The 55,822-nt window shown below is 59.0% G+C and carries 47 protein-coding genes; 17 read left to right on the top strand and 30 right to left on the bottom strand.

From position 1 onward, the window contains the following. Positions 1-252: 252 nt before the first annotated feature. The 4 genes from AACQ95_RS11860 to ydiJ form a co-directional block, all read right to left on the bottom strand. Positions 253-2,133: a DEAD/DEAH box helicase gene (locus AACQ95_RS11860; RefSeq protein WP_241280966.1), complete on the bottom strand. Its 1,881-nt coding sequence runs from the start codon at positions 2,131-2,133 to the stop codon at positions 253-255. Positions 2,134-2,314: 181 nt separating this feature from the next. Then, a complete protein-coding gene (locus tag AACQ95_RS11865) occupies positions 2,315-2,776 on the bottom strand; it encodes a hotdog fold thioesterase (protein WP_241280967.1) in 462 nt (153 codons plus the stop codon). Between the two features lie 122 nt (positions 2,777-2,898). Next, positions 2,899-3,387 (bottom strand): hypothetical protein, encoded by a 489-nt coding sequence (locus AACQ95_RS11870; protein ID WP_241280969.1) that lies wholly within the window; start codon positions 3,385-3,387, stop codon positions 2,899-2,901. Continuing rightward, positions 3,387-6,443: a D-2-hydroxyglutarate dehydrogenase YdiJ gene (gene ydiJ / locus AACQ95_RS11875; protein WP_241280970.1), complete on the bottom strand. Its 3,057-nt coding sequence runs from the start codon at positions 6,441-6,443 to the stop codon at positions 3,387-3,389. Before ydiJ ends, AACQ95_RS11870 begins: the two co-directional genes overlap by 1 nt. A 169-nt stretch (positions 6,444-6,612) precedes the next feature. Between ydiJ and AACQ95_RS11880 the strand changes: the two genes are divergently transcribed. From AACQ95_RS11880 to AACQ95_RS11890, 3 genes are all read left to right on the top strand, one after another. Then, positions 6,613-7,539: a cation diffusion facilitator family transporter gene (locus tag AACQ95_RS11880; protein WP_098983754.1), complete on the top strand. Its 927-nt coding sequence runs from the start codon at positions 6,613-6,615 to the stop codon at positions 7,537-7,539. 312 nt (positions 7,540-7,851) lie between these two features. Continuing rightward, positions 7,852-9,387, top strand: a complete 1,536-nt coding sequence (locus AACQ95_RS11885) for a TerC family protein (protein WP_098983753.1) — start codon at positions 7,852-7,854, stop codon at positions 9,385-9,387. Positions 9,388-9,646: 259 nt separating this feature from the next. After that, positions 9,647-10,768, top strand: a complete 1,122-nt coding sequence (locus AACQ95_RS11890) for an alkene reductase (protein ID WP_241280971.1) — start codon at positions 9,647-9,649, stop codon at positions 10,766-10,768. Positions 10,769-10,876: 108 nt separating this feature from the next. On the opposite strand, the gene AACQ95_RS11895 is transcribed toward AACQ95_RS11890, so the two are convergent. Then, the gene (locus AACQ95_RS11895) at positions 10,877-11,896 is read right to left on the bottom strand and encodes an adenosine deaminase (RefSeq protein WP_241280972.1); all 1,020 of its coding nucleotides are present in this window, start codon (positions 11,894-11,896) and stop codon (positions 10,877-10,879) included. 214 nt (positions 11,897-12,110) lie between these two features. Here AACQ95_RS11895 and AACQ95_RS11900 point away from each other — a divergent pair, with 214 nt between their 5' ends. From AACQ95_RS11900 to asnB, 4 genes are all read left to right on the top strand, one after another. Beyond that, on the top strand, positions 12,111-12,860 hold the full coding sequence (locus tag AACQ95_RS11900; RefSeq protein ID WP_043139434.1) for an HAD-IIA family hydrolase: 750 nt from the start codon (positions 12,111-12,113) through the stop codon (positions 12,858-12,860). Positions 12,861-12,951: 91 nt separating this feature from the next. After that, positions 12,952-14,526: a cation:proton antiporter family protein gene (locus AACQ95_RS11905; RefSeq protein WP_241280973.1), complete on the top strand. Its 1,575-nt coding sequence runs from the start codon at positions 12,952-12,954 to the stop codon at positions 14,524-14,526. A 114-nt stretch (positions 14,527-14,640) separates the two neighbouring features. Continuing rightward, positions 14,641-15,009: a cupin domain-containing protein gene (locus tag AACQ95_RS11910; RefSeq protein WP_241280974.1), complete on the top strand. Its 369-nt coding sequence runs from the start codon at positions 14,641-14,643 to the stop codon at positions 15,007-15,009. Between the two features lie 193 nt (positions 15,010-15,202). Then, on the top strand, positions 15,203-16,867 hold the full coding sequence (gene asnB, locus AACQ95_RS11915) for an asparagine synthase B (RefSeq protein WP_241280975.1): 1,665 nt from the start codon (positions 15,203-15,205) through the stop codon (positions 16,865-16,867). 123 nt (positions 16,868-16,990) lie between these two features. Here asnB and AACQ95_RS11920 read toward each other — a convergent pair whose 3' ends face one another. After that, positions 16,991-18,487 carry a C69 family dipeptidase gene (locus AACQ95_RS11920; RefSeq protein ID WP_241280976.1) on the bottom strand — a complete coding sequence of 499 codons (1,497 nt, stop codon included), beginning with the start codon at positions 18,485-18,487 and terminating at the stop codon, positions 16,991-16,993. Between the two features lie 834 nt (positions 18,488-19,321). On the opposite strand from AACQ95_RS11920, the gene AACQ95_RS11925 reads away from it, so the two are divergent. Both AACQ95_RS11925 and AACQ95_RS11930 read left to right on the top strand, forming a co-directional pair. Further along, positions 19,322-19,822: a thioredoxin family protein gene (locus AACQ95_RS11925; RefSeq protein WP_241280977.1), complete on the top strand. Its 501-nt coding sequence runs from the start codon at positions 19,322-19,324 to the stop codon at positions 19,820-19,822. Positions 19,823-19,883: 61 nt separating this feature from the next. After that, a complete protein-coding gene (locus tag AACQ95_RS11930) occupies positions 19,884-20,507 on the top strand; it encodes a glutathione S-transferase family protein (protein WP_241280978.1) in 624 nt (207 codons plus the stop codon). An 83-nt stretch (positions 20,508-20,590) separates the two neighbouring features. Here AACQ95_RS11930 and maiA read toward each other — a convergent pair whose 3' ends face one another. From maiA to AACQ95_RS11960, 6 genes are all read right to left on the bottom strand, one after another. Further along, entirely contained in the window at positions 20,591-21,229 is a 639-nt protein-coding gene (maiA, locus tag AACQ95_RS11935; protein ID WP_052159089.1) for a maleylacetoacetate isomerase, read from the bottom strand. A 73-nt stretch (positions 21,230-21,302) separates the two neighbouring features. Then, entirely contained in the window at positions 21,303-22,301 is a 999-nt protein-coding gene (locus AACQ95_RS11940; protein WP_241280979.1) for a fumarylacetoacetate hydrolase family protein, read from the bottom strand. 8 nt (positions 22,302-22,309) lie between these two features. Continuing rightward, on the bottom strand, positions 22,310-23,467 hold the full coding sequence (locus AACQ95_RS11945; protein WP_241280980.1) for a homogentisate 1,2-dioxygenase: 1,158 nt from the start codon (positions 23,465-23,467) through the stop codon (positions 22,310-22,312). A gap of 50 nt (positions 23,468-23,517) precedes the next feature. Then, on the bottom strand, positions 23,518-24,627 hold the full coding sequence (gene hppD, locus AACQ95_RS11950) for a 4-hydroxyphenylpyruvate dioxygenase (protein WP_043556469.1): 1,110 nt from the start codon (positions 24,625-24,627) through the stop codon (positions 23,518-23,520). Between the two features lie 260 nt (positions 24,628-24,887). Beyond that, the gene (locus tag AACQ95_RS11955; RefSeq protein ID WP_241280981.1) at positions 24,888-25,556 is read right to left on the bottom strand and encodes an HAD family hydrolase; all 669 of its coding nucleotides are present in this window, start codon (positions 25,554-25,556) and stop codon (positions 24,888-24,890) included. Beyond that, positions 25,553-26,212, bottom strand: a complete 660-nt coding sequence (locus AACQ95_RS11960) for a TIGR01621 family pseudouridine synthase (protein ID WP_241280982.1) — start codon at positions 26,210-26,212, stop codon at positions 25,553-25,555. Before AACQ95_RS11960 ends, AACQ95_RS11955 begins: the two co-directional genes overlap by 4 nt. 89 nt (positions 26,213-26,301) lie before the next feature. Between AACQ95_RS11960 and AACQ95_RS11965 the strand changes: the two genes are divergently transcribed. Continuing rightward, entirely contained in the window at positions 26,302-27,906 is a 1,605-nt protein-coding gene (locus AACQ95_RS11965; protein WP_241280983.1) for a GGDEF domain-containing protein, read from the top strand. 85 nt (positions 27,907-27,991) lie between these two features. On the opposite strand, the gene AACQ95_RS11970 is transcribed toward AACQ95_RS11965, so the two are convergent. The 5 genes from AACQ95_RS11970 to AACQ95_RS11990 form a co-directional block, all read right to left on the bottom strand. Further along, positions 27,992-29,545, bottom strand: coding sequence for a methyl-accepting chemotaxis protein (locus tag AACQ95_RS11970; protein WP_241280984.1), 1,554 nt, complete (start codon positions 29,543-29,545; stop codon positions 27,992-27,994). A 156-nt stretch (positions 29,546-29,701) separates the two neighbouring features. Beyond that, on the bottom strand, positions 29,702-30,388 hold the full coding sequence (locus AACQ95_RS11975) for a virulence factor (RefSeq protein ID WP_241280985.1): 687 nt from the start codon (positions 30,386-30,388) through the stop codon (positions 29,702-29,704). Between the two features lie 9 nt (positions 30,389-30,397). Then, the gene (gene mprF / locus AACQ95_RS11980) at positions 30,398-32,947 is read right to left on the bottom strand and encodes a bifunctional lysylphosphatidylglycerol flippase/synthetase MprF (protein WP_241280986.1); all 2,550 of its coding nucleotides are present in this window, start codon (positions 32,945-32,947) and stop codon (positions 30,398-30,400) included. Positions 32,948-33,198: 251 nt separating this feature from the next. Further along, the gene (locus AACQ95_RS11985; RefSeq protein ID WP_157774625.1) at positions 33,199-33,336 is read right to left on the bottom strand and encodes a hypothetical protein; all 138 of its coding nucleotides are present in this window, start codon (positions 33,334-33,336) and stop codon (positions 33,199-33,201) included. Between the two features lie 58 nt (positions 33,337-33,394). Then, positions 33,395-35,020: an MCR-3-related phosphoethanolamine--lipid A transferase gene (locus tag AACQ95_RS11990; protein ID WP_241280987.1), complete on the bottom strand. Its 1,626-nt coding sequence runs from the start codon at positions 35,018-35,020 to the stop codon at positions 33,395-33,397. Between the two features lie 456 nt (positions 35,021-35,476). Between AACQ95_RS11990 and AACQ95_RS11995 the strand changes: the two genes are divergently transcribed. The 3 genes from AACQ95_RS11995 to AACQ95_RS12005 all read left to right on the top strand — a co-directional run bounded on the left by AACQ95_RS11995 (position 35,477) and on the right by AACQ95_RS12005 (position 39,052). After that, complete coding sequence (locus tag AACQ95_RS11995; RefSeq protein WP_098983732.1) at positions 35,477-36,256, top strand: COG4705 family protein; 780 nt, start codon at positions 35,477-35,479, stop codon at positions 36,254-36,256. Between the two features lie 141 nt (positions 36,257-36,397). Beyond that, positions 36,398-37,603 (top strand): MFS transporter, encoded by a 1,206-nt coding sequence (locus tag AACQ95_RS12000; RefSeq protein ID WP_241280988.1) that lies wholly within the window; start codon positions 36,398-36,400, stop codon positions 37,601-37,603. A 240-nt stretch (positions 37,604-37,843) separates the two neighbouring features. Continuing rightward, entirely contained in the window at positions 37,844-39,052 is a 1,209-nt protein-coding gene (locus AACQ95_RS12005) for a tyrosine-type recombinase/integrase (RefSeq protein ID WP_241280989.1), read from the top strand. Between the two features lie 185 nt (positions 39,053-39,237). Here the strand turns inward: AACQ95_RS12005 and AACQ95_RS12010 are convergent, their stop codons facing one another. From AACQ95_RS12010 to AACQ95_RS12025, 4 genes are all read right to left on the bottom strand, one after another. After that, positions 39,238-39,882 (bottom strand): 3-keto-L-gulonate-6-phosphate decarboxylase UlaD, encoded by a 645-nt coding sequence (locus tag AACQ95_RS12010; protein WP_241280990.1) that lies wholly within the window; start codon positions 39,880-39,882, stop codon positions 39,238-39,240. Positions 39,883-40,007: 125 nt separating this feature from the next. Next, the gene (locus tag AACQ95_RS12015; RefSeq protein ID WP_241280991.1) at positions 40,008-40,700 is read right to left on the bottom strand and encodes an L-ribulose-5-phosphate 4-epimerase; all 693 of its coding nucleotides are present in this window, start codon (positions 40,698-40,700) and stop codon (positions 40,008-40,010) included. 40 nt (positions 40,701-40,740) lie between these two features. Next, the gene (locus AACQ95_RS12020) at positions 40,741-41,217 is read right to left on the bottom strand and encodes a PTS sugar transporter subunit IIA (protein ID WP_241280992.1); all 477 of its coding nucleotides are present in this window, start codon (positions 41,215-41,217) and stop codon (positions 40,741-40,743) included. Between the two features lie 46 nt (positions 41,218-41,263). Continuing rightward, positions 41,264-43,015 (bottom strand): PTS ascorbate-specific subunit IIBC, encoded by a 1,752-nt coding sequence (locus AACQ95_RS12025; protein WP_241280993.1) that lies wholly within the window; start codon positions 43,013-43,015, stop codon positions 41,264-41,266. A gap of 513 nt (positions 43,016-43,528) precedes the next feature. Here AACQ95_RS12025 and ulaG point away from each other — a divergent pair. The 4 genes from ulaG to ulaR all read left to right on the top strand — a co-directional run bounded on the left by ulaG (position 43,529) and on the right by ulaR (position 47,284). Then, positions 43,529-44,596, top strand: a complete 1,068-nt coding sequence (gene ulaG, locus AACQ95_RS12030; RefSeq protein ID WP_241280995.1) for an L-ascorbate 6-phosphate lactonase — start codon at positions 43,529-43,531, stop codon at positions 44,594-44,596. 120 nt (positions 44,597-44,716) lie between these two features. Continuing rightward, positions 44,717-45,541 (top strand): Cof-type HAD-IIB family hydrolase, encoded by an 825-nt coding sequence (locus tag AACQ95_RS12035; RefSeq protein ID WP_241280997.1) that lies wholly within the window; start codon positions 44,717-44,719, stop codon positions 45,539-45,541. Between the two features lie 14 nt (positions 45,542-45,555). After that, the gene (locus AACQ95_RS12040; protein WP_241280999.1) at positions 45,556-46,428 is read left to right on the top strand and encodes an L-ribulose-5-phosphate 3-epimerase; all 873 of its coding nucleotides are present in this window, start codon (positions 45,556-45,558) and stop codon (positions 46,426-46,428) included. Between the two features lie 97 nt (positions 46,429-46,525). Beyond that, positions 46,526-47,284: an HTH-type transcriptional regulator UlaR gene (gene ulaR, locus AACQ95_RS12045; protein ID WP_139399395.1), complete on the top strand. Its 759-nt coding sequence runs from the start codon at positions 46,526-46,528 to the stop codon at positions 47,282-47,284. Positions 47,285-47,529: 245 nt separating this feature from the next. Here ulaR and AACQ95_RS12050 read toward each other — a convergent pair whose 3' ends face one another. The 9 genes from AACQ95_RS12050 to AACQ95_RS12090 form a co-directional block, all read right to left on the bottom strand. Then, the gene (locus AACQ95_RS12050) at positions 47,530-48,897 is read right to left on the bottom strand and encodes an SEL1-like repeat protein (protein WP_241281000.1); all 1,368 of its coding nucleotides are present in this window, start codon (positions 48,895-48,897) and stop codon (positions 47,530-47,532) included. 133 nt (positions 48,898-49,030) lie between these two features. Continuing rightward, positions 49,031-49,207, bottom strand: a complete 177-nt coding sequence (locus AACQ95_RS12055; RefSeq protein ID WP_241281002.1) for a hypothetical protein — start codon at positions 49,205-49,207, stop codon at positions 49,031-49,033. Beyond that, on the bottom strand, positions 49,204-50,961 hold the full coding sequence (locus AACQ95_RS12060) for a DUF2235 domain-containing protein (RefSeq protein WP_241281004.1): 1,758 nt from the start codon (positions 50,959-50,961) through the stop codon (positions 49,204-49,206). Before AACQ95_RS12060 ends, AACQ95_RS12055 begins: the two co-directional genes overlap by 4 nt. Beyond that, a complete protein-coding gene (locus AACQ95_RS12065) occupies positions 50,961-51,458 on the bottom strand; it encodes a DUF3304 domain-containing protein (RefSeq protein ID WP_241281005.1) in 498 nt (165 codons plus the stop codon). The genes AACQ95_RS12060 and AACQ95_RS12065 overlap by 1 nt, the downstream gene beginning before the upstream one ends. Next, positions 51,459-52,205: a DUF4123 domain-containing protein gene (locus tag AACQ95_RS12070; RefSeq protein WP_241281006.1), complete on the bottom strand. Its 747-nt coding sequence runs from the start codon at positions 52,203-52,205 to the stop codon at positions 51,459-51,461. A gap of 2 nt (positions 52,206-52,207) precedes the next feature. After that, positions 52,208-54,286, bottom strand: a complete 2,079-nt coding sequence (locus tag AACQ95_RS12075; protein WP_241281007.1) for a type VI secretion system Vgr family protein — start codon at positions 54,284-54,286, stop codon at positions 52,208-52,210. Positions 54,287-54,297: 11 nt separating this feature from the next. Then, positions 54,298-54,585 (bottom strand): type VI secretion system PAAR protein, encoded by a 288-nt coding sequence (locus tag AACQ95_RS12080; RefSeq protein WP_042867113.1) that lies wholly within the window; start codon positions 54,583-54,585, stop codon positions 54,298-54,300. Between the two features lie 209 nt (positions 54,586-54,794). Continuing rightward, positions 54,795-55,313, bottom strand: coding sequence for a type VI secretion system effector Hcp1 (gene hcp1, locus AACQ95_RS12085; RefSeq protein ID WP_087755220.1), 519 nt, complete (start codon positions 55,311-55,313; stop codon positions 54,795-54,797). 228 nt (positions 55,314-55,541) lie between these two features. Then, complete coding sequence (locus tag AACQ95_RS12090) at positions 55,542-55,685, bottom strand: hypothetical protein (protein WP_339357896.1); 144 nt, start codon at positions 55,683-55,685, stop codon at positions 55,542-55,544. Positions 55,686-55,822: the final 137 nt, after the last annotated feature.

Here is a 55,822-nt window from a genome sequence, read left to right on the forward strand (position 1 = left end):
GAGGCAGAGGCAGAGGCAGAGGCAGAGGCAGAGGCAGAGGCAGAGGCAGAGGCAGAGGCAGAGGCAGAGGCAGAGGCAGAGGCAGAGGCAGAGGCAGAGGCAGAGGCAGAGGCAGAGGCAGAGGCAGTATGCTGGCGCTCCCTGGCCAACACAATCCCGGCCTCTTGAGCTGAGCCAGTCCCCAGACCAGCCAAATGACAGGCGACAAAAAGGCCGCTCGATGAGCGGCCTTTTTATCAAGACTATCAGGACTTAGCTGTCGCGGCGCTTGTTGCCACCGAACTTGCGATCCTTGCTGAAGCCACCTTCACGGCGCTCCCCGCTCTTGTTGAACGGACGGTCACCGCTGGGGCGGCGATCCTTGTTGAAAGGACGATCGCTGCGCGGCGGACGGGGAGCAGTGTTGCTGCCAGCCGGCACTTCGGTGTAGCGGGTGATCATCAGCGGACGCTGACAAACACGGGCTTTCTTGATCACTTCCAGTACATCGGCGGTCATGCCCTTGGGCAGATCGACGGTGGAGAAGTCATCGGCGATGTCGATGTTGCCGATGAAACGGCTCTCGATGTTCGCTTCGTTGGCGATGGCGCCCACGATCTGGCCCGGCTTGACGCCGTGATGGGCACCCACGTCTACGCGGTAACGCTCCATCTCTACATCAGGATTGTCTTTCAGCGGACGCGGCTCGAGGGACGGCATGCGACGGGCAGGACGATCACCACGGTCTGCGAAGTCACGACCACCGTCACGGCGTTCGAAGTCACGGCCACCACGATCGTTACTCGGGTTGAACTGCGGCTCTGGGATGGACTCATCCAGCAGCAGCGGTTGGTCACCCTGTACCAGCTTGGCCAGTGCGGCAGCCAGCTCCAGCGGATCGGCAGAATCTTCTTCGATCAGCTCGTTCACCAGGTTGTGGTAGATCTCAAGCTCTTCGCCCATCATGGTTTCCCGGATGCGCTCTTTGAACTTGGTCATGCGGTGCTGGTTGATGTCCTCGGTGCTCGGCATCTTCATCGGCTCGATGGCCTGACGAGTGGCGTGCTCGATGGCGCGCAGCATGCGGCGCTCACGGGGAGCAACAAACAGGATGGCCTCACCCTTGCGACCAGCACGGCCGGTACGGCCGATACGGTGTACGTAGGATTCGGTATCGTACGGAATGTCGTAGTTCACCACGTGAGTGATGCGCTCAACGTCCAGACCACGGGCGACAACGTCGGTGGCGATCAGGATGTCCAGCTGGCCTTGACGCAGCTTGTCGACGGTACGCTCACGCAGCTTCTGCGGGATGTCACCGTGCAGCGCTTCACAGGCGTGACCACGGGCGGCCAGTTTGCCAGCCAGCTCTTCGGCCGCGTTCTTGGTTCGCACGAAGACCAGTACGGCTTCGTACGGCTCGACTTCCAGCAGACGGGTCATGGCGTCCAGCTTGTGCAGACCGGTTACCTGCCAGTAGCGCTGGCGGATGGTCGGTGCAGTGGACGTCTTGGTGATGATCTTGATCTCTTTCGGCTGCTTCAGGTGCTTCTGGGCAACACGACGGATCTGGTCCGGCATGGTGGCAGAGAAGAGTGCGACCTGACGAGTGCTCGGGCACTGTTCCATGATCCAGTCCACGTCGTCGATGAAGCCCATACGCAGCATTTCATCGGCTTCGTCCAGAACCAGGGCTTTCAGGCCGGAGAGGTCCAGGTTCTTGCGACGGATCAGGTCCATCACACGGCCAGGGGTACCCACGACAACCTGAGCACCACGACGCAGGGCGCGGGTCTGGGTTTCGTAAGAGGAACCACCGTAGATGGGCAGAACATGGAAGTCCGGCATGTGCTTGGCGTAACGTTGGCACGCCTCGGCAACTTGCAGCGCCAGTTCACGGGTCGGTGCCAGCACCAAAACCTGGGTATTGCGGTTACCAGCTTCCAGACGAGACAACAGAGGCAAGGCAAAAGCAGCGGTCTTCCCTGTACCGGTTTGCGCCTGCCCCAGCAGATCGTGTCCCGCCATCAGGTGGGGAATTGCTGCGGCCTGGATCGGTGACGGGCGCTCATAGCCCACGTCCTGCAGCGCTTTCAATACAGGCGCGGCCAGTCCAAGCTCACTAAAAAGGGGCAGTTGTTCGGTATCAGACATAGATTCTTCCAGATTAAGGCAGGCGGCTAAGCACCGCGGAATAGCAAAAAGGCGGCGATTATAGCGCCACTTTGTTCTGCTGTCTTGAAAAATGTGATAAGCCTCTCAAGACGTTGGCAATTATAGAGGGATCTCGCGACTATGGCTTGCTTATTTTGCACTCATGGTGCGTTATTGCAGATCACTCCTCGCTGGAGTCCTTGCCCCGCTTGTGTTTGAGCACCGCCATGGTCAATCGACTGGTGCACAATAAACGCTCACGTTCGTCCCGAATTTCAATCTGCCACACCTGGGTCGTTGCCCCCAGATGCAGTGGCGAGCAACGCCCCGTCACCACCCCTTCCCGCTTGGCCCGCAGGTGGTTGGCATTCACTTCCAGTCCCACGCAGTAGCTGTCCGCGCCCACCGCCATGTTGGCGGCCAGGGAGCCCAGCGTCTCCGCCAACACAACGGACGCACCGCCGTGCAGCATGCCAAGGGGCTGATGGGTGCGGTGATCCACCGGCATGGTGGCCGCCAGCCAGTCGGGGCCAAAATCGGTGTAGACGATGTCCAAGTGGGCCATCAGGGTGTTGCGGGAACTGGCATTGAGCCCCTCCAGGCTCATGGACTTGCGCCAGATGGCGCCGTTTTCTTGACTCATGGCGAGCAGACTCCTTGTGTGATCAACGGGTTATACATGAGCAGTGTCGGCGAAAAAGGGCTGGAAAAGAAGATGCCCCTATCAGGGGGCATCTTGCCAAGCCAGCTCCTGATGCCGGGACCTCACCAGGGATAGGTCACGCCAGGCCACTCGGCCCAGGGCTGCTCCCGCCCCGGCAAGCAGGGGTCGGGCCAGTGCCACACCTTGCCCAGCCAGAGCCGCAGCTCGGCTTCCAGCTCGGCTTCGGTGAGGGGGGCCTCGGCCAGCTTCCAGAAGAAGAGCTCCACCGCCACCTCCGGCAGGAGCGAGGGGTAGAGATAGACCCCGCCCCAAAATTGCGGCTCCCGATCCGGGCTCCAGAGGCCATAGGCGAACGAGCGCTTGGCCAGAAACTCGGAGCGCTGCCACTCCAGATCCCCCTCGTGCTGGCTCAGACTGAACTGGGCAGAGGGCCAGACGTCATCCGGGCGAAACAACTGATGCAGCTGCTCCCGCTCGCGCTGCATGGCCACAAACTCCACCACAGCCTGACTCTGGGCGACAGGCAACAGCAGGAAGTGCGGGTGCCGAAAGGCTTGCGGCACCCGAAATCGCTTGGGCAGCGTCAGCATCAGAGCAGTTCCAGCAGGGCCTGCAGCGGATGCTTGAGTTTCTCCCCCTCCATCCGCTTGACCTGGCTGCGGCACGAGTAACCTGTGGCCAGACAGCGATCTTTGGGCAGGCGGGAAAGCGGCTCTGCCCAGCTAAGCCCGTAGATCCCCTTGGAATTTTCCACCTGTTTGGCGTCGTGACCATAGGTGCCGGCCATGCCGCAGCAGCCCACAGACACAGGCTGCAAGCGGGCCCCAAAACGCTGGAACAAGGTGCCCCAGTCGCCGTGGGTCGAGGGCTTGGCGGTCTTCTCGGTGCAGTGGGCAAACAGATACCAGGGCTCGGCCTGCTCACCCTCGCTCACCCTGCTCTCAGGAGCGGGTAAAGAGAGCAGCCACTCCTGGGGCAGCAGCACCTGGAAGTCGCCACGGGCCGAACCCAGGGCCTTGGCATACTCGTCCCGATAGCAGAGCACCAGTGAAGGATCGACCCCCACCATGGGAATGCCCAGCGCCGCTATCTTGTTGAGGAACTGGGCACTGTTGGCCGCGGTGCGGGCAAAGGCACGCAGGAATCCCTTCACGTGCTGGGGCTTGCCGTTGGGCTTGAATGGCAGCAGATAGGGTTGCAGCCCAAGCTTGCTGGCAAGCTTCACCAAGTCCCGCACCACGGGGGCGTCGTAATAACTGGTGAAGGGATCCTGCACTATGAGCACCACGTTGGCACGCTGCTCCGGGCTCATGGCTTCGAGGCCCGGCAGATCGAAATAGCGGGCGCGATGGTCACGCAGCTCCTCGGCCAGGGTCGGCACGCTCAAGAGCGGCACGTCCACCATGCCGATGCTCTTCTCGGTCGCCTTCTGGGCCCACTCTTTCTCGAGGAAAAAGTTGACCAGTTTCGGCGCCTTGGCCAGCAGGGGGGCGTAGCTCTCCACCGTGCCGACGAAGTAATCCTTGGGGCCGCGCAGATAACGGCTGTGATAGAGCTGCATGAAGCGGGCACGGAAGGTGGGCACATCCACCTTGATGGGGCACTGGCTGGTGCACGCCTTGCATGCGAGGCACCCTTCCATCGCCTCCATCACCTCGTGGGAGAAGTCATACTGGCCGCGGGCGCGGGCCACCGTATTGCGGAACTTGTCGACAATCTGCTTGAAGCGCAGACCGCCGCTTTGCAACGCCACCTCTTCGGCGAGAGGGTCGAAACCCTGCTCTGCCAGCTGGCGCAGCCACTCGCGCATCAGGCCGGCCCGCCCCTTGGGAGAGTGACGGCGATCGCGGCTGATCTTGACCGAGGGGCACATGGGAGAATCTGTTTCGAAGGTGAAACAGAGACCGTTGCCGTTGCAATCCATGGCGCGGGTATAGCTTTCCCGCACCGCAATCGGGATCTGGCGGTCAAACTTGCCGCGCTTGGGCCCATCCACCGACACCAGTTCGGCCCCACTGCCATAAGGCATGCAGATCTTGCCCGGGTTGATGCGGTTAGCGGGGTCGAAAGCTCCCTTCACCCGCTGCAACTCCTCCCACAGCTCGCCGAAGAAGGCGGGGCTGTATTCGGAGCGAAAGCCCTTGCCGTGCTCCCCCCACATCAGGCCACCGTATTTGGCGGTGAGCGCCACCACCTGATCCGAGATGCGCCGCAGCAACACCTCCTGCTCGGGGTCGCACAGATCGAGCGCCGGGCGCACGTGCAGCACACCGGCATCGACGTGGCCGAACATGCCGTAGTCAAGGCCGTGGCCATCGAGCAAGGCACGAAACTCCATGATGAAATCGGCCAGGGATTCCGGCGGCACGGCGGTGTCTTCGGTGAAGGCCACCGGCTTCTTGCGCCCCTCGGCGTTGCCGAGCAGCCCCACCGACTTCTTGCGCATGCCGTAGATGGTCTCGATGCTCGGCAGATGGTCGCACACCTGATAGCCGATGACCCCGGCCTCACCACGCGCCAGCAGGCCGTCGATACGCCGGCACAGCTCGGCTACCTTGGCCTTGTGCGCATCCTCGTCGGTGTCGGCAAACTCGACGATGTTGAGCCCCTGCAGATCCTTGCCGGGCACGTCCTCAATGAAGGCCTTGACCGAATGCCAGATGATGTCGGCGCGAGCCAGTCCCAGCACCCGTGAGTCCACCGTTTCCACCGACAGGGCCTGCGCCTCCACCATAAAGGGGGCATTCCTGAGGGCTGACGGGAAGCTGTCGTACTTGACGTTGACCAAGGTGCGGTAGCGCGGGATGGGGGTGATGTTGAGCCTGGCTTCTGTGATGAAGCCAAGAGATCCTTCCGAGCCACACAGCACCCGGCTGACATCCAGTGTGTCGGTATCGGGGATATAAAGATGCTTGAGATCGTAACCGGTCAGAAAGCGGTTGAGCTTGGGGAAGGTGGCTTCGATGTCGGCACGGCGCTCGCGGCCTATGCGGTAGAGGGTGCGATAGATCTCCCCCTCCCGGCTCTCAAGCGCCAGCTTGTCGGCGAGACGCGCGCCATTGACCGGCTCGGTCGCCATGAGATCGCCGTTTTCCAGCACTGCTTTCAGGCCAAGCACATGATCCGAGGTCTTGCCGTAGACCAGCGACCCCTGCCCAGAGGCATCTGTGTTGACCATGCCCCCCAGGGTGGCGCGGTTGGAGGTGGAGAGATCCGGCGAGAAGAAGTAACCGTGGGGTTTGAGATAGGCGTTGAGCTGGTCTTTCACCACCCCGGCCTGGGCCCGCACCCAGCCCTCTTCCAGATTAATTTCCATGATCTGGTTCATATGGCGCGAGAGATCGACGATAATGCCGCCGCCCAAGGATTGACCATTGGTGCCGGTACCGCCGCCGCGAGGGAAGAAACTCAAGGTTGCGTACTCGGGCCCCTGGGCCAGCTTGAGCATCACCGCAATATCGTCCGCACTGCGCGGATAGAGAACCGCCTGAGGTACAACCTGATAGACGCTGTTATCCGTCGCCATCGCCAACCGGCTTGCATAAGACTTTTCGATATCACCACGAAATGCGCTGCGCTCTAGCAACTCAAGAAACTGCAGGGTTGCGGGTGACAAACTGTCCTGGTAATCGAGTCTCGGGATCATGAATCCTTGTTCCCATCCTTTGCTTGATGCCGGTACTCCGGCGACAACGACCGTTCGGGCCAGCCTCTTCGCGGGCCCCCGAACCAGTCCGCTCACATGTGAGCGGGCAGTATATCAGCTAGAAAACCGCTTGCGCGCGCAATCTTCACCATTTGAAAGGAGGACTTTTATGGCTCATTACAGCCATGTTATCAGTACGCTGATCCGCACCGAAAAACAGGCGCTGACCCTGTCGCTGTTCGGTTGCATCACCTTTGCCATCTTCGGCATCGGCTATGGCCTGTTCGTCGGCTCCAACGCCATCATGCTCGATGGCATCTTCACCCTGTTCAGCATGGGCATGACGGGGCTCGGGCTCATCACAGCCTATCTCGTTACCCGCCCCTCCGATGATCGCTTCCAGTACGGCTACGCCCACTTCGAGCCCATCACCAACGTCATCAACGGCGCCATCATTCTGCTGCTCTGCCTCGGCGCCTTCTACAGCGGCATCACCTCCCTGCTGGCGGGAGGCCGGGAGATCGATCTCGGCCACGCCCTCATCTACGCCGCCGTCTGCACCTTCTTCTGCGCCATCATCTATCGCATCGAAGCCCGGGTCGCCGAGCAGATTGACTCCGAGCTGGTGCGGGTCGACTCCAAGGAGTGGCTGGTGGATACCCTGCTCAGCGCCACCCTGCTGATCGGTTTCGTGGTGGCCATCGGGCTCGACGCCCTCGGCTACGGCCACTACAACCGCTACATAGATCCCGTGCTGGTCACCCTGCTGGCGCTGTGCGCCACCCTGATCCCCATCAAGGTACTGGGTCGCAACCTGCGGGAGGTGTTGAAGATAGCCCCCAAGGGCGATGTGCCCCGGCAAGTTGAGCAGGAGATCGAGGCCCTGCGCCTGCGCCATGGCATCGAGTGCTACAGCCATCTGGCAAAGAGCGGCCGCCGCTTCGATCTGGAATTGAACATTCTGGTGGCGCCGGGGCAGGAGTGGCCCATCGAGCGCCAGGATGCCCTGCGCCAGGAGCTCTGGTCCCGCCTCGGCGATACCCTGGGGGATGCCTGGCTCTCGGTCTGCTTCACCCGCGAGAAGCGCTGGTTGTAAAGACCGGTCGGGGGAGTGCGACCCGGTCGCCTCCCCCTGCGTCCTCACATCTTGATCGCTCTGTGCTTGTCAAATTAATCGCCCTGCGCTTGCCAACGCGCCGATTCCCGCTATCATCAGGGCTCATTTTTAACCCGAGGTTTTATTGCCCATCATGGACAATCCCCGAAGTTGCCCTTCGTTTCTCCCTGTCAAAATGTATCTGTTATTGCTCCACCAGCGCCTCTGAAAACACCCAAGTTTCGTGCTCCCACGGCCATTGTTCGCCGTCACTGACACCCGCTCTGTCTGTTTTTTTATTGAGGTCATTACATGGAATTGCTGCTGGATCCCCACATCTGGGTGGGTCTGTTTACCCTGATCATTCTGGAAATCGTGCTGGGGATCGACAACCTGGTCTTCATCGCCATCCTGGTGAAAAAACTGCCCCCCGCCCAGCGGGACAAGGCCCGCATCATAGGCCTGTCGCTGGCCCTGCTGATGCGTCTGGGCCTGCTGGCCGTGATGTCGTGGCTGGTGACCCTGACCGCCCCCATTCTTCAGCTCGGCGAGCTCGTCTTCTCCGGTCGGGATCTCATCCTGATGGGCGGCGGCTTGTTCCTGCTGTTCAAGGCCACCACAGAGCTGCACGAGCGGCTTGAGGCCAACCCCGAGTCCGGCGGCCACAGCGGCGTCTACGCCAGTTTCGGTGTTGTGGTGGCGCAGATCCTGGTGCTGGATGCCGTCTTCTCGCTGGATTCCATCATCACTGCGGTGGGCATGGTGGAACACCTGGGCGTCATGATGGCGGCCGTGACCATCGCCATGCTGGTGATGGTGCTCGCCTCCAAGCCCCTGACCCAGTTCGTCAACGCCCACCCGACCGTGGTGGTGCTCTGCCTGAGCTTCCTGTTGATGATCGGCTTCAGCCTGGTGGCGGAAGGGTTTGGCTTCCATATTCCCAAGGGCTACCTCTACGCGGCCATCGGCTTCTCGGTGCTGATCGAGTTCTTCAACCAGCTCTCCCAGCGCAGCGCCGAGCGCCACGAGGCCAAGCAGCCCCTGCGCGAGCGCACCACGGCCGCCATCTTCAAGCTGATGGGCAGCAAGGCATATCAGGACAGACCGGACGATGATCTGGATGCGCCGGCACCTGCACCGCTGAGCTTTGGCGAGGAGGAGCGTTACATGGTGACCGGGGTCTTGTCGCTGGCCGAGCGCTCCATCCGCACCATAATGACGCCGCGCTCCGACATGGCCTGGATCGACGTCAACGACTCGCCCGAGGAGATCCGCGCCCTGCTGCAACAAGAGCCTCACAGCCTGTTCCCGGTCTGTGACGGCGATCTGGACGAGATCATAGGCGTGGTCAAGGCGCGGGATCTGCTGTTTGCCCTCAACGAGGGGCAACCGTTGAGCGAGCTGGCCAAGCAGAACGACCCCATCATAGTGCCGCAGACCATCAACGTGATCCGGCTGCTGGCGGAGCTGCGCCAGGCCAAGGGCAGCCTGATCCTGGTCTCCGACGAGTTTGGCGTCATCCAGGGGCTGGTCACCACCCACGATCTGCTGGAGGCCATCGTCGGCGAACTGCCGGACGAGGACGAAACCCCGGACATGGTGCGCGACGGGGAAGGCTGGCTCATCAACGGCAGCACCAACATCCACCATGTGGAACAGGTGCTGGAACACGAGGGGCTGGTGAGCGAGAGCGACGAATACGTGACCCTGGCGGGCATGCTGCTCTCCCACTTCGGCTCCTTGCCCACCCCGGGCCAGCAGTTGCAACTGCAGCAGCTCTGCTTCGAGGTGGTCGAGGTGAGCGAGCGCCGTATCGAACGGGTACGGGTCATGCCGCTGGGGACCTGAGCCCCGGTCACATGAACAAGGAGGGCCGAGCAGGCCCTCTTTTTATGGCGCTGTTTGTTGCACTTTTTATTGCACGACACCGCAGCCAGATCTTCCCCTCCCAGTCCCTCAGCTGCCCGCTGGCGAGCCAGCGAACGCCATCCAGACCCTGTGCCGATGGATTGATGCCATTACTGCAATTCTTTTCTGCAATTACCCCCCTTTTTCACAGCAAGCCGCAGGGCTAGAGTGGCCTCACTCCCACCATGAGGAACTCAAGATGAGCCACGATCACCTGTTCTGCCCGCTGCGTCTGGGCCAGTTGCACCTTAACAACCGTATCGTCATGCCCCCCATGACCCGCTCCCGCGCCAGCCAACCCGGTGATGTGGCCAATGCCATGATGGCCACCTATTACGCCCAGCGCGCCGAGGCGGGCCTCATCATCAGCGAAGGCACCCAGGTAGACCCCATGGGCAAAGGCTATGCCTGGACGCCGGGGATCCACAGCGCCGAGCAAGTGGCCGGCTGGAAGGGGGTGACAGACGCGGTACACGCCAAGGGCGGCACCATCTTCGCCCAGCTCTGGCACGTGGGCCGGGTCACCCATACCGACAACCTGGGCGGCGCCCAGCCCATCTCGTCGTCGGCCATCAAGGCCGTGGGCGTCAGGGTGTTCGTCGATAACGGCAGCGATGCACCCGGCTTCGTGGAAACGGTCACCCCGCGCGCCATGACCCAGCAAGACATAGATGCAGTGGTGGGCCAGTTCCGCCAGGCAGCCCGCAACGCCATGCTGGCCGGCTTCGACGGCATAGAGCTGCACGCCGCCAACGGCTACCTCATCAACCAGTTCCTGGACTCCGAGTCCAACACCCGCACCGACAACTACGGCGGCTCGCTGGAAAATCGCCTGCGCTTCCTGAAAGAGGTGACAGAGGCGGTCAGTGCCGAAATCGGAGCAGACCGCGTCGGGGTGCGCCTCGCGCCGCTCACCACCCTCAACGGCACAGTGGATGCCAACCCGCAGCAGACCTATCTGGCCGCCGCCCGCTTGCTGGGGGAGCTTGATGTCGTCTACCTGCACATCGCCGAGGCGGACTGGGACGATGCCCCCCTGATGCCGGAAAACTTCAAGCAGGGGCTGCGGGACGCCTTCCCCAACACCCTCATCTATGCGGGCAAATACGATGGCGAGCGAGCACGGGCCGCCCTCCAGGCCGGTTGGGCCGACATGATTGGCTTTGGTCGCCCCTTCGTGGCCAACCCGGATCTGCCGAACCGGCTGCGCCACGGCTACCCGTTCGCCCCCCACGATCCAGCCACCCTGTTTGGTGGTGGCGAACAGGGGCTGACCGACTACCCGACCTATCAAGAGGCCACCGAGTCGCAATCGGCCTGATACCGGCCAGCGGCCCCTGTCGGCACGCCAGCCCGTCGAAACCAAGCAGGCCCGCCATCACTGGCGGGCCTGCTGTTTTGTGTCGCCGACGCAACCGGCCGCACGAGACTAGTAGAGGGCGACCCCGTAACAGGCGGCATAGCTCCTGATCTCCCGGGTGAGCCGTGCCTTGTCCGCCAGGCTCAGCCAGCTCGCCTCGACGGCATTGAGCGACAAGCGGCAGAGCTGATTCATGCTGGCGCCAAGGTCATGGGCCAGGGCGTGGAAATTGGCCGCCATGTAACCGCCGAAGTAGGCGGGATCGTCGGAGTTGATGGTGACGCAGAGCCCCTGCTCCAGCAGGGTGAGCACATTGTGATGGGCCATGCGGTCAAACACCTTGAGCCGGGTATTGGAGAGGGGGCAGACGGTGAGCGGCAGCCGGGTATCGGCCAGATAGCGCAGCAGTTCGGGATCCTCTGCCGAGCGCACCCCGTGATCGATGCGGCGCACCTGCAACTCATTGATGGCCTGCCAGATGTACTCGGCAGGCCCCTCTTCACCAGCGTGAGCCACCACCGGCAGCCCCAGCTCGCGGCAGCGGGCAAACACCCGGGCAAACTTGCTGGGCGGATTGCCCTTCTCCCCCGAGTCGAGGCCGATACCGTGAATGCGGGCGAGGAACGGCATCGCCTCAGCCAGGGTGGCGAAGGCGGCCTCTTCGCTCAGGTGGCGCAGAAAGCTCATGATAAGGCGCCAGCTGATGCCCAACTCCCGCTCCCCCGCCTGCAGCGCGCGTTCGATCCCGCCAAGCACGATGGCAAAGGGTACGCCGCGGGCGGTATGCGTCTGGGGGTCGAAGAAGATCTCCACGTGCACCACCTTGTCGGCGGCGCAGCGTTCCAGATAGGCCCAGGTGAGGTCGAAGAAATCCTGCTCGGTAACGAGCACGCTGGCGCCCAGGTAGTAGAGATCGAGGAAGGTTTGCAGGCAGTCAAAATCATAGGCGGCGCGCACGCTCTCCACGTCGGGCCAGGGCAGGGCCACCCCGTTGCGTTTGGCCAAGGCAAACATCAGCTCAGGCTCGAGCGTTCCTTCGATATGCAGGTGCAACTCCAGCTTGGGCAAACCGGCAATAAAGTTATCCATGATGACGGCTCCATCAACACACAGACCGCGGGATCTGCCACTCGCAGAGCGGATCCCTCCCCTCTTCTGCTCATTGTGCACCTATCTCTGATTGTGGGGGAGACTTGTCATCAAACAGACTTATAATGGCGTCACAAAAACAACATAACTGATTGAAGATATTAAGAGTTGGCGCAACTTTCCGCCGCCTCTTGCGCCTACACAAGGAGTCCCCATGAAGAAAAGTGTCATCTGTGACATCGACGGCGTCATACTGCACAACAACGATCTGGTGCCCGGCGCCGACCGCTTCGTCCATCGCCTGCTGGAGCAGGGCAGCAAGCTGTTGTTCCTCACCAACTACCCGGCCCAGACCCAGAAAGATCTGCAAAACCGCTTCCGCTCCGCCGGGATCGAGGTGCCGGAAGAGTGCTTCTACACCTCCGCCATGGGCACCGCCGATTTTCTCAAACGCCAGGATGGCAAGAAAGCCTATGTGATTGGCGAGGGGGCCCTGACCCACGAGCTCTACAAGGCCGGCTTCACCATCACCGACATAGACCCCGACTTCGTGGTGGTGGGCGAGACCCGCAACTACAACTGGACCATGATGCAGCTGGGGGCCAAGTTCGTGGATCAGGGGGCCCGCTTCATCGCCACCAACCCGGATACCCACGGCCCCATGATGCACCCGGCCTGCGGCGCCCTCTGCGCTCCCATAGAGCGGATGACCGGCAAGAAGCCCTTCTATGTGGGCAAGCCGAGCGCCTGGATCATACGGGCGGCGCTCAACCGGATGGAAGCCCACTCCGATGACACCGTCATCATAGGCGACAACCTGCGCACCGATATTCTGGCAGGCTTCCAGGCCGGTCTCGAAACCGTGCTGGTGCTCTCCGGGGTGAGCAAGGTGGCGGATATCGATCGCATGCCGTTTCGCCCGAACCACATCTTCGACTCAGTCGTGGACATAGACATCGTCTGATCGCCGGCCCGGGCATGGCGCCGCCATGCCCGTCATCAGGCCGTCACCAGCATCTAGCCGGGGCTGACCCGCAGCCCCCGAAGGACGCGAAATGGAACCAATGATGATCGCCGTGGCCTTCGGGTGCGGCATGCTGGTCAACCTCATAGGGTTGCCACCCCTGCTGGGCTTTCTGGCCGCCGGATTCCTCCTCAACGGCATGGGCTATCACAATACCCTGGCACTGAACGAGGTCGCCGATCTCGGGGTCACCCTGCTGCTGTTCACCATAGGTCTCAAGCTCAACGTCAAGACCCTGATGCGGCGCGATGTGTGGGGCACCACCAGCGTCCATCTGCTCTGCTCCACCCTGCTGTTTACCCTGGTTCTGCTGGTGTGCAAGGGGCTGGGGCTCGCGCTGGCCCTGTCGCTGGACTGGAAGCTGGCGCTGCTGCTCGGCTTTGCCCTCTCCTTCTCCAGCACCGTCTTTGCGGTCAAGGTGCTGGAGGATCGCAGCGACATGAATGCCCTCTACGCCCGGCTCGCCATCGGGGTGCTGGTCATGCAGGATGTGTTCGCGGTGGCCTTTCTGGCGTTTTCCAGCGGCCAGTGGCCCAGCATCTGGGCACTCTGGGTGCTCGGCTTGCCGCTGCTGCGCCCCTTGCTGTTCAAACTCCTGGAGCGGGCCGGCCACGGCGAGCTGCAGGTGCTGTTCGGGATCTTCCTGGCGCTGGTGGTGGGCGCCGCCGGTTTTGAGGTGGTGGGGCTCAAGCCCGATCTGGGGGCGCTCATCATCGGCATGATGCTGGCCTCGCACCCGGCCGCCGCCGGGCTGGCCAAGGCGCTGTTCAACCTCAAAGATCTTTTCCTCGTCTGCTTCTTCCTGACCATAGGTCTCAACGGCCTGCCGACCCACGATACCATGCTGCTGGCGCTGGCACTGGTGCTGGCGCTGCCGCTCAAGAGCGCGCTCTACTACCTGGTCTACAGCGGTGCCCACCTGCGGGTGCGTACCGCCCTGCTCTCCACCCTGGCGCTCACCAACTTCTCGGAGTTTGGCCTGATCGTGGCCGCCATCGCCGCCAAGGCGGGGTGGATCTCCCACGAGTGGCTGGTCGCCCTTTCACTGGCGCTGGCGGCAAGCTTCATGATCTCGGCACCGCTCAACAGCCAGAGCGAGCGGATCTACCACAGGCTCGGCAGCTGGCTGCGCGGGATCCAGGCCAACACCCTGCACCCGGAGGACAGGCCCATCGAGCTCGGCGATGCCGAGGTGATCATCCTCGGCATGGGTCGCATCGGCCAGGGCGCCTACTTCGAGCTGGAGAACAAGTACGGCACAGTGATCCTCGGGGTGGAGAACGACAGCGAGAAGCTGCCCACCCTGCGCGCCCAGGGGATGAACGTCATCGAGGGAGACGCCACAGATACCGACTTCTGGGACAAGGTGCTGCTCTCCAACCAGGTCAACCTGGTGCTGCTGGCCATGCCCCACCACTCGGGCAATCTCTACGCCATCGAGAAACTGCGCAGCCACGGCTTTGCCGGCAAGATAGCGGCCATAGTCCGCTTCGAGGATGACATCGCCTCCCTGCGCGAACAGGGGGTGGATGCTGTGTTCAATGTCTACGACGAGGCGGGCAGCGGCTTCGCCCGCCATGTCATCAAGCGGTTGCAGCCACGCTGACGACGCTTGGCAAGGTGAGACGTATCGTTTACGTTATGCACAACCGTGTTTAATAAAACGAACAAATGCGGGGCCAGTATGGTCCCGCTTTTATATCCTTGCCAAGGAGGCACCATGAAGACCCTCAACGACTGGATCCTGCTAAACAGCCACCAGGCCGCCCCTACTCCGCTGATGCCCGCTCCCGAGCGCATTAACGCGGGCAACCCGGCGCAAACTGTCTGGAACCACTACTCGGATCCGAGCCAGCAGTTTCACGTGGGCTTCTGGGCCTGCGAGCCCGGCCGCTGGGCCATCCACTACACGGAGCACGAGTATTGCCAGCTGCTGGAAGGGGATGTGGTGATCCACGACAGTCAGGGCGGCCAGCTTGCCCTCAAACCGGGGGATCAGTTCATTATTCCGGCAGGCTTTGTCGGGCAGTGGGAGACGCTCACCCCCTGTCGCAAGCTCTATGTGATCTTCGAGCCCGCCACCGCTTGACGTGCGCGTCAAGTCGCCCCTAGGTACCCGCCGCTTGATGCCCCCGTCGGCTTGACGTTTGCGGCATGATTTTGTGCGGTTTTCCCGCTTGCAAAAGGTTTTTGCGCTAGGCATTGTGATTGGCGAGGAATGTAAATGGAATTTCGAGCCCGTTCGTGGGGGGCTCCTATAAAAATCAAGAGGATTACCGCCAATGTGTTCTATTTTCGGCATTCTGGACATCAAATCCGATGCAGCAGCCTTGCGCAAATCGGCCCTGGAGATGTCCAAGCGATTGCGTCACCGCGGTCCTGACTGGTCCGGCGTCTACAGCACAGACAAAGCTATACTGGTGCACGAGCGCCTGGCCATCGTCGATCCGGGCAATGGCGCCCAGCCGCTCTACAACCCGGAGCGCACTCACGTATTGGCCGTCAACGGCGAGATCTACAACCACAAGGAACTCGAGAAGAACCTCAAGGTCGACTTCCAGTTCCAGACCCACTCCGATTGCGAGGTGCTGCTGGCCCTCTACAAGGAGAAGGGCCCCGCCTTTTTGGACGATCTCAACGGCATCTTCGCCTTTATCCTCTATGACGCCGAACAGGATGCCTACCTGATTGGTCGTGACCACATGGGGATCATCCCCCTCTATACCGGTCGCGACGAGCACGGCAACTTCTATGTCGCCTCCGAGATGAAGGCCCTGGTGCCCGTGTGCAAGAGCGTCGAAACCTTCCCGCCGGGACATTACCTGTGGAGCAAGGATGGCGAGCTAAAACAGTGGTACAAGCGTGACTGGATGGAGTACGCAGCGGTCGAGCACAAGGTCAGCGACCGGGCTGAACTGAAAGCCGCGCTGGAAGCGGCGGTCAAGCGCCAGCTGATGTGCGACGTGCCCTATGGCGTGCTGCTCTCCGGCGGCCTGGATTCCTCCGTCATCTCCGCCATCACCAAGATCTATGCCGCCCGCCGGGTGGAAGATGATGGCAAGAGCGAGGCCTGGTGGCCCCAGCTGCACTCCTTCGCAGTCGGCCTGGAAGGCTCGCCGGATCTCGCCGCCGCCCGCAAGGTGGCCGATCACCTCGGCACCATCCACCATCAGATCCACTTCACAGTGCAAGAGGGGCTGGATGCCCTGCGGGACGTCATCTACCACCTCGAGACCTATGACGTCACCACCATCCGCGCCTCCACCCCCATGTACCTGATGGCCCGTTACATCAAGGCGATGGGGATCAAGATGGTGCTCTCGGGCGAGGGCTCGGACGAGCTGTTCGGCGGTTACCTCTACTTCCACAAGGCGCCGAACGCCAAAGAGTTCCACGAAGAGAACGTGCGCAAGCTCGCCTCCCTGCATCTGTATGATTGCCTGCGGGCCAACAAGTCCATGGCCGCCTGGGGCGTGGAGGGTCGCGTGCCCTTCCTCGACAAGGAGTTCATGGACGTGGCGATGCGCCTCAACCCTGCCGACAAGATGTGCGGCAACGGCAAGATCGAGAAACACATACTGCGCGAAGCCTTCGAGGAGCTGTTGCCCCACGAAGTGGCCTGGCGCCAGAAGGAGCAGTTCTCCGACGGCGTGGGCTACTCCTGGATTGACAGCCTCAAGGCCATGGTCGAGACCGAAGTGACGGATCAGATGTTTGAGGCGGCGGCGTTCCGCTTCCCCGTCAACACCCCACTCACCAAGGAGGCCTACTACTACCGCGCCATCTTCGACGAGCACTTCCCGCTGGAGTCCGCCGCCCGCACAGTGCCTTACGGCAAGTCGGTCGCCTGCTCCACCCCGACCGCCTTGGAGTGGGATGCCAAGTTCAAGGAAATGGCAGACCCATCCGGTCGCGCCGTGATGGACGTCCACCAGCAGAGTTACTGATCCGCTGACGGATATCCTGGCCAACCAGCCAACAACAAAGCCCCTCGCGAGGGGCTTTTATTTTTTGGTCATGGCGATGGCGCTCGTCAGCTCAGCTGGCCGATGTTGCCGCGTTGAGCGACATCAATCCTTTTTCGCCTTGTTGGCAAAGAAGATATCGGCCTGAATATCCTGAGTGCGGACGGTGAAGACCTGGTTGGTCAGATCGTCGGTCAGTGCTTCCGCATCCTTCATCACCCGCAGATTGAAGTCGTTGAGCATACGGTTGGCGGCGGCCTTGTCTGTTTTGACCGTTTTCAGATACTTGGCTTCCATCTCTTTCTGCTCGTTGGCGATCTTCGCCTCCCAGCTCTGGTAAGCCTGCTTCACCATGGGTGCCAACTTGGGGTAATCCGTCATCACCAGGGTCTGCAGTTTGCGATATTTCCAGTAGATGGAGTCGCTGTCCGCCTTGTCGCTGCCCAGGGCATAGTGGGCCGGATAGGCCTCCAGACCGCTGTAGTAGGGAACGAAGGCGGTCAAGTCCGCCATGCCGAGTCCCACATAGGTCACCTCCCCCACCTCGCGCGGCATCCAGGGGCGCACTTGCATCACATGGGCCTCGTAGGTGCGAAACACGCTGATGGGGCGCCACGGCTCCTGGCCGTTCAACCCTTTGCCGTAGGGATCGTGCTCGGTGCCATCATAGTGATTGCGCAGCACCGCCTTGACCTCATCCAGGGTCATCTTCTTCTCGGGGGTCAGGGTGACCGGGAATTGGCGACCAGCATCCACCGCCTGCTTGAGCGAGGGGTTGAACATCTGCTGTATGGTCCAGACCCGGGGATCGTTATAGGTACGATCCCGCTCATCGTCACGGGTATAGGCTTTCGAGAAACTGAACTTCCCATCCTTTTGTGGCTGGTAGAGCCCCTTCTCGGTGGCAAACTCGACCAGATTTTTCGAGCCCATCATGTCGGCACTGGCAGGATCGTAGTGCTGCAGGCGCCCCTGATTGCCAGAAGCAAAATACTGGTCCTTGGGCAGACGCTGCGCCATCCAGTGGTGACCGGTGGCTGTCTCCAGATACCAGAGCTCGTTGTCATCCACCACGGCGACGCCAAACCCCTCCCCCGCGCCTATGGTCTCTATGATGTTGCCCAGCAGGGCGCCCGCCTCGCGGGCCGAGGTGGCGCGCGAAAGCAGCACATCGGGAATATCGTCCTCCGTGATGCCCTTGTCCTCGACATAGGGGTCGAAGGCAAGCGCCTCGGGCGACGCGAAAATGGACTCGGTGCCGCTCACCCCGACGCCTTTCTCGTTGAAACCTGTTGCGCCGTGCAGCTGGGTCTTCCAGTTCGGTACCGTGGTGTAACGCAGGGAGTTTTTGGGCAAGGGGTAGCTGAAATCATTGGCGCCGTTGTGGGCTTTGGAACTGTGCACGCCGCTCTGCCCCTGTTTCGCCGGATGGATCACGAAATGCTGGGCTTTCAGGGCATCGCTGTCGGCGCTGCGGGCCACCATCATGGAGCCATCGGCGCTGGCCTCGCTGCCAACCAGCAAGGTGGTACAGGCGAACGCCGACGAGAAGAGAGCAAGGTTGATGGAGAGTGCGACGACGCACTTCTTGAAGGAATGCATGATATCTCCTTGTTGCAAAATTAACGTGAAATGCCCCTTCCCATCTAGTGATGGATATAGCTGACAGGGTGACACGCTTGATAAACCTGAATGCCATGAGCCATGTCGACGGGTTATCAATACCACTAACTGTTATGCCCATGACAATTTTCAAAGGAAGGTTAATTCTCGATACGCAACCGGTTCGCATTTATTATGGGTGCGACGATGTTAGGTTTTATCGACTGTCACAAACGTGATAACAGGCTCAAAACACCAAAAATATATTAAATATCAATTTAAAGTATCGATATGTACAACCAACACAGCGCAAGCATAACGCTTCCCGGCGCACACCAAGGAGTGAGCTGAATTACCGCTGTATCACCAACACAGATGGAACCTCAGCAAAACAATATTTTATATATGGGTTCGGTCAAATATACAGAGATATGAAATCCACCTTTATCGCCAGCGTGACGGGTATTATTTCCCATGGCGCTGAATACCAGCGTGCACACGACGGCCGCTTATTATTCGCCATTTTCCCGCATCAATATCCCAAGGGACAGGCTCTGTATTCCACTCTCCTCATTTCATTCCCAGAAGCAGCCAGCGGCTCACTCGCCGCCGGCCGACGGGATACAGATCTGCGGCAGACCCAAGTTAAGGTCCTTGGCTGTCTCGCCAATCCATCCGGGCGGCCAACACGGCCGCACCGACAAAGGCACCTTTCTGACCCATCATTCCCATTTTTCGCATATGCCCTGCCACTCTTGCCGCTTGGCGAAGGGGTTCGCTCGTGTCACATTGTTGCGGCTTGGAAGCAACGAACAACAACACAAGGAGAAAAGGATGAAGCGACTGCTATTGCCGCTGCTGCTGGGCACGGCCCTGTTCCATGGCGAGGCGTACAGCGCCGGCCATCTCTGGGCCAGCACACTGCCCGATTACAGCCAGGGGTATGACGAGCGGCGGGATCCGGCGCAGGATCTGGCCGCCGCAACCACCAAAGCCAGTGCCGAGGGCAAGAAGGTCCTGCTGCTGGTGGGCGGTGAGTGGTGCAGCTGGTGCCAGGAGATGAACCACTTCCTGGACCGGGAGCCAGCCCTTGCCAGCCAGTTCAACCAGACCTTCGTGGTGGTCAAGGTGAACGTCAGCAAGGCGAACAAGAACGAGCCCTTCCTAAAACGCTACCCCGAGTATCTTGGGGTGCCCCACTTCTACGTGCTGGATGCCAAAGGCAAGTTGCTGGAGTCTTTCAACACAGGGCTGCTGGAGAAGGGAAAGAGCTACGACGAGGCGAAATTCGGCAAGTTTATCGCCTTCTTCCAGCCCAAGACGGCCCGCAGCTGACCCGCCAATCGATGCAACCCTGTCATGGATAAGCCCCGACTCACCACACAAGGACGAAGAGATGATACGGATACTGGGCAAGGCCTCGTCAATCAATGTGCGCAAGGTGCTGTGGACCTGCGCCGAGACGGGTCTCCCTTTCGAGCTGGAGGAGTGGGGAACAGGCTTCAAGCCGACGGATACCCCCGAATTCCTGACGATGAACCCGAACGCCATGGTGCCTGTCATTCAGGATGGCGACTTCACATTGTGGGAATCAAATACCATCATCCGCTATCTGGCGGCGCGCTATGGTGAAGCCGCTCTCTATCCAGTCGAGGCACGCGCGAGGGCCATGGTCGATCAATGGATCGATTGGCAAGCATCGGATTTGAACGCCGCCTGGCGCTACGCATTCCTGTCGCTGGTCAGGCATTCGCCCTTGCATCAGGACAGCCGGGCACTCAGCGCGGGATGTGCGGATTGGTCCAGATACATGCAGATCCTGGATCGGCATCTCCAGGCAAGCGGTGCTTATGTGGCTGGGAGCCGCTTCTCGCTCGCGGATATTCCCATCGGCCTGTCGGTCAACCGCTGGCTGGAAACGCCGTTTGAACGTCCATCACTGCCGGCCGTGAGTGACTACTACCAGCGATTGAGTGAGCGGCCCGGCTTTTGCCTGTATGGATGCAACGGGACGCCATGAGGTGAATCGAGCGGGAGGGGGACAACAGCGTTGAGCAGTGCGGGTTGGGCCGGTGTCATGCAGCCCAACCCGCATGCACAATGTCAGACCTGCGCATCCGGCTGCTGCTCCGGGGCGGCCTTGATAAAGGCCTGCAGCTGCTCGCAGTTGGCGACGATGCGGGCAATGGTAGGGTACTCATCCAGGGTCATGTCGTAGCGGCGGGCGTTGTAGACCTGGGGCACCAGCATGCAGTCGGCCAGGGTCACCTCGTTGCCGACGCAATAGACACCTGCCGTGGTCATCAACAAGGGTTCGAGTACCCTGAAGGTCTCGTCAATCCAGTGGCGATACCAGGCATCACGCTGTGCCTTGCCCAGCCCCAGCTCCTGCTCCAGATAGTTGAGCACCCGCAGGTTGTCGAGCGGGTGCGTGTCGCAGGCGATCATGTTGACTATCTGGCGCACCCTGGCTCGCGCCTGGGCGGCCGAGGGCATCAGCGGATAGGCGGGATAGGTCTCGTCGAGGTACTCCATGATGGCAACCGACTGACCGAACTGCACATCCCCGTCGATGAGGAAGGGCACCAGCCCCTGGGGATTGATGCGATGATAGGCCTTCTCGCGCTGCTCGCCCTGCCGCAGGTTGACTGGGTGATGCTCGTAATCGAGCCCCTTGAGCTGCATCACGATCCGCACCCGATAGCTTGCCGATGAACGCCAATATCCAAACAACTGCAACATAATCTGTCCCTGTGTTGGCAGGTGCAAGGGCACCTGCCGTTCACCAGTCGGCCCTGTGCCCGCACTGGCTCCTTCACGTCATCTGGCTGACATCCTGTTGCGTGACTTTTTGCAAAATGGTGCCAAACAGACTCATCCCGTTGCGATCCTGCATCGCGATGGACACTGTATCACCAAAGCGCAGAAAGGGTGTAGTGGCTTGACCTGACTCGATAATTTCCAACATGCGCAGCTCGGCGAGGCAGGAGGATCCGGCACTGCGGTCATAGTTGGAGACTGTCCCAGAGCCTATGATGCAGCCCGCCCCGAGCGGTCGGGTTTTGGCGGCGTGGGCGATCAGCTCGTGGAAGTTGAAGGTCATGTCCACCCCGGCATTGGGGGCACCGAACAGGGCGCCGTTGAGATAAGTTTCCAGCGGCAGATGCACCTTGCCCTCCTGCCAGTCGCTCCCCAGCTCGTCCGGGGTGATGGCCACCGGCGAGAAGGCGCTCGACGGTTTGGACTGGAAGAAGCCAAAGCCCTTGGCAAGCTCGCCCGGGATCAGGTTGCGCAGGCTCACGTCGTTCACCAGCATCAGCAGCTTGACGTGGGCGGCCGCCGCCTGCGGGCTCGTCCCCATGGGTACGTCGTCGGTGATGATGGCCACCTCCGACTCGAAATCGATACCCCACTCCTCGGAACCCATCACTATGGGGCCGCGGGGCGCCAGGAAGCAATCCGAGCCGCCCTGGTAGATCAGGGGATCATGCCAGAAGCTTTCCGGCATCTCGGCGCCACGGGCCTTGCGCACCAGCTCCACATGGTTGACGTAGGCGCTGCCGTCGGCCCACTGGTAGGCACGGGGCAAGGGCGAGAGACATTCACTCTCATCAAACGGGAAGGCATCGGCACAGGTGCCATCGTTGAGGGTCTGATAGGCGGCGGCCAGCTTGGGCTCGGTCTCGGCCCACTCATCGAGGGCCGCCTGCAGGGTGGGGGCGATGGACGCCACCCGCACCGCACGGCTCAAATCCCGACTGACCACTACCAGGGCGCCATCGCGCTTGCCGTTGTTCAAGGTTGCAAGTTTCATAAAAATCCTTATTTGCCGGTGGCAGTCATGAGGTCCGGGCGCTGCCAGCTGCTGACGTAGCGCGGGTTCTCCACCCCTTCGCACAGGCCGCCAATGTTCAGCGCATCGCGGGTATCCAGCATCACGGCCACCTCGTCGGTGAATTTCTTGGCATAGGCCTGCCCCGCCGCAAACGCCTTGGGATGGGGGCCATGGGTGAAACCTGCGGGGTGGAAGGTGACCATGCCCCGCTCGATATTGTCCCGGCTGAAGAAGTCCCCGGCGTGGTAGAAGAGCACCTCGTCGTAGTCGTCATTGCTGTGATAGAAGGGCACCTTGAGGGCGCCGGGATCGCTCTCTATGGGGCGCGGCACGAAGGTGCAGACGACGAACCGGCTCGCCACGAAGGTGGAGTGAGCCGAGGGCGGCAAGTGGTAGCGGTGGCTCATCAGCGGGCGAATGTCACGCCAGTTGAGGCGCACCACGCACAAGTCCCCGTGCCAGCCCAGCGCATCCAGCGGGTTGAAGGGCCAGGTGATGACGGAGACCTGGTTGTGGCGCTTGACCTGCAGCGACCAGGGATTTTCATCCTGCTGGGCCAAAAAGGCCGGGTCTATGGCGGGTACATCCAGCGCCGCCGGATCGAAGATGGCGTGATTGCCCACCAGCCCCTTGTCCGGCAGCTGATAGCTGTCGTTGGTCGCCTCTATCATCAGGATGAACAGGGGCGCAGTGGGTTCGATACGCCACATGGTGCCACGGGGGATCACCACATAGTCGCCGTCCCGCAAGGTCAGGTGGCCGTAGTCGCAGTAGAACTCTCCGCTCCCCTCGTGGATGAACAGCAGCTCGTCGCCGTCGGCGTTGCGCACCAGAAACGGCATCGCCTCCTGCAGGCGCCACATCCGGTAGCGGCAGTGGACATTGTGCAGAATATCCGGCATCACCCAGGGGGAGAGGGAGCTCACCTCCTCCTGCAAACCGTTCAAGTCAAACGCCCTCGGCCGCAGCGGCCCCTCCCAGTTGGTCCAGTCGGTGGGAGCGTGCTTGTGGTGCATGTGGGTGGCGGGGCCGAAGAAACCGGCCCGCCCCAATTCACGCTCGTAGATGGCCTGCTCCGGCAGATCGGCATGAGCCTGGCGGGAGTGGGTCCCCTCCCGATGGGGAAAACTTATCCAGTTACGCATCGCCAAATACCTCGCATGAGTGGAGCACGGTTCGATGAAGTCGGATCCCGTTACGCATCGCTGGGCTCTCCGCTCAAGACGCCACGGCGGATCTGATCCAGTTCAATGGATTCGAACAGTGCCTGGAAGTTGCCCTCGCCGAACCCCTCGTTGCCCTTGCGCTGGATGATCTCGAAGAACACCGGGCCTATGACGGTGTCGGTGAAGATCTGCAACAGGATGCCATCTTTCGTCGGCGAGCCGTCGATCAGGATCCGCAGCGCTTTGAGCGCCTCCAGATCCTCCTGATGGCCCTCGACCCGGCTGTTGACCTTCTCGTAATAGGTGTCCGGCGTCGGCATAAAGCCGGTACCGCGGCCACGCAGGGTACGTATGGTCTGGTAGATGTCGCTGGAGGCCAGGGCTATGTGCTGGATCCCCTCTCCCTTGTACTGGCGCAGGTACTCCTCGATCTGGGACTTGTCGTCGGAGGATTCGTTGATGGGGATCCGAATTTTGCCACAGGGGGCCGTCATGGCACGGGAATGCAGACCGGTCAGCTTGCCTTCGATGTCGAAGTAGCGAATTTCGCGGAAGTTGCCGATCCGCTCATAGAAGTTCGACCAGACATCCATATTGCCGCGCTGGACGTTGTGGGTCAGGTGATCTATCTCGTAAAGCCCGGCATCCACCTCGGCCATGCGCGCCTGCCAGTCCGGGTAGAAGACGAAATCCACGTCATAGATGGAGCCCTTGTCGCCGTAACGGTCGACAAACGACAGCGTGCTCTCGCCTATGCCGTAGATGGCGGGGATGTTGAGCTCCATGGGCCCTATCTTGCCGACGAAGGGCTTGGCGCCCTTGGTGATGGCAAACTGCTGGGCCTTGCCCGCATCGCTCACCCGAAACGCCATGCCGCAGACGCTAGGCCCGTGCAGGCTGGCGAACTGCTCCGCCTGGGAGTGGGGCTCGGCGTTGACCACGAAGTTGATGTCGCCCTGACGGTAGAGCCAGCACTGCTTGTGCTTGTGTTGTGCCACCTCGGCAAAGCCCAGCGAGACAAACAGCGCCTTGAGGGCGGCTATGCCTTTGGCATCCGGCGCCGTGTACTCGACGAATTCGAAACCATCGGTGCCGAGGGGATTGATGGTATGGGAACGGGAAGAGGAAGTGGTCGTCATGATGCGCTCCTTGCAATGTGCTGATGACTGAAAGTGGTTAAAGCGGGTTGACACAGCGGCGCACTGTCAAGCTGGCCACTGCGTCAATCGGTCCATTGTTAACAACTTGTTTCATTAGAAGCAGGTGCGCGACAGAAGAGAAGAGGCGGGTTTCAGATAGTTTCCCCGTCCCCTCGCAAAAAGATGTAAATAGATTGTGACATTGAGGCTGCAGCCTTGCGGATCGCCCCACGGCGACCCGGCAGGCTGTCAGCTTTCCCTTACAGCCGCCACTGTTTGGGCACTATGCAGGGCAAGCGCGCCTGCGCTTTTTGCAGGCGACTCGGGGTGGGATTGATGAGCCAGGCCTGTGCCCCCAGCGCCAGCAGCGGCAGATCGTGCAGGCTGTCGCTCAAGCTGAGTACCGCGGCGATGGCGCGGATCTCGGGCAGGATCTTGTGGCGGCCGTGGCAGTAAAAACGCGGCATCAGACCGCCGCAGCGGTAGTGCATCCGCGAGCCCAGAGTGCGATGGGGCAGCGTGCCGGGCAGTTGTTGATAGAGCTGGGCGCGTACCAGGGCGCGGGGGCTGGCGGAGATCACCCAGCAGCGCTCGTGCACGTCCGCCAGCAAGGCGTGCGCCTCGCGAAACAGGCCGGGTCGGGTGCGGCAGTAAGCCCGCACCAGCTTGCGCCAGCCCAGGGGCGAGAGCCCCAGAGTGATGGCCCACCAGATCAGCGAAATCCCCCGCCTGCGCTGGCTGGGCACAAGGTACACCAGGCCACCCAGCGCGATCACCGGCAGCAATAACAGCGGCCAGAGGCGGCGATGCAATATGTAACGCAGCAGGCCGGCGTGGCTGTCGCCCGGGGCCAGGGTGTCGTCAAAATCCGCCAGGATCCAGCCGCTGGCGGGCACCGGGTTCTCAGGCAGCGCCTGAGCGCCGCTCATTCGCTCAATCCCGCGATGGCGGCATCGAGCTCGGGGGCGAGAAACATCTCACCCTCATCGGGGGGGCAGATAAAATCGAATGCTTCGTCTGCCAGGGGGAAACTCAGGCGCCAGGCGTGCAGGTAGCCGCGATCGGCCGCCGTGCCGCCGTAGCGCTCATCCCCCAGAATGGGCGCCCCTATGCTTTTGAGGGCGACCCGGATCTGGTGGGTCTTGCCGGTCTGGGGCTTGATGCGGTAGAGCCGCAAGCCCTCGCGCACCGGCACAGAGTCGAACCAGCTGATGGCGGGGTTGTCCAGGCTGCGCGCCAGCATCCAGCTGCCGCCACGCCCTTTTTGCATGTCCCCCTTGACCCAGCCCTGCTTCTTCTTGGGCTTGCGATCGGAGAGGGCCAGATACTGCTTGCTCACCTGCCGGTCCGCAAACGCCATGCTGAGCGCCCGGTTCGCCGTCGTGGTACGCGCCAGCAACACCAGCCCGGAGGTCATCTTGTCGAGCCGATGGACGGGATAGAGAACGAGCCCTGTGTCGGCCTTGACCCGACTGACCAGGCCCGGATTGACGAGACCGGACTCGTCGGTCTCGTCGTGCATGCCAAGGCCGGGCCCCTTGTTGATCACCATGAAATCTTTGTGCTGCGCTAGTATCCGGTACATCAATAACCCTTTAGAATCTGTTTCATTACAAGAATATGACCCTCTCAAGGGGTCGCCCCCCATGAACACTCAGAACAAGACTCGCACGGATGAAGAGATGCTTGCTTTGGTTGCTGCTGATTGGCGCCAGTCACGCCATGCCCCTACGGGCCAGCGAATCCCCGCTTGAAGCGCCGGAACATGTGGTGCTCCAGCTGCGCTGGCTGCACCAGCCCCAGTTCGTTGGCTATCACATGGCCAAGGCCAAGGGCTTCTATGCCATGGCCGGACTGGACGTGGAGATAAGGCCGGGTGGCAAGGGCATAAGCCCGGTGGAGGAGGTGCAAAGCGGTCGCGCCGACTTTGGCGTGGGCAACACAGAGGTGCTGACCGCCTATGCCAAGGGCACGCCCTTGCTGGCGCTCGCCTGCGTCTTTCAGCACTCCCCGTCCATCTTCCTGGCCCGCCGTGACAGCGGCATTCTCACCGTTGATGGCATGCGTGGCAAACGGATCATGATGTTTTCCGCCCATCAGGACGCCGAGTTGCTCGCCACCCTTTACTATCAGGGCCTCAATGAACACCAGCTCACCCCGATCCAGACCTCGGTCAATATCGAGGATCTCATCGAGGGCCGGGTCGATATCTTCAACGCCTACCTCAGCAACGAGCCCTTCTATCTGGAAGAGCGCGGCATCCCCGTCTCCGTCATCAACCCGCGCAATTACGGCATCGACTTCTACAGCGACATACTGTTTACCACCCAGGCGCAGGAGCAAGCCCACCCGGACCGGGTGGCGCGTTTTCGCGCCGCCAGTCTCGAGGGGTGGCGCTATGCCCTCGCCCACCCCCAGGAGGCCATAACCCTGCTGCGCAAGGCGTACGGCGTCAACCGCAGTCAGGCCCACATGGAGTACGAGCTGCAGGTGAGCAAGGAGATGATCCAGCCGCTCTATGTGGAGATCGGGTATATGAACCCGGATCGCGTCACCCACATCATGCAGCAGCTGGCCGAGATCGGCCTCATTCCGAAGCCGGTGCCGCTGACCGGCTTTCTCTATCAGGCCCCCTCCGAGCAATGGGTCTTCTGGCGCCCCTGGTTTTTGCTGAGTCTGACGGCTTGCGCGCTGATCCTGCTGCTGGCTGTCTACCTGCTGGTGTGCAACAAGCGCCTCAATCGCGAGATCGCCCTGCGCCAGCAGCGGGAAGAGGAGATATTGCAGCTGGCACGGCGAGATCCCCTCACCGGCCTGCCCAACCGCCTGAGCCTGATGGAGCGGCTGGAGGCGCAGATCATGAGCCCCAGCCCAGGTTGTCTGCTGTTTTGCGATCTCAACAACTTCAAGCAGGTCAACGACGGCTTTGGCCACAGCCACGGGGATGCCATCCTCTGCCAGCTGGCGGAGCGGATCACCCGCAGCCTCAACCACCAGCGCTTCTTCGCCAGGCTGGCCGGTGACGAGTTCGTGCTCTTGCTGCCCGATCAGGATCTGGGCGAAGCCGAGACCATAGCCGAGGTGATCCGGATGGCCATGGCCCAGCCTTTTCAGGTCAACGAGCATCTGCTGGCGGTCGGCATCAGCGTCGGCATCAGCCAATACCAGCCGGGGTGGCGCGCCGAGCAGTGGCTGATCCACGCCGATCGCGCCATGTACAACGACAAGGGGATCGAGCTGGCCCCCGCCAATGCCGGCCAAGGGTCAAGCTCTGCCTGACTGACGGCGTCAGACCCGCTCCAACGCCACAAGGCCACCCCGCGGGGTGGCCTTGTGGTTATCAACATCAAGGACGCAGGCAGGCTTAGCCGAAGGTCTGCCCCAGGGATTTGAGCTGTCTGGCCTTGGTCAGCAGGATCTCGCTCGACTCGTCCACATCCTGCATCTTGTTGCTGTTGGCGTGGGAGTGCTGGGAGATGAGGTTGACGTTCTGGCTGATGTCCTCGACCACCGCCTGTTGCTGCTCCGCCGCCGCCGAGATCTGGGCCGAGAAGTCCATCACCAGCTCGATTTCGGCCAGCACCTGATGCAGGCTGCCGGAGCCCTGCCGGGTCATCTCCACGCAGGCCTGGGTCTGTTGCAGGTTGTTCTGCATCATGCCCTTCCAGCCATTCAGGGTGCGCTGGATCTGGCTGATGCTGCTCTGGATCTGCTCGGTCGCCTTGTGGGTACGGGTCGACAGGGTGCGCACCTCGTCCGCCACCACAGCAAAGCCACGCCCCTGCTCACCCGCCCTGGCCGCTTCGATGGCGGCGTTGAGCGCCAGCAAGTTGGTCTGATCGGCTATGCCCTGGATCTCCCCCATCAAGACCCCGATGCGATCCGATTCGCTGGCCAGCGCCACCGCCGAGGCAAAGGCGTGCTCCGCCTCCGTCGCCAACTCGGTGATCTTGCGTTCCGTGTCGATGAGTTGGCGATCTGTGTGCTGGCAATGGGTCTTGGCCTGGGCTATCTGGCTGTTGGTGTCCTGGATGTTGCGGGCTATCTCCTGCGCCGTGCTCGCCATCTGAGTGATGGCGGCCGCCATCTGCTGGGTCTGGGCATCCTGCTCGGCAATGTCCGAGCTGGCCTCGCTGGAGGCACTCTTCAGGTGCACCGCCAGATCCTGCAGGGCGTGGGTGGCATCATCCACCCGCCCCAGCACGGTCCGGATGCGGGCCTGCAGCAGCTTGATGTGAAAATCGGCGATGGCACTCGGCTCCTGCCCCGAATAGATGAGCCGGGTCAGGCTGTCATACTCCTCAGCCAGTTGCTGCAGGTAACGGGGGGTGGTGATGAGCTCGTGGCGATAGATCAGGCCCAGCAGCACCAGCGGCAGCGCCATATAGAGCGGCGCCCAGGAGCCAAGCTGCACGGCCCCCAGCCAGGCCAGCGCCAGCAGCCCAGCCCCGGCGACCCCGTGGCGCAGCCGTGACAGGGAGAGACGGGGCTGGCGACCCCCTTGTTCGGCGGCGCGCAAGCGGGCATAGGTGCGGGCGGCAATGGCCTTCATCTGCGGATCCGCGCGGCAGCGCACCGACTGGTAACCGTTGACCTTGCCCTGCTCGAAGATAGGGGTGACATAGGCATCCACCCAATAGTAGCGGCCATCCTGGCAGCGGTTCTTCACCATGCCGCGCCACGGCTGGCCCTGCTTGAGCTTGCCCCACAGATCGGCAAACGCCGCCTTGGGCATGTCGGGGTGGCGCACCATGTTGTGGTGCTGGCCGACCAGTTCGGCGCGGCTGTAACCGGCCACCCGGCAGAAATGATCGTTGGCGTAGGTGATCACGCCCTGCAGATCCGTGGTGGAGACCAACTGTTCATCGGCAGGGAAATCCACTTCCTGATCAACAAGATGGGTCTTTTGTTCACGCATGTCGCACTCCCTTCTGAGCCATTGCTCAACAAAGTGTTGGGAAGTGGTCAGACCCTGTAAAGGGCGGCATGAGCAGAGTGTGACAAGGGATACCTAAACAACATTTAGCAGGAAGAGTGGCCGAACATGAGCTAGCGCCCCCGTCAGGTCAGACCATTACTGCCAGGAGAGGTGACTGGTGATGGCCTTGAACAGCACCGGATAATCGTCCTCGAAATGGTGTGAACCGGGCAGGGTCACAGTGGTCACGTTGGGCTGCTGCAACCGGGGGCAGAGCCGCACGGAGGAGTCGTCATCCGCCCCCTGCATGCAGAGCATGGGCAGAGAGTGGATGGCATTGACCTCGGGCTGGGTGGGGTAACTGCCAGCCTTGTCGTGGGTCACCATGTCGCTGACATGGATCTCGAAATCGGAGGCAGTCGAGGGGGAGAGCATCACGGCCCCCACCAGGCTCTCGCGATAGGGCTCGGGCAGCCGGTTGATGACGAAGGGCACTATCTCGGCCCCGAAGGAGAAGCCCACCAGCAGCCAGCGCTGGCGCCCCCAGCGGGACTGGTAATCCGCCAGCACGCGCACCAGATCGGCGGTAATCTGCTGCGGATCCTTCTTCTTCCAGTAGTAGGTGAGCGAGCTCCAGCCCACCACCGGCATGCCGTGCTGCTGAAACTGGGCACTCAGCCCCTTGTCGAGCGCCGCCCAGCCACCATCCCCGCTGAGAAACACCACCATGGGTGCCGCCGAGGCTTGCGCCACCGGCAGCTCCACCAGACCCAGATCCTCTTTCACCGATGCGGCAAAGAGCGGAAATGCACAGCACACCAACAGCAATAACAGGGCTCTCATGGCCGACTCCTATTTCTTTATCAGCCCGAACGGGCCTCGGCTTATCAGGGAAATCAAGTTGGTCAGGGTTCTGGGCAGCACCAGCTTGCCGGTGCAGAGCAGATAACGGGGCTCCCAGCGCGGAGAGAACTTCTCCTTGTAGCGTCTGAGCCCCTGGAAATTGTAGAAACGGCTGCCACGGGTAAAGATGGTGTTGCCAAGCCGGGTCCAGTAACCGCTCAAGGGATGGTCGTTGAAGCCGGACATGGGCGCCATGCCGAGGTTGAAGCTGGCATAGCCCTCGGCCTTGCCCCACAGCAGCAGCTCGACGAACAGAAAGTCCATGATGGGCGCCGTACCCGTGTCCAGGCTGTAGCGCATCAGATCGATGGAGAGGCTCTCCTTGTTGTCGCTGACCCAGAGGTTGGCAAAACCGACTATCTGCCCGCTGTGCCGCACCAGCGCTGCCGGGCTCAGGCTGAGGTAGTCGGGTTCGAAACTGCCGACCGAGAAGCCCTTCTCCTTGCCCTGCTTGCTCTGCAGCCAGGTATCGGAGACCTCCTTCAACCTGGGCAGCAGCGCCGGCAGCTGATCTGCCGCCACCACCTCGAACGACAGCCCCTCCCGCTTGCCCTTGGCATGGCTCTGGCGCAGGTTGCGCAGCCGGCTGCCAGCCAGATCGAAGCCCGGCAGATCGACGATGGCCTCCTCCCCCAGCTTGAACGGGATCAACCCCAGTTCGAGATAGAACGGCAGGTAGCGGGCCGACACCTGATAGAACACCGGGCTGGCATCGTGCTGATCGCACAGCTCGCGAAACTGCCACAGCAGCTCCTCGATAAGCTCGGGCTGGCCGATGGGATCCCCCATCACGATCCAGCCATTCCCCTCAACGCCATACATGAGAAACGCCTCGCCGCCGGGGTGAAACAGCAGCGACTTGTCGCCAAGCTGAGCCAGGTAGCCATGACAGCCCCCCTCGCGCACCACCAGCGCCTGGGCCCGGGCCAGCTCCTCCGGCTCCGGCTTGCGACCCGAGACCCGCAGCGGCGCCAGCAGTTGCGCCACCCCGACCACGGCCAGCACGGCCACCACGCTGCCCATGGCCCGCAGGCCACGGGAGGCGGCGCCATGGGGCGAGAAGTGGAACCAGAGGGCGTGGTCATACTCCACCTGCCGGTAGGAGAAGAGCAGCAGCCAGAGCGCCCCCAGCAGCACGGCGCCCACAGAGATGAGCCAGCCCGGGGTGAACTGGGCGTGGAGCAGGGAGCCCTTGCGATAGAACAGGGCGCGACAGGGGGTGATGATGAGCAAAAACAGCCCGAGCAGCAGGGTAGATTCCCAGTCAAACCCCTTGAGCAGGGAGAAGATCATCCCCAGCGCCAGCAGCAGCTGGGTGATGCGAAACGCGGCATCGTGGCGCCGGTAGAGGCTGCGCGCCAGCAGGATCAACAGCGCGCCGCTGACGCTGCCGAGCACATGGGAGAGCTCCAGCAGGTGCAGCGGCAATACCTGCAAGAGGATCTCGATGCGCCCGCGCATGGTGGGGATCATGCCCGAACAGAGCAGCAGGCTGCCCGCCGCAAAGGCGCCCAGGCTGATCAGCGCCGGCAGGAACTCGCGCACCGCCGCCATTATGCCCTGCAGGCGGCTCCAGCGGGCCCGCTGTTGCAACAGCTCCTGGCTGGTAAACAGCAGCAGGGCACAGAGGAAGGGCAGCACGTAATAGATGCAGCGATAGAGCAGCAGGGAGGCCAGCAGCTTGTCCACCGGCAGATACTTGGCGAGCAGCAGGCTCATGCTCGCCTCGAACACCCCGATCCCGCCGGGCACATGGGCCAGCACCCCGAGGAAGCTGGCCAGCACGAAGGCGCTGAGCAGCACGGGATAGGGGACGCTGTCCGTCGGCAACAGCACATAGAGCACGGCGGCCGCCGCCATCCAGTCCAGCAGCGCCACCAGCAGTTGCAGCAGCCGCGTCCTGAACACAGGCAGCACCAGTTGGTGGCCACGCCAGGTCAGCGCCGGTTTTGGCCAGAACAGGTAGGCCAGCACGGCCAACAGCGCCATTCCCCCCGCCAGATTGAGCAGCCGATCGGCCCACAGCGGCCAGCTCGGCAACAGGGTGGAGGCCTGCCCCACCAGCAAGGCACTGCCACCCCAGGCCAGCAGGCCGAGGAAAAAGGTGACTGAGCAGAAGACGATGACCCGGGCCACCTCCCCGGTGCCGAGCCCGAGCGAAGAGTAGATGCGATAGCGCACCGACGAGCCGGTCAGCAGGGCAAACCCCAGGGTATTGGAGAAGGTGTAGGCGATGAAGGAGGTGACCCCCACCTGCTGCCAGGGCAGGCGCTTGCCGAGGGCATGCACCGCCAGCATGTCATAGCAGCAGAGACAGGCATAGCTGAGCAGCGTCAGCAACAGGGCCCCGCCCAGCAGCGGTATCGGCAAGGACCAGATGGCCAGCCGGATATCGTGCCAGTGCCAGAGATGAGTCAGACGATAGAGGACGGCCAGTGCCGCCCCCAACAACAACAAGCTACATAACGGGCCTAACCAGGTGAACAGATGACGCCGCATTGCCAATTCCTACCGACGCGGATCATGGCTGCCCGCATCATGTTGCTGAAAACTGCCGCCAGCGACGGGGAATGCCCCGTGCCTTGACCTTTGATTGACCATGTTGCGAGCCCGCGACCGGCATATGGCACATGCAATATGTGCCCTGCCCCGTCACGCGAACCCGGCTTGTCATGACATCCCACTTTATATCGACTTTTTTGGAAAAGACGAGCCTTGGCAGAAGAATAAATTACTCAGTCGCAGGCAGATTAATTCGCCTGCAATAAGGTGGCTTGCTCCCCGTGAATCACACCGCCTTCACTGGCGAATAAATAACCAGCAGGCTCATCATACACGCGGTCCAACAAACGACCAGCAGGAATACACATCAGCCAGACAACAGCCATGGCCCGGCAATCCCCAAATAAAACGGGGAGCCAGGCTCCCCTTTTTATCATTGGCTCATTATTGAACCGTTCGACACTGGCTGAACATATCCAGCTGCTTGTCATATACCGCCGTATTTACATCCCAGATCCCCAGCATGGACGAGAATAAGTTGTCATGAGAGTAGCGAGTGCTGGCCGCATGTTGCTGCAGGCAATCGAGATTGACCCCCTTGTCCCGGGAGAAACCGGGCGACATCCACACCTGCATAGGCACCCGGGTCTGATCGTCCGGAGCAAATTTGTAGGGCGTGCCGTGCAGATAGAGACCCAGAGCTCCCAATGATTCCCCATGGTCCGAAATATAGACCAGCACAGTATTGTACTTGTCTTCGTATTTCTTCAGCTTGTCGATCATGCTGGCGACCACGTAATCGGTATAACGTATGGTGTTGTCGTAAGTATTTTCCAGCTCCTGATCGCTGCAATTCTCGATATCGCTGCGCTGGCAGTCCGGCAGGAAATGGCGATGGGAACCCGGATAGCGTTTGTAATAGGTAGGCCCATGGCTGCCAATCAGATGGAAACCCACCAGCTTGTCCCCTTTCATGGCGGCCAGTTCATCGTCCAGCCCCTCCAGCACCACTTCGTCATAGCAGGTGTTCTTGTCACAGAATTTGGGGTGATCCTGCGGCTTCACCACCATGTTGGGCACCCGATCACAGACCCCCTTGCAACCGCCGTCGTTTTCTTTCCAGAAGATGGAGATGCCGCTCTTTTGCAGCACATCCAGCAAGCCTTCGCTGTTGCGTGCCACATTGCCATCAAACTCGTTGCGCCCCATGTTGGAGAACATGCAGGGCACAGAGACCGCCGTCGCCGTGCCGCAGGAGCGCACATCCTTGAAGGAGATGATCCCCGCCTGCTTGCTGGTGAAGGGATTGGTCTCCTTGTGATAGCCGTTCATGGAGAAGTTCTTGCCGCGGGCCGTCTCCCCCACCACCAGGAACATCATGGTCGGCCTGTCGGCCTTGCTCACCCGTTTGGCATCATCCCCCATGCGCTTGAAGGGGATGGGTTCGGCCAGATAGCGCTTGTAGAGGTATTTGGTGGTGCTGTACATGTAGTTGGCCGGGACTATCTCCCGATTCAGGGTCTGGTTGTTGCGACCGACCGAGGCATAATCCTGATAATAAGCCGCGGCTATCAGCCCCAATACCAGCAGGGATACCAGCATGGAGAGTCCCCGTTGCAGCAGACCCTGATACCACTTCGCCGGATACTCAATCTTGATGAAAAACAGCAGCACGGCGGGCAAGACCCCGGCCAGCAGCACCCAGCTGACGAGAGGCATGCTCAGGTAGGAGTGAGCCTCGCTCTGGTTGGTTTCAAAGATGTTCTGGATCATGTCGCCATCAAACAGCACCCGATATTTCATCATGGTGTAGCTGGCGATGGCCCCCGTGATAAACAGGAAGGCAAAGAAAGGCTTGATGAAATAGCGTACGGAAAAGGGCATGAATACAAAGTTCAGGGCCGCAACCAATACGACGGGAATGGAAATGGCAAACCCGAGCTTGACGTGTTCAAGTTGGGTCAATATTTCATAGAAATGCAGCAAAACTGACCAGTTGAGCAGAAAGGCAAAGAGGAATGCCAACAGAAAAACAAATGGAACAATTCTTATTTTAAGAAAAGAAGGCATGTATATCTCCCTATTACACTTCTTTATTACACCTTTAAAACACTTATTCATGTTGGTGTTTAAATATTTGGCGCCTTTATTACACCGTTAAAATACTTATTCATGTTGGTGTTTAAATATTTGGCGCCGGATGGTAACAGAGCCATGAAGACACCGGGCAGGATATTTTCAGACACCCCTAATAATGTGAGTCATGTCAATAAATGCCAAGAAAGATGCAGGCTAACCCACAATACTTAAGGAAAAATTAAGCAGCCCATGATAAATGACCGCTCAAAAAAAGAGCGGCCCACCGCCATGGATATACCAAAAGGCCCCCTGCCCTCAGTGAGGGCTGCGCCGCGCGCAATAAAAATAGTGATGCGCTCCCTGCCTCTTAACACTTGCTTAAGACTTCTCGGCGACGCTGTGCCCTGACGAGTCCTCGTCGAACGGCATCAGCGAGAGAGGGTTAACATGCATAGCAACAGCAACGCAGCAATCAGCAAGGTGCCAGAGATCACCCTGGCATTCTGGGTCATCAAAATTCTGGCAACCACGCTGGGAGAAACCGGTGGCGACGCCGTCTCAATGTCGATGGATCTCGGTTATCTGGTAGGAACGGCGATCTTTGCCGTCATTTTCTTTGTATCGGTCAGCGCCCAAATCGCGGCGACCTCCTATAAACCCCTGCTTTACTGGACCACCATCATAGCCACCACCACGGTCGGCACCACGCTCGCAGACTTTGCCGATCGCTCGCTTGGGCTCGGTTATGCTGGCGGCTCCACCCTGCTGTTCCTGTTGCTGATGGGTTCCTTCTTCACCTGGTACAAGTTTCAGGGCAACATCTCCACCGGCAGCGTCACCACGCCCGGTACCGAGATGTTCTACTGGATCACCATCATGTTCTCCCAAACTCTGGGGACGGCACTGGGTGACTGGACCGCGGATGAAGCCGGCTTTGGCTATGCAGGCAGTGCCGTGCTGTTTGGCGGCATGCTGGTGGCCATAGTGGCAACCTACTACCTGACCCGGGTATCGCGTACCCTGCTGTTCTGGGCCGCGTTCATCCTGACCAGGCCGCTGGGCGCAGTAGTAGGCGACTTCCTGGACAAGCCGCTGAGCAAGGGAGGGCTGGAGCTGAGCCGTTATTCCGCCTCCTTTACCCTGCTGGCCGCCATCGCCGTACTGGTGCTGATCTCGACCATCCAGCACAGACGCCTGGCCAATGCCGAGCTCGATATAGAGCAATAACCCCTGCCATCGGGACAGGCTGCTGCGCCAGCCTGTCCCATTTTCCTGCGCTCTTGATAAGACGGCGCAGCCCTCAACCTTCGGCGGGCAGCGCGGCTGACTATGCTCTGAGAGAGCCGCTTCCGTGCAAGGCAAATCACCATGATCCCGCACTCGTCCCGTCACACACCCCTGAGCCAGATCCCGCGCGGTGTCTGGGTATTGGGCTTCGTCAGCATGCTGATGGATATCTCGTCCGAGATGATCCACAGCCTGTTGCCACTCTTCATGGTGACTGTGCTCGGCAGCAGCGCCCTCACCGTCGGCCTCATCGAAGGGGCGGCGGAAGCCACGGCGCTGATGGTCAAGGTCTTCTCCGGCACCCTGAGCGACTATCTGGGGCGACGCAAGGGGCTGGCCCTGCTGGGTTACGGGCTGGGTGCCTTCACCAAGCCGCTGTTTGCCATGGCATCCGGCAGCGGACTCGTACTCGCGGCGCGACTGCTGGACCGTGTCGGCAAGGGCATTCGGGGCGCACCCCGCGATGCGCTGGTAGCCGACCTCACCCCGGCTGCGCTGCGCGGCGCCGCCTTCGGCCTGCGCCAATCCCTCGACACAGTCGGCGCCTTGCTCGGCCCCCTGCTGGCGGTGGGATTGATGCTGCTCTGGCACGACGATTTTCGCGCCATCTTCTGGCTGGCCGTCATACCCGGGCTGGCTTCGGTCACCCTGCTCGCCATCGGCCTGCGCGAACCCGCACAGCCCGGGCCCGCCGTGCGCAGCAATCCCTTGCGGCGCGACAATGTGCGCCGGCTGGGAGTGGGGTACCTGTGGGTCGTCGTCATCGGCGCCCTGTTCACCCTGGCCCGCTTCAGCGAAGCCTTTCTGGTGCTGCGCGCCCAGCAGACCGGCGTACCGCTGGCCCTGGTGCCGCTGGTCATGGTGGTGATGAACCTGGTCTATGCCCTGTCGGCCTACCCGTTCGGTCGCCTCTCGGATCGCCTGCCTCACACCTGGCTGCTGATATGGGGAGTGTTGGTGTTGATCGCGGCCGACCTGACCCTGGCCGCGAGTACCCACTGGGCCGTCATGCTGGCGGGGGTGGCACTGTGGGGCGTGCACATGGGGATGACTCAGGGGCTGCTGGCCGCTATGGTGGCCGCCACGGCACCCGCTGATCTGCGCGGCACCGCCTATGGTCTCTTCAATCTGGTCAGCGGCCTCGCCATGCTGCTGGCCAGCCTGGTGGCGGGCTGGATGTGGGATAGCCTGGGCGCGGCCTTTACCTTCTACACGGGCGCGGCCTTCTGTCTGCTCACCCTGCTGGTACTGCTCTGGCGAACAGGCTCAATCCCTGACAACGGATGAAAAGTCCAATCACAGGCAGCAAAAAGCCCCAGACAACGAGGTTGTCTGGGGCTTCTCTAAAGATGGCGGAGGAGGTGCCCGCCGTAATTAAGTCCAACCAACTCCACGCTAATCCAGAAAGCCATTTACTATCAATAAATTAGAAACAAACATAGTCCAATCCATCCCAATCACATATTACCACTGCGCATGCTTGGTGGCATACTGAGTGGCATATTCAATTCTCAAGGAGGTTACCTGATGGCAATCCTCACCGATACCAAAGCCCGCACCATCAAGCCTGAAGATAAGCCCCTTGCTCATGGCGGCGTCACCGGATTGACGCTACACCCCTCCACCGTCAAGGGCAGAGGAAAGTGGGTGTTCCGTTATGTCAGCCCACTGACGAAGAAACGGCGTAACGCTGGCCTCGGGACTTACCCCGAGATCTCCATCGCTGATGCAGCGCGAGACGCACAGCTCATGCGAGAACAGTTGGCGAATAATCTGGATCCGCTAGAACTCCGGCAACAAGAGCAGAACAAGCCGAAGATCCCGACATTGGAAGCATCCGCCAGACTCGTCTACGAAAGCTTGTTACCTGGTTGGAAGAACCCCAAGCACGGCAAGCAATGGATCACCACATTGGAACAGTATGCCTTTCCTACCATTGGCCCTATCTCTATTGATGCCATCACCCCAGCTCATATCGCTTCCGTTTTGCAACCGATATGGCTGACGATCCCGGAAACAGCAAGCCGTGTTAAGCAGCGCCTACACGCAGTGATGGCTTGGGCATGGGCTCACTGCTATACCTCTGCAAACCCGGTGGATGTGGTGAACCACTTACTACCGGCTCAGCCAAGCAAGTCAGTGCGAGTAGAGCATCAGCCTGCGATGCCCTGGCGTGATATACCTGCTTTTGTTCAGCAACATCTGAGAACAACACAACGATGCGATGTAACCCGCTCCATGCTGGAGTTCTTGATCCTGACAGCTTGCCGTTCAGGTGAAGTCCGAGCAATGACATGGTCTGAAGTAGATCTGGAAGCAAGGATCTGGACCCTACCTACTGAGCGTATGAAAGCCAAGCAACTACATCGTGTTCCGTTATCTCTTCGAGCTATCGAGATCCTGAAGGGGTTGCAGGGGTTACATGATGAGTTGGTATTTCCCTCTCCCAGAGATCAGGTATCGCTCTCAGACACAGTGCTGACGATGTTTCTGAGAAGAACCAAAGCTGAGAGCTGTACTCCTAGCCGAATGGCAACTGCTCATGGCTTTCGTTCCAGCTTTCGGAACTGGCGCAGCGAGCAAGGCTATGCGAGAGATCTCGCTGAACGAGCGTTAGCTCACACGGTGCAGAACAAGGTTGAAGCTGCTTACCACCGCACTGACTTGTTGGACCAACGTCGTCCCATGATGGATGCGTGGGCTCAGTTTGTGTCTGGTGATTTGCCAACTGAATAAGAAGGAAGCGGCCTTATGGCCGCTTCCTTCTATGTTCTTTTTTTAGCTTTTCTTAGCCGTTGATAGCATCTTGCCACACCAATGCTCCGACAGTTTCTGCGCTTGTTTAACTTCCACTTTAGTCATCTCTACTCTAATTGATTGTGAGCGGACTCTGACCCCACTCCGGTGGCGGTTGTAACACGTTACCAATATTTGTTGATCTCGCGTCGTAACGCTTCGGCGGTTGCCTGGCCGCTTTCTGAGGCCAGTGCCCGTCCGGCGATAAAGGTCTTGGCCCGGATCCCTTCAAACAGATGGATATCTTCCGGCACGATACCGCCGGTGATCGACAGCTCCAGCCCCAGTTCGGAGAGTGCCCGCATCTTGCTCAAATCGGCCTGAGTCCAGCTGACACCGGCCAGCTCGGCATCCCGCGAACGGTGATAGATAGCCTGGGTGATCCCCATATCGGCCCACTGCTTGGCATCATCCAGCGTCCAGTTGCCATAAATCTCGATCTGGATCTCCCCGCTAAACTCATCCGCGACTTTCTTGCAGGCAGCAATGGTGGCGACGTGCGCAGCGGCAGATACCGTGATCCAGTCAGCACCGGCCGAGAAGGCCATACGGGCTAGAATGGCACCACCATCGGTGGTCTTCATATCGCACACAATGATGTGATCAGGGTGACGCTCGCTCATGGTGCGTACCGCAGACATGCCTTCCGCAAAAGCCAGAATCGTGCCGACCTCGATGACCTCGACATAACCGGCGACGCGATCGGCAATATCTACGGCGGTAGCTAGGTCGGTGGAATCCAGAGCAATCTGTAACATTGGCTTGGTCATACTATCTTTCCTTAATTTAAAACGTTGGCAGGATTCATTGGCCCATTGATTTAAAGTCGATAAAAGGCCGTAGCCTGACATCACTAACATAAATAGATGGGCAATTTAAATGACGGGTCGACTGATTAACGCTGGCCGTAATAAGCATTCTCACCATGCTTTCTGAAATAGTGTTTGTCAGACAACTCCTGCGCAATATGGATGGCCGGATTCAACGCTCTGGTTGCCAGCGCCATGGTCGCGACCTCCTCCAGCACCAGCGCATTGTGCACCGCATCCAGCGCGCTCTTGCCCCAGCAAAATGGGGCATGGCCGGTAATGACCACACCAGGCAAGGCCTGCGGATCCAGATCCCGACGCTGAAACTCTTCGACGATGACCTTGCCAGTATTTTTTTCATAATCAACACGGATTTCATCTTCAGTCAGCGAACGCGTGCAGGGAATATCCCCATAAAAATAATCGGCGTGGGTCGTGCCCAATGCCGGAATATCCATACCCGCTTGTGCCCAAATAGTGCCATGACGGGAATGGGTGTGCACAATACCGGAAATACCCTTGAATGCGTGATATAAAACCAGATGGGTTGCGGTATCACTGGATGGGGATAAATGCCCCTCGACGATCCGGCCTTCCAGATCAACGACCACGATATCGTCAACGGTCATATTGTCGTAAGAGACCCCGGACGGCTTGATGGCCACCACGCCCAGGCTGAGATCAATCTGGGACACATTGCCCCATGTCAGGGTAACCAGACCGTATCGGGGCAGCAGCAGGTTGGCCTCCAATACAGCCTCTTTCAATGAGTTGTACATTCCGTTCTCCTGAGCCCCTTGCGGGGCCGCGTTGGGTGCCTCAGGCCACTTGAGCCAGCGCCAGGTCAATGACCTTGAATACATCTGCCGTGCTCTGGCATGCTCGCAGCTTGTCGAGGTTGATCCCGCTCTCGCTGTGTTCATCCTCCAGCACCTGAGTGACCTCCATCAGCCCCTCCATGTGTTCATCCGAGGTGCTGCCCGCCAGCGTCACTAGCACATCCACCGGCTCCTCTTCCCCTTCAAACTTCACCGGCGTGGTCAGAGTGACCAGTGCAAACGCCGTGCGATTGACCCCATCTTCCGGCCTCGCATGGGGCATTGCGAACTGGGGAGCAATCACGATATAGGGCCCCACCTTTTCAATGCTGCCGATGATCGCATCGTGGTAGCGAGGCTCCACGGCGCCGGAGCGGATCAGCATGTCGGTCCCCAGTTTGATGGCGCTGCGCCAATCGGCGGCGGCCGCGTTGAGCAATACAGAGTCGTTTTCCATCAGAGATTGTTTGAATTTCATCTTGTTCTCCTTTTGCCCGCTGCCGAGTGCAGCGAGGCTCATCGGCTTAATTTGCAAAGTTGTTCTTGATGATGCCCAGCAGTTCATCACCAAACGAATTGGGGTTGAGCATGTTCTGCACCCCCAGCACGAATTTGCCCTCACCGGGGCTCATCTCGCCAGCCAGATGCTTGGAAGAGACGATGATGTCAGTGGTCTGCAGCTTGGTTTTGTAATCGGCCACGGCGCAGGAGTCCATGACATGGGGCACGCCACGCTGCTCGAGAAACTTGCCGATCTTCATCTTCATCATCATGGAGGAGCCCTGGCCATTGCCGCATACCGCCAGGATCCGCACTGCATTTCCCCCTTTGGTACCCTCGGCTAGCAAGGCTGGCAAATCCGCCGTGTCTTCTGCCGCGGCGGCACCTGGGACGGCCATATCCTCTTCCATGCGCAGGGTGCGTGAAGCGAAGTACATGTAGACCCCGACGCCGGCAAGCAACACCACGAAGAACATGGAAGAGAAGGAGAGCCCCTGCATAATCACCGGGAACACAAGCGCCCAGTCAGCCATGCCCATCCAGCCATTAAAGCTGGTGCCATTGACCGCGAACAGATGGATAGCCCAAGCAGAACCCAGCACCTCGATGATCCCCATCACGAAACAGATCTTCATCACCGCGCGCCAGCCGCCAAAGTGGTTGGCAAACACCCCTATGGTGGCATTGGAGAAGAACATGGGAATGAAGCCCGGGATAATCATGATGGGCGCCTGGAATGCCAGCAGGGCAAGCACCGCAAGGAACTGACCGATGGCCCCCCACATGAAGCCAAAGACCATGGCATTCGGCGAGTAGGCGTAGATGGCAGCGCAATCGATTGCTAAGACAGCGTTGGGGATGACCCGTTCGGAGATCCCCTTGAAGGCCTCGGAGAGTTCGGCAACGAACATCCGCACCCCCACCACGATGACCTGAATGGCGACCGCAAACTTGAGGCCAGTCTCGAGAATGTAGATGGACCAGTGGGTCTGACCCGCCATCTGCTGCAAATTATCGAGGCCAAACGAGAGCAGGATGATGCCGAAGAAGAGGGTCATCACGATGGCGGTCGCCGTGATGCTGTCGTGGAAGATGTGCAGCCACTTTGGCAGTTTCAGGTGGTCGACGCTCTCATCCCTGCAGCCCAGTTTCGGCGCCACCTTGGTAGCAATCCAGGAGGCGACCTGTTGCTGGTGGCCGATGGAGAACCCCGCCCCACCAGTCACTTCCTGGGTTGGCTTGAACATGATGTTGGAGGAGATCCCCCAATAGAGCGCCATGATGACGGCGGAATAGAGGATGGTTTCCCACATCGAGGCGCCCATCACCATATAGAAGACCGCGATCAGGCCCACCTGCTGAAACATGATGTGACCGGTCAGCATGATGGTGCGGATCCCGGTATAGCGCCGCAGCAATACCAGCAGAATATTGAGGGCAAGGGCTAGCAATACCGCATAGCCGACCCAGGAGTAGTTCTCCCCCATGGTCTCCATGGTCGCCATCATGGTGGTGTAGGGGTCAATCACTGAACCGGTGAGGTGATGATATTCCGCAATCTTGTCCACCACCGGCTTGAAGCCGGCCACCAGCGTACTGGCGCCCACCTGCACCAGCATGAAACCGACGATGGTCTTCACCGTCCCCTTGACGACCGTCGTGCCATCCTGCTTGAGCAACAGGTAGCCAATACAGGTCACCAGCCCCAACAGCAGGGGGGCCTTGGTCATCACCTGACTGTAAAAGATGTAAAAAGCGTTGTAGAGGGTTTCCATATTTATGCTCCGTCCAGATGAGGACAACTCATTGCTATTGGATTGGTGCAGACATCTCACCATTCATATGGGCATTGCTTTACCTGACGCCCCGCGAGCAGATTCAACTGTCACCACTCACTGTGAAATCTAAAGCAATCATACATAGTCATTTAATGATTTATTGTGATGAAGATCCAGGCCGAGAGAATCTCTTTTTTCCAGCATCAGGATGTAAAATTTCGGTTAAAAGGACCCTAAAAACCGCCTAAAAGGATTCGAAAAATCCCCACAAATACGTATAAAGTCAGTAAAGTCAATAAATACAGATACTTAAAGACATGCTCATCTCTTGATTGTGATATGCCGCCATTAATCTCACAAAACAATCACGACAATCATTGATAATCACAAAAAGCGATAATATAGTCATAACCAATCAAAACGAATCACTGGCTCGCAACCATGCAAGCCATGTCATCACCCGATGAATCACCACTGCGTGAACCATCCAAACCAGAAAAGGTATGTCAGATGAGCAAGATTGAAGAAATCACCCGTGAATCGTGGATCCTCAGCACCTTCCCCGAGTGGGGCACCTGGCTGAATGAAGAGATTGAGCAGGAAGAGGTCAAGTCGAACACCTTCGCCATGTGGTGGCTGGGTTGCACCGGTATCTGGCTGAAGTCTGCCGGCAATACCAACATCTCCATCGACTTCTGGTGCGGCACGGGCAAGCGAACCCATGGCAATCCGTATATGAACAAGCAGCACCAGATGATGCGGATGGGGGGCGTTCGCAAGCTGCAACCCAACCTGAGAACCTCACCTTTCGTGCTCGATCCTTTCGGGATTAAAGATATCGATGCAGTGCTCGCTACCCACGATCATGCCGACCATATCGATGTCAATGTGGCGGCTGCCGTGCTGCAAAACTGTGGTGAGCATGTGAAGTTCATCGGCCCGAAAGCCTGTGTCGATCTCTGGTTGCGCTGGGGTGTGCCTGCCGAGCGTTGTGTGGTGGCCCGCGTGGGTGACGAGATCCCGGTGGGTGACATCGTGATCCAGGTACTCGATGCCTTTGACCGCACCGCGCTGGTCACCCTGCCGGCAGGTGTCTCCTCCACCGACAAGAGCATTCTGGATGGTATGGATGATCGGGCGGTGAACTATCTGGTCAAAACTTCCGGGGGCAACCTATACCACTCGGGTGACTCCCACTACTCCAACTACTACGCCAAGCACGGCAATGACTACCAGATCGATGTGGCGCTGCTCTCTTATGGCGAAAACCCGCGCGGCGTGACCGACAAGATGACCTCATCAGACATCTTGCGGGCCGGAGAGTCCCTCAACACCAAAGTAGTGATCCCGTTCCACCACGATATCTGGGCCAACTTCCAAAGCGATCCCCGCGAGATCGAAGTGCTCTGGAACATGAAAAAAGATCGCCTCGGCTATCGCTTCAGCCCCTTCTTCTGGCAAGTCGGTGGCAAATACACCTTCCCGACCGACCAGAGCAAGCTGCACTACCAGCACCCGCGCGGGTTCGATGACATCTTCATCGACGAGCCGGAGCTGCCTTACAAATCCTTCCTGTAAGCACAGACTGTCGTACATCGGGTAATACGAGGGATGGTGATTGAGTTGGGCCAGCAAGGCGTCATCTCAATCACCTCCTCTATTGCCCACTCCCTCACCAGATAACAAGAAGATCAGACGATGCGCTATCACGCCCTGGCCCTCGATCTCGATGGCACCACCCTGACCAGTGCTCACACCATCATGCCGGCCGTCAAAGAGGCCATCATGAGGATCAAGGAGCAGGCCACCGTCATGCTGGTCACCGGCAGACACCACACGGCCGCCCACCCCTATCACCACGAACTGGCGCTGACCACTCCCATCATCTGTTGCAACGGCACCTACGTTTACGACTACGACCAACGTGCTGTGCTGGCAGAGAACGCCATTCCCCATGCGCTGGCACAACGCTTTATCGCGCTGGCAAGGGAGCACCGGCTCAACATCGTCATGTATGTCACTGACCGCATGGTCTACTCCGCTCATCAGCCGGTGCACTACATGGCAACTCTGCAGCAGTGGGCCAACGGCTTTACGCCGCCGATCCAGTCGCAGGTGGCCAGTGTTCACTCGTTTGAAGAGGAGCTGGCAACCAGCAGCCATGTCTGGAAGTTCGTGGCAGAGGGAGAGATCTCCGCCATTCAGGCCTTTTCAAACCACCCATGGGTACGCGAGCACTTCAGTGGCGAGCAGTCCTGGGCCAATCGGGTTGATTTTGCCCGCCGCGGCAACAGCAAGGGGGCGCGACTGCAGGAGTATCTGGACCAGCAAGGGATTAGCCCGGCACGCCTGGCCGCCATCGGCGACAACCACAACGACACCTCCATGATCTGCCTCGCGGGGATGGGCATCGCCATGGCCAATGCCGAGCCGGAGGTTAAGCAGATGGCCAGCAGGGTCACCCGCGAGAGCAACGACGAGGGCGGGATCCTCGAGGTACTGAACCGCTATTTCCCTATCTGAATGTAGGAGCTTGTATGCATCACTTTGACCATGCCTTTCGCCTTGGCCTTTATGAAAAAGCGATGCCCTCCGACCTGGAGTGGCAAGAGAAAATTCTGTCGGCCAAGGAGCTTGGCTTTGATTTCATCGAGATATCCATTGATGAATCGGATGAAAAGTTGCAGCGGCTGGATTGGTCAGATAGCGAAATCTATCAGCTCAGACACCTGTGCGAGCAGCACAGCCTCCCGCTGCACTCCATGTGCCTGAGCGCCCATCGCCGCTTTCCGTTCGGTTCGCAGGATCCGACCATCCGCGAGCAAGCGGCCATCATCATGGAAAAAGCGATCAATCTGGCCTACAAGCTCGGCATTCGCTGCATCCAGCTGGCGGGCTATGACGTCTATTACGAACCGCAAAGCGAAAAGACTCACCGCCATTTCATCGACGGGATGAAGGTGGCGGCCAAGATGGCTGAGCGGGCAGGCATCATGCTGGGTGTGGAGATCATGGATACCCCCTACCTCAACTCCCTCAGCAAATTTGAGGTGCTGAAAAAGCAGATCCCCTCCCCCTACTTTATGGCCTACCCGGATGTCGGCAATATCACCGGCTGGAACTACGACACCTGTACCGAACTGCAATTGAGCGCTGACCATATCGTGCAGATCCACCTCAAAGATACCCGCAAGGTATCAACCAGTTGCCAAGGCCAGTTCCGCGATCTGGTGATTGGCGAGGGAGAGGTCGACTTTGCCGCGATTTTCAACACCCTGGCAAAAATCGGCTACAACGGGCCGCTGGTGCTGGAGATGTGGGCCAAGGATGCGCTGTGGGCCAGCAACCTGAAAACGGCCAAGGCGCGCCTGGTCGAACTGAGCCAGCAAGCCGGTCTGGCGCTCGCCTGAACGCCCGTCACCAGAAGAGTTAACAAGGTTGCTGTCATCCACACATATGCGCGATATAATCACCACCCAATCAGATTAAATCATCATTAGGCATGATATGACAGAAGCACATCGCCATAACGCCATTTTGGAATTGCTCAATCAGAAACGTCATCTGTCGGTCAACAGCATAATGCAAGCCTTTGATATTTCTCCGGCTACTGCTCGCCGCGATATCAACAAGCTCAATGACTCCGGCAAACTGCGCAAGGTGCGCAACGGGGCCGAAGCCTTGATGCAGGCCAGAAAGGCCCACTGGTCTCCTCTCGACAGCAACGAAAGCCTCAATCACAGCGAAAAAGTGCGCATCGCCCAGGCGGCGGCTGCGCTGATCAAACCGGGCGAAAGCGCGGTCATCAACTGTGGCTCCACCGCCTTCGTGCTGGGTCAGGAGATCTGCGGGCAGGATGTTCAGGTCATCACCAACTACTTCCCGCTCGCCAACTACCTGATCGAAAATGACCATGACGGCGTGGTGATCATCGGAGGTCAATACAACAAGTCGCAGTCCATCACCCTGGCACCACAGGACGAGATCTCATCCCTCTATGCCGGACACTGGATGTTTACCAGCGGCAAGGGCGTCACCGCAGATGGTCTCTACAAGATGGATATGCTGACCGCCATGGCGGAGCAGAAAATGCTCAACCACGTTGGCCGACTGGTGGTACTGGCCGACAGCAGCAAGGTGGGGCAACGGGCAGGCATGCTGTTTTGCGCCGCCAGCAAGATCGACATTCTGATCACCGGCAAGGATGCGGATAAAGCAGTGATCGAGCAGATAAAGGCCAAGGACGTGCAGATTATCTTGGTCTAACCCTGCACAGAACTTTTATTTCTCGCTCCTGGACTGCCTCAACAAGTAGGGCTATGCACGGGATCTAGCTGAATGATAGTTAGCTCATACAGTGCAGAACAAAGTGGAGGCTGCGCACCACCGTACTGACTTGCCGGACCAACGTCGGCCTATGATGGATGCCTGGGCTCAGTTTGTGACTGGTGATTTACCGACCAAAAAAGAAGGAAGCGGCCATCAGGGCTGCTTCCTTCTATGTTCTTTTTTTAGCTTTTCCTGACGGTTAATGGCATCTTGCCAAACCAGTGCTCCGACAGCTTTTGAGCCTGTTTGACTTCCGGTTTGGTCATCGCAGCCTCCAGCTCGTCACGAGCTTGCACAGCTTCGGTCATCCCTTCGGTGGCGGCCAGTGACAACCAGGCGTAGGCATGTACCCGGTTGCGTGGTGCGCCCAACCCTTCCTCACGCAGTGTTCCCATTCGGTATTGGGCCATGCGGTCACCTTGCTGGGCCACCAAGCGATATTGCTTGAGAGCTTGTGCATAATCCTCTTTGCCACCTTGCCCCAGACGCAGCATTTCACCGTAGGTGTACTGTGCGGCAATGTGTCCTTGTTGGGCGGCCTTGGCATAACTGGCTCTGGCCTGCTCAAGAGCCCCTTGCTTATGCAGTAGCTCCGCCAGCTCAAACCACGCTTGAGTTACACCACCCTCGGCAGCCTGAGTTAACCAGTGGATCTGCTGATCCTGGTCTACCTGCTGCAAGCTCAGTTGGTACTCAGCCTCATGGGAGCCGTGTCCGGCTGCCAGTTCCAACCAGTAACGCCCCAAGGCTGGGTCTGTGGGAACCTGTTTCCCTACCAGATAAGCCATACCTAGCCAGAGTTCGGCCTCAGCAGAGCCTGCACTAGCTGCTCGTTGATAAGCTGTGAAAGCGCCGGTAGGAGACGCTTGTTTGGCTTGCAGCAATAAAGCATTCGGTTGCTGCTGGGCAGCAGCCTTGTCATTCCAGCGTTGGGCAAGGTCTGGTCGTTTGACAACCCCTTGACCTTGCTGGTAGCGCTCTCCCAGCAAGTACTGGGCATCACGGTTACCCAGTCCTGCAGCACGCTCAAGCCACTTGATGGCGTCCGCATCAGCCCCCGGTTGTTTGCTGTACCACCGGGCCAGGACTAACTGTGACTCGGCATTCTCCCGCTTGGCAGCCTGCTCGAACCAATCGAGGCATTCACTCACTAGGTGACTCTGATGCTGCTCCTGGCACATCAGTCCCAACCGATAGCTGGCATTGGTGTTACCAAGATGAGCCGAACGCTGCCACCACTGTGTAGCGAGCGCCGGATTTTTTGGCTCACCGAGCCCAGTCTGGTACCAGTCACCGATTTGCCATGCTGCGTTAGCACGGATCTGCTGATCGGCGGCCAAGGGGCCCGACTGCTCTGCGGCCTGCTGCATCCAGTGCATGGCGTTGGGGTAATCAGGTCGGCTGGCCAAACGTTTGGCCAGCTCATATTGAGCTCGGCCATCCCCCTGCTTTGCGGCTTGGGATAGCTCGGCGTCAGTGAATGACGTAGTGGAAGTACAGGCTGCAAGCATGCTGGTCGCCAGCACCAGCCATAAGGCACGGTATTTCATGGGAAAATTCTTCGCAGAGTGAAAAAGTGACGGGTGAGGAACTGCTGTCTTTCTGGCTGATCCATTATGCTACGCAGCCACCTGATGGGCACAAAGCTGATGCGGCGCCTTCCCTGGCCTTTAGCCTTGCCTGTCAGGTGGTTTTCTGTCGGTGATCCTGATAGACCTTCTGCCACTTGGAATGCTCGGCTTTATCGTCTCTGCTCTTCCAGAAAACACAAATACTCTCTGCCAATTCTGCGGCCATGGCATGGTCGTTATCACGACGACAGATCAGATACTGGGCCAGCCAGTTTTGGTACTGCTTCATGCCACTTGATCCTTTTCGCTTGCTTCAATCGCTTCGATCCCTCTGGGTAGAAAGAAGTGATGGGAACTAATCATGGTTTCAGACTGGTCTTTAATTTTTACCTGCTCAGTGGGGGAAGCGGTAAAAGCTGTCGAGCTGACAAAGTCATGCATAAAGTAGGCAAAAAAGATGCCCACCTCTTCAGGGAAGGCTTGTTGAGACGGATACAGAAATGTCTTTGCCATTTTGAGTGCATTGCTGCCTTGTGCGTATGCGATATAACCATTGGGATTGATCACCGCTCGTTCGACATATTTCGCTTCGTCACGCACGAACTCAAGCCATCCCCAGCGCTCTTTCAGCCATGAACGGTCTTCCGAGTTGGCATTTTCCAGCCTTGCTTTATACTCGGCATATTGCCTGCCAAGCCACCAGACGTAGATGTGCTGGTGACGTTCGAACGTTTGGCGTGATGGTCTGTTACCTCCCACCTTTTGCATATATTTCCGGCTATAAAAACGCACCGATTTTCCTGCAAGATTGTCATTCATTACAAAATATGACGCGACTCTAGCCGATATCTCCTGCAAATTTTTAAAGTTAGGAAAGGGAACTTCCCCGCTACGGGCGACGTTATACATCTGATGCAGGGCAACCCGACAAAGCTCGGCACTAGGGCGCTGTTCATTGGGCAGCAAACCACCGGTAATATCTTCGCTTACCCCCGGCAGCAACTCCTCCCGCCAAGTGGATTTCAACGGCCCGAGCGGCACAAGGGGCCGGTAGACACGCCGTTCGTGGGCTGCCACCAGATGGAGTGCCTTTTTGACCGCCGGATGAAGCTGCTTGCTAAAATCAATGACCTTGGGCCCGCCAATCCACTCGAGTGGCCCGGCAATCGGGCGAGCTAACAAGCCAGCTAAGCTGAACGCATCCGCCATGGTATCGCCAGAATCAAAGGAGCTGCGGCGACTGCAATCAAACAATCCGGCAAAGGTAACCTCAATTTTAACTCCCTCATAGGAGTACGCATCGCCCTCTTTGCTGCAGACCTCTTCCAGCAGCTCTTCGATAAAGCGCCGAGCCAGAATACCGCCCAGATCGGCCCCAAACACCGAGATCTGAATCAGTTTGATGGGCAGTTGGTTCTTGGATTTAACAGAGGAAAATTGCTTTTTAAAAACGTTCTTGGCGCCATCTATCCGAGCATCCACGCCGGTCATAAACTGCTCCATCACCACTGGATGGTCACGCAGGGAGGGCAGCGCCTCCAATGTCACCTGCTTGGCAATGCCTTTTGCGGTATCAGTGATAACAGCCTTAGCTGTCTTGATGCTAAAAAGGTCACTCAGGTTGTGTGACAGGGTATCAAACCAATCCTTCTTGTTGGCATCATAGAGCGCATCGACCGCCGCCTCTTTGGCTTTACTGCTGGTGCTGTCTAGGGAATTATCGGGCAGCGCGTTCCACTGGCTATCCATCACGCTGTAAAGCCGGTCGGCCACTTGATCTTCATGGGGGGTCCCTAGCCCAGGGATATAAATTGCCGAATAAAGGTAGGAGGAGTCCATATCCATTATCTCTCTATCCGGATATGCCCGAAATAGACGAGAGACATTAGAAAGGCGGTGCGCAGCGCTGTCCTGATTGATATTACGATGCATACCATCAAAGAAAAATCCGACCTGCCATGCCAAGGAACAGGTGCCGATACCGGCTTGATGAAGGCTCTTTTCTCGAGCCTCACGGCATTGAATGTCATCCATATCGAGCATCAATATTTCCTCGTCTGATAGGTAGCGATCACATCATCAAATGCTCCTGGTTTGGGTGACCAACGTACCTTGACTTCATTATTTGGCATGATCAATGTGTAGAAATATTCGTCCCCTTGTTTGCGCTTAGGCATTGGCAGCGTCACCTTATGCTTCTCAAAACGATAACCCGCATCCGCTTGGGCTTGGGTCATATCCAGTTCCCATTCAATAGTCACGGTCTTACCCGATATATCGTAAGGACCTGCAATTTTCCCCCCAGCATTCAAGCCATCGAAGGCAAAGGCATTCCCGCCCATATTGCCATTGACATAGTGATAGCTGATGGGGCGATCCATTAGATTGTTGAGAACAAGAAATGCACCACCAAAGCTCTCTTTAATGGCAAAGGCCCATACCAGATAAACAACAAACAGCACACCTGCCAACCAGCGCCCCCAACGGGGTAGCAGATCCCAAGCAGCATTAAACATCCGGATAGAAAAGGAACGGCTCATTCACATCCTCTCTTGGAAAGTGTTTTTTAAGGCTGTCAATGCAGGGTTACCGCCCTCCAGCCAAGCAAGCCCCCATATCAAACGAGCAGATGAAGGGGCTCCGGCATCATCCGCTTTCTTTAGTGCTTTCAAGACCATATCAGTGCGGATACAGGCGGGGAATTGTTGGAAACGCACGCTACCTTGCCACATAGCGAGCAATCTTGGCGCCTCAGGATCGCCCAGCAAAGCGGCTTGTAGTTCGTTAGTGAGGGTAATCACTTGCAACTCGGCAAGCTCTACGTTAATCGAATGATGAATCCATTGACCATCGCAATGGTAACACCACCAATCAGTCAGCTCGCCAAAGAGAGAGGCATACCAAGGCAAGTCTCGTTGTGCCAGCATCACGGGTAAGGCTGATGAGGTATAAAAGCGCAGTAGTTGACTATGACACTCTTTCGGCTCCACAACCATGCATCCCATGGCAAACTGCTGCTGGAGTTCATCCAGTGAACGCTGACTGTGGATCAATCCCTGTACCAGCCCTTGGGCGATCATCTGCTCAAGCAAAGGGGCGGATGCTTGTTGGCAGTGCCAAAGCCAAGGGCCCAGATTAATCAGTTCAAATACATCCGGGTGGATCAAGAGCGGGCGCAAGGCTCCGCCCTCGTTGGCTAGCAACGTCTCTCGTAATTCACCGTTCAGCTCTGCACCTTCGAACAACACGTAGCAGGCATCATCAGACCATAATTTGTCAGGTAGCATTATTATTCCCCCTGTACGACGGCATCACCCTGCCTCATTGCCCGCAGCATGCAAGGGATGCAGACAGGTTTCTCCATAGGCGGAAGCGTCTTTAACAAGGCTCCTGCACTCGTCTGCGTTGGTGTCATTGGTGCGACAGTGACGTGCTCGGGAGACGGCTCGGTCGCGACAGCTTTCGGCAATGAGGGGGCTTGACCACCCCAGCCAGAACCATTACCAGGACTACCACCGGAGTTCATTTTGATGGTAGGGCCGACCAGGGTGACGCCACTGGGGTCAACCTTCACAAAGCTGCCGCCGACCTTGAGCGTCAGCTCTGACCCAGCTTCCAGCACTATCTTGTTGCCCGCTTTGAAATGCACTTCTTGTCCAGCTTCCACCAGCAGCGCCTGCGCGATTTTCTGGTGGAGCGATACGTCCACTGTAAGGGAGTAATCGCCTTTGATGTAGTCGCGCTTCTCGCCTTCCACGCTCAGGTGGTCATTGGCCTTGATGCGGGTGACCCGCTCGTTGTCGATGTCAGTGTACTGGTCATGCTTGATGTGCCAGGCCGCATCATTTTCGATAAGTACGTTCAGGTCTTTCTGACCGTGGATGTAAATCTCTTCCTGTCCCGCCTGGTCTTCAAAGTGCAGTTCGTTGAAACCATCGCCCTGATGGGTTTCAGTGCGCAGCACTGTGCGGGTCTTGTTGGCTGGCAGCTCATAAGGCGGTCGGTTGGTGGCGTGGAAGGTGCGCCCGGTGACGATGGGCTGGTCGGGGTCCCCTTCAAGGAAACTAACTATAACCTCATGGCCGATGCGCGGAATGGCCATCATGCCGTATTGGCCGCCAGCCCATCCTTGGGATACGCGTACCCAGCAGGAGCTCTGGTCGTTGGAACTGCCGTAGCGGTCCCACGGGAACTGCAGCTTGACCCGGCCATGTTCGTCGCAGTAAATCTCCTCGCCTTCAGGGCCCACTACGCTGGCAATTTGCGGGCCATCCACCATGGGTTTGCGCTCAAGCCTCGGACGCCAAGTCTGTTGGGCTTTCACTACCGAGAATGCATTGGTGATGGTGGTAGGGCCATCGCCCCCTTCCTCTTCCAGCGCCTGCGGCTGAGTGCCGGTGTGGGTGATGCTGACAATTTGCCAGGCGATGTTAAGGGCGGCATTGCGGTGTTCGGAGAGGGTGAAGGTTTGACCGGGCAGCAGGGCGGCGCAATTTGATTGACCCGAGCTCATCATGGCGTCATTGCGTAGGGCATCGAGCCGGTGCTGGGTGAATGCCTTGCCGCTCGGGTCCTGCTTGAAGCGGCCCGGATAGTCGAAGTGCTGGTAGGTATCCCGTTGATGCTCTAGTTCAACCCCCATCTTCTTCTGGGAGAGACTGTAAGCCGGGGTCTTGAAGCTGTAGTCCTTGAGCTCTACCTCTGCGGGACGGACCGATTCGCGGTAGTGGAACTGGCGCACGTAGGGGCCTTGTTCCAGCGAGCGGTTGCCGAGGTTGAAGAAGAGCTCAGGGCCTGCGGTTAGCGCTGCAGCATCGTCGGCAAAGACAATGCGATGCTTGCCTTGCTCGAATTCGTGGAAGTAGAACAGTCCCTCTTCGGCAGCGAGCCGGTTGACGAACTCGAGGTCAGTCTCGCGGTACTGCACGCAATACTCTCGCTGGGCGTGCTCATTTTTCAGCGCAAAGGCGTAATCGGTGATGCCGTGTTCTTGCAGCAGGATGGAGAGGATTTCGTCTGGTTTCTGTGCCTGGAAGATGCGGGAGTTTTGGCGCAATCCCAGTCGCCACAGGGCCGGTTTGACCTCCAGGCTGTAACGGGTGCGGCGAAAGCCACTGTCCCCTTGGGCGAACTCGCTCACTACCCCGCAGACCCGGCGCTGCAGCTCGCCGTTGTACCACACCAGCAGCTCGCAGGGCTGGTCCAGCACAGCACCAAAGTCGATGTCCGGTTGCTGGCTGGCCACCTCCAGCTTAAGGCTAAATGGGCTGTTTAGGCCCTCATCGAACTTGAAGCTCGCGACCACAAAGGTACTGTCAGCCAGTGCGCCAACCTTGACGGTAAATTGTAATCCTGTGCTCTGTGCCATGACTCTGTTCCTTATCCTGCTTGCCCACTACCCGAACCAATCACCACGCCACCACAATCCACGGCTGTGCCGGTGACGGCGATAGGCTTGCCGTTAACCAACACCGAGCTCACGCCTCCGGCAATGCTGCGTGGGTGAGGTGGGTTGTTGGGTTTGTCGTGCGGCGCGAGCGGGTCACCCTGACGAGCGACAGGCTTGCCATCGAGGAATACATCAGGGCTGGCGGCTATCACCGGCGTCGGCGGGAAGCCATCGTGGTCGGTGCCAATGTCACCGAGCAATGCAATGGAGGGACACATAACGTAAAACCTCTTGTGTGCTTTGCCATCCCCCCGCACTCGCTACCACGGTAATCCCCATTACATCAGCAGCCAGACAGGGGGATGGCAAAACATAAAAGCTCCGGCAGCCAAAGACTGACCTGAGAAACACGGGATAAAGGCCGGTTGCACACCGGCCACAAGATACAAAACGTAATACAAGGAATAGCGAAATCAGAAAGTCAGGCTTACGCCTCGCTAGGGGCACGCCAGTCGTCAGAACCAGAGGTACCGGCAACGGTGTGCTCCCAGTCAATCTTGCGGTAAGCAAGGGAGACTTGGATCAGCTGGGTGAAATCGGATTTCGCAGGGTCTTGGCAGTGCGGCATCTGGCAGTCGATATCAACGATGGTGGCATCGGTCAGCACGGTAGAGAAAAAGTGCTCTTGCTTGCCTTCCACGGAAGTGCGGTACCACTTCAGAGTCACTTTCGGCAGCATCTCACCAGAGGCCAGGGCGTTGTACATCAACGGCACGGCTTTGTTCAGCGCGACGGTGAATTTGAACGGTTTGTGGACACGCTGACCAGCAGGCTGACCGGATTGCGGGTCAGTCGGTACGGTGACAACGTGTTGGAACTCTTGTACCAGCATCTCATCTTCGTGGCCTTGCACGAAGATGTTGCCGACGGAATCAGAGGTGAAAGCGGCGGCAGTGATGTTGCCCTGGGTTTTACCTTCGATGCTGATATAACATGGAGTTGGCATGAGTATGCTCCTAGATAGATTGGTTAAATGAGATAGCACTCGACCAAACCTGTAGCAGTGACCATGCCACTTTACTTACCTGTTAATTATCAACAACTTACAAACACCCACCACGACACAGCCCCAACCAGCAGCAAGATGTTGCACCAAACAGAGCATCAAGCCAACAATGGTTGCACTATCAGCATCAAACTCTACATATTGCGCAATACATTGCGGCAGGCAGAACTATTGGTCACAATTATCAATATTTCCCACTAACGCAGTATCGATGTTGAGCCGCACCAGCCCCTGCTTGAGCGCCCAAGATATCGCCTGACTTTTACTGCTCGCCCCCAGCTTCTCGACAACCCGATTGAGGTGAAAGGTCACGGTTCTTGGGGTGAATCGCCCCTACTTTCCTAGACACCTCAAGAGCCTCAAACTGAGGTCATTCAGGAGGTGTTATGAGCAAGCAGCAACGTTACACGGAAGAATTTAAACTGGCCGCCGTCAAGCAGGTGACTGAG

Origin of the sequence: Aeromonas sp. MR19 (genome assembly GCF_963899305.1) — a bacterium.
In the GTDB taxonomy this organism is placed as follows: Bacteria; Pseudomonadota; Gammaproteobacteria; order Enterobacterales; family Aeromonadaceae; genus Aeromonas; species Aeromonas bestiarum.

Excerpts from the sequence above, each read along its gene's own strand:
- AACQ95_RS11860 (WP_241280966.1), bottom strand. The coding sequence starts at position 2,133 with ATGTCTGATACCGAACAACTGCCCCTTTTTAGTGAGCTTGGACTGGCC.
- AACQ95_RS11865 (WP_241280967.1), bottom strand. The coding sequence starts at position 2,776 with ATGAGTCAAGAAAACGGCGCCATCTGGCGCAAGTCCATGAGCCTGGAG.
- AACQ95_RS11870 (WP_241280969.1), bottom strand. The coding sequence starts at position 3,387 with ATGCTGACGCTGCCCAAGCGATTTCGGGTGCCGCAAGCCTTTCGGCAC.
- ydiJ (WP_241280970.1), bottom strand. The coding sequence starts at position 6,443 with ATGATCCCGAGACTCGATTACCAGGACAGTTTGTCACCCGCAACCCTG.
- AACQ95_RS11880 (WP_098983754.1), top strand. The coding sequence starts at position 6,613 with ATGGCTCATTACAGCCATGTTATCAGTACGCTGATCCGCACCGAAAAA.
- AACQ95_RS11885 (WP_098983753.1), top strand. The coding sequence starts at position 7,852 with ATGGAATTGCTGCTGGATCCCCACATCTGGGTGGGTCTGTTTACCCTG.
- AACQ95_RS11890 (WP_241280971.1), top strand. The coding sequence starts at position 9,647 with ATGAGCCACGATCACCTGTTCTGCCCGCTGCGTCTGGGCCAGTTGCAC.
- AACQ95_RS11895 (WP_241280972.1), bottom strand. The coding sequence starts at position 11,896 with ATGGATAACTTTATTGCCGGTTTGCCCAAGCTGGAGTTGCACCTGCAT.
- AACQ95_RS11900 (WP_043139434.1), top strand. The coding sequence starts at position 12,111 with ATGAAGAAAAGTGTCATCTGTGACATCGACGGCGTCATACTGCACAAC.
- AACQ95_RS11905 (WP_241280973.1), top strand. The coding sequence starts at position 12,952 with ATGGAACCAATGATGATCGCCGTGGCCTTCGGGTGCGGCATGCTGGTC.
- AACQ95_RS11910 (WP_241280974.1), top strand. The coding sequence starts at position 14,641 with ATGAAGACCCTCAACGACTGGATCCTGCTAAACAGCCACCAGGCCGCC.
- asnB (WP_241280975.1), top strand. The coding sequence starts at position 15,203 with ATGTGTTCTATTTTCGGCATTCTGGACATCAAATCCGATGCAGCAGCC.
- AACQ95_RS11920 (WP_241280976.1), bottom strand. The coding sequence starts at position 18,487 with ATGCATTCCTTCAAGAAGTGCGTCGTCGCACTCTCCATCAACCTTGCT.
- AACQ95_RS11925 (WP_241280977.1), top strand. The coding sequence starts at position 19,322 with ATGAAGCGACTGCTATTGCCGCTGCTGCTGGGCACGGCCCTGTTCCAT.
- AACQ95_RS11930 (WP_241280978.1), top strand. The coding sequence starts at position 19,884 with ATGATACGGATACTGGGCAAGGCCTCGTCAATCAATGTGCGCAAGGTG.
- maiA (WP_052159089.1), bottom strand. The coding sequence starts at position 21,229 with ATGTTGCAGTTGTTTGGATATTGGCGTTCATCGGCAAGCTATCGGGTG.
- AACQ95_RS11940 (WP_241280979.1), bottom strand. The coding sequence starts at position 22,301 with ATGAAACTTGCAACCTTGAACAACGGCAAGCGCGATGGCGCCCTGGTA.
- AACQ95_RS11945 (WP_241280980.1), bottom strand. The coding sequence starts at position 23,467 with ATGCGTAACTGGATAAGTTTTCCCCATCGGGAGGGGACCCACTCCCGC.
- hppD (WP_043556469.1), bottom strand. The coding sequence starts at position 24,627 with ATGACGACCACTTCCTCTTCCCGTTCCCATACCATCAATCCCCTCGGC.
- AACQ95_RS11955 (WP_241280981.1), bottom strand. The coding sequence starts at position 25,556 with ATGAGCGGCGCTCAGGCGCTGCCTGAGAACCCGGTGCCCGCCAGCGGC.
- AACQ95_RS11960 (WP_241280982.1), bottom strand. The coding sequence starts at position 26,212 with ATGTACCGGATACTAGCGCAGCACAAAGATTTCATGGTGATCAACAAG.
- AACQ95_RS11965 (WP_241280983.1), top strand. The coding sequence starts at position 26,302 with ATGAAGAGATGCTTGCTTTGGTTGCTGCTGATTGGCGCCAGTCACGCC.
- AACQ95_RS11970 (WP_241280984.1), bottom strand. The coding sequence starts at position 29,545 with ATGCGTGAACAAAAGACCCATCTTGTTGATCAGGAAGTGGATTTCCCT.
- AACQ95_RS11975 (WP_241280985.1), bottom strand. The coding sequence starts at position 30,388 with ATGAGAGCCCTGTTATTGCTGTTGGTGTGCTGTGCATTTCCGCTCTTT.
- mprF (WP_241280986.1), bottom strand. The coding sequence starts at position 32,947 with ATGCGGCGTCATCTGTTCACCTGGTTAGGCCCGTTATGTAGCTTGTTG.
- AACQ95_RS11985 (WP_157774625.1), bottom strand. The coding sequence starts at position 33,336 with ATGGCTGTTGTCTGGCTGATGTGTATTCCTGCTGGTCGTTTGTTGGAC.
- AACQ95_RS11990 (WP_241280987.1), bottom strand. The coding sequence starts at position 35,020 with ATGCCTTCTTTTCTTAAAATAAGAATTGTTCCATTTGTTTTTCTGTTG.
- AACQ95_RS11995 (WP_098983732.1), top strand. The coding sequence starts at position 35,477 with ATGCATAGCAACAGCAACGCAGCAATCAGCAAGGTGCCAGAGATCACC.
- AACQ95_RS12000 (WP_241280988.1), top strand. The coding sequence starts at position 36,398 with ATGATCCCGCACTCGTCCCGTCACACACCCCTGAGCCAGATCCCGCGC.
- AACQ95_RS12005 (WP_241280989.1), top strand. The coding sequence starts at position 37,844 with ATGGCAATCCTCACCGATACCAAAGCCCGCACCATCAAGCCTGAAGAT.
- AACQ95_RS12010 (WP_241280990.1), bottom strand. The coding sequence starts at position 39,882 with ATGACCAAGCCAATGTTACAGATTGCTCTGGATTCCACCGACCTAGCT.
- AACQ95_RS12015 (WP_241280991.1), bottom strand. The coding sequence starts at position 40,700 with ATGTACAACTCATTGAAAGAGGCTGTATTGGAGGCCAACCTGCTGCTG.
- AACQ95_RS12020 (WP_241280992.1), bottom strand. The coding sequence starts at position 41,217 with ATGAAATTCAAACAATCTCTGATGGAAAACGACTCTGTATTGCTCAAC.
- AACQ95_RS12025 (WP_241280993.1), bottom strand. The coding sequence starts at position 43,015 with ATGGAAACCCTCTACAACGCTTTTTACATCTTTTACAGTCAGGTGATG.
- ulaG (WP_241280995.1), top strand. The coding sequence starts at position 43,529 with ATGAGCAAGATTGAAGAAATCACCCGTGAATCGTGGATCCTCAGCACC.
- AACQ95_RS12035 (WP_241280997.1), top strand. The coding sequence starts at position 44,717 with ATGCGCTATCACGCCCTGGCCCTCGATCTCGATGGCACCACCCTGACC.
- AACQ95_RS12040 (WP_241280999.1), top strand. The coding sequence starts at position 45,556 with ATGCATCACTTTGACCATGCCTTTCGCCTTGGCCTTTATGAAAAAGCG.
- ulaR (WP_139399395.1), top strand. The coding sequence starts at position 46,526 with ATGACAGAAGCACATCGCCATAACGCCATTTTGGAATTGCTCAATCAG.
- AACQ95_RS12050 (WP_241281000.1), bottom strand. The coding sequence starts at position 48,897 with ATGAAATACCGTGCCTTATGGCTGGTGCTGGCGACCAGCATGCTTGCA.
- AACQ95_RS12055 (WP_241281002.1), bottom strand. The coding sequence starts at position 49,207 with ATGAAGCAGTACCAAAACTGGCTGGCCCAGTATCTGATCTGTCGTCGT.
- AACQ95_RS12060 (WP_241281004.1), bottom strand. The coding sequence starts at position 50,961 with ATGCTCGATATGGATGACATTCAATGCCGTGAGGCTCGAGAAAAGAGC.
- AACQ95_RS12065 (WP_241281005.1), bottom strand. The coding sequence starts at position 51,458 with ATGAGCCGTTCCTTTTCTATCCGGATGTTTAATGCTGCTTGGGATCTG.
- AACQ95_RS12070 (WP_241281006.1), bottom strand. The coding sequence starts at position 52,205 with ATGCTACCTGACAAATTATGGTCTGATGATGCCTGCTACGTGTTGTTC.
- AACQ95_RS12075 (WP_241281007.1), bottom strand. The coding sequence starts at position 54,286 with ATGGCACAGAGCACAGGATTACAATTTACCGTCAAGGTTGGCGCACTG.
- AACQ95_RS12080 (WP_042867113.1), bottom strand. The coding sequence starts at position 54,585 with ATGTGTCCCTCCATTGCATTGCTCGGTGACATTGGCACCGACCACGAT.
- hcp1 (WP_087755220.1), bottom strand. The coding sequence starts at position 55,313 with ATGCCAACTCCATGTTATATCAGCATCGAAGGTAAAACCCAGGGCAAC.